General features: G+C 39.9%; 56 protein-coding genes, 1 rRNA gene and 3 riboswitches. Of the genes, 15 read left to right on the top strand and 42 right to left on the bottom strand.

Translation table 11 applies throughout. From position 1 onward, the window contains the following. Positions 1-152 (top strand): SDR family oxidoreductase (locus WBG45_RS05220; protein ID WP_424412728.1); only part of this gene is annotated, 152 nt, incomplete at its 5' end. A 211-nt stretch (positions 153-363) separates the two neighbouring features. On the opposite strand, the gene WBG45_RS05215 is transcribed toward WBG45_RS05220, so the two are convergent. The 6 genes from WBG45_RS05215 to WBG45_RS05190 form a co-directional block, all read right to left on the bottom strand. Then, a complete protein-coding gene (locus WBG45_RS05215; protein ID WP_424412727.1) occupies positions 364-651 on the bottom strand; it encodes a hypothetical protein in 288 nt (95 codons plus the stop codon). A gap of 63 nt (positions 652-714) precedes the next feature. Continuing rightward, positions 715-1,029, bottom strand: coding sequence for a DMT family transporter (locus WBG45_RS05210; RefSeq protein ID WP_424412726.1), 315 nt, complete (start codon positions 1,027-1,029; stop codon positions 715-717). Further along, a complete protein-coding gene (locus tag WBG45_RS05205; RefSeq protein WP_424412725.1) occupies positions 1,029-1,364 on the bottom strand; it encodes a DMT family transporter in 336 nt (111 codons plus the stop codon). The genes WBG45_RS05210 and WBG45_RS05205 overlap by 1 nt, the downstream gene beginning before the upstream one ends. Before the next feature lie 53 nt (positions 1,365-1,417). Continuing rightward, positions 1,418-1,521: riboswitch (guanidine-I (ykkC/yxkD leader) on the bottom strand. 85 nt (positions 1,522-1,606) lie between these two features. Then, entirely contained in the window at positions 1,607-2,032 is a 426-nt protein-coding gene (locus WBG45_RS05200) for an NUDIX hydrolase (protein WP_424412724.1), read from the bottom strand. A gap of 123 nt (positions 2,033-2,155) precedes the next feature. Next, complete coding sequence (locus WBG45_RS05195; protein ID WP_424412723.1) at positions 2,156-2,983, bottom strand: glycerophosphodiester phosphodiesterase; 828 nt, start codon at positions 2,981-2,983, stop codon at positions 2,156-2,158. A gap of 78 nt (positions 2,984-3,061) precedes the next feature. Continuing rightward, positions 3,062-3,196, bottom strand: coding sequence for a hypothetical protein (locus tag WBG45_RS05190; RefSeq protein WP_424412722.1), 135 nt, complete (start codon positions 3,194-3,196; stop codon positions 3,062-3,064). 218 nt (positions 3,197-3,414) lie between these two features. Between WBG45_RS05190 and corA the strand changes: the two genes are divergently transcribed. Continuing rightward, on the top strand, positions 3,415-4,377 hold the full coding sequence (corA, locus tag WBG45_RS05185; protein ID WP_424412721.1) for a magnesium/cobalt transporter CorA: 963 nt from the start codon (positions 3,415-3,417) through the stop codon (positions 4,375-4,377). Between the two features lie 132 nt (positions 4,378-4,509). On the opposite strand, the gene WBG45_RS05180 is transcribed toward corA, so the two are convergent. The 3 genes from WBG45_RS05180 to WBG45_RS05170 form a co-directional block, all read right to left on the bottom strand. Further along, the gene (locus tag WBG45_RS05180) at positions 4,510-5,391 is read right to left on the bottom strand and encodes an aminoglycoside phosphotransferase family protein (protein WP_424412720.1); all 882 of its coding nucleotides are present in this window, start codon (positions 5,389-5,391) and stop codon (positions 4,510-4,512) included. A 347-nt stretch (positions 5,392-5,738) separates the two neighbouring features. Next, on the bottom strand, positions 5,739-6,278 hold the full coding sequence (locus tag WBG45_RS05175) for a DUF1697 domain-containing protein (RefSeq protein WP_424412719.1): 540 nt from the start codon (positions 6,276-6,278) through the stop codon (positions 5,739-5,741). Between the two features lie 24 nt (positions 6,279-6,302). Next, positions 6,303-7,118, bottom strand: a complete 816-nt coding sequence (locus WBG45_RS05170; protein WP_424412718.1) for a VanW family protein — start codon at positions 7,116-7,118, stop codon at positions 6,303-6,305. Positions 7,119-7,261: 143 nt separating this feature from the next. Between WBG45_RS05170 and WBG45_RS05165 the strand changes: the two genes are divergently transcribed. Beyond that, complete coding sequence (locus tag WBG45_RS05165) at positions 7,262-8,020, top strand: hypothetical protein (RefSeq protein ID WP_424412717.1); 759 nt, start codon at positions 7,262-7,264, stop codon at positions 8,018-8,020. On the opposite strand, the gene WBG45_RS05160 is transcribed toward WBG45_RS05165, so the two are convergent. The 4 genes from WBG45_RS05160 to WBG45_RS05145 all read right to left on the bottom strand — a co-directional run bounded on the left by WBG45_RS05160 (position 7,999) and on the right by WBG45_RS05145 (position 10,512). Continuing rightward, the gene (locus WBG45_RS05160; protein ID WP_424412716.1) at positions 7,999-8,148 is read right to left on the bottom strand and encodes a hypothetical protein; all 150 of its coding nucleotides are present in this window, start codon (positions 8,146-8,148) and stop codon (positions 7,999-8,001) included. The two genes, WBG45_RS05165 and WBG45_RS05160, sit on opposite strands and share 22 nt — an antisense overlap. A gap of 90 nt (positions 8,149-8,238) precedes the next feature. Beyond that, positions 8,239-8,649: a pyridoxamine 5'-phosphate oxidase family protein gene (locus tag WBG45_RS05155; protein ID WP_424412715.1), complete on the bottom strand. Its 411-nt coding sequence runs from the start codon at positions 8,647-8,649 to the stop codon at positions 8,239-8,241. Positions 8,650-8,714: 65 nt separating this feature from the next. Continuing rightward, complete coding sequence (locus WBG45_RS05150) at positions 8,715-9,731, bottom strand: PQQ-dependent sugar dehydrogenase (protein ID WP_424412714.1); 1,017 nt, start codon at positions 9,729-9,731, stop codon at positions 8,715-8,717. Between the two features lie 49 nt (positions 9,732-9,780). Further along, positions 9,781-10,512 (bottom strand): sulfite exporter TauE/SafE family protein, encoded by a 732-nt coding sequence (locus WBG45_RS05145; protein ID WP_424412713.1) that lies wholly within the window; start codon positions 10,510-10,512, stop codon positions 9,781-9,783. Between the two features lie 86 nt (positions 10,513-10,598). On the opposite strand from WBG45_RS05145, the gene WBG45_RS05140 reads away from it, so the two are divergent. Beyond that, positions 10,599-10,790, top strand: coding sequence for a CsbD family protein (locus WBG45_RS05140; RefSeq protein WP_424412712.1), 192 nt, complete (start codon positions 10,599-10,601; stop codon positions 10,788-10,790). 39 nt (positions 10,791-10,829) lie between these two features. On the opposite strand, the gene WBG45_RS05135 is transcribed toward WBG45_RS05140, so the two are convergent. From WBG45_RS05135 to WBG45_RS05095, 9 genes are all read right to left on the bottom strand, one after another. Beyond that, entirely contained in the window at positions 10,830-11,570 is a 741-nt protein-coding gene (locus WBG45_RS05135; RefSeq protein WP_424412711.1) for an STAS domain-containing protein, read from the bottom strand. Then, positions 11,557-12,210, bottom strand: coding sequence for a cobalamin B12-binding domain-containing protein (locus WBG45_RS05130; RefSeq protein WP_424412710.1), 654 nt, complete (start codon positions 12,208-12,210; stop codon positions 11,557-11,559). Before WBG45_RS05130 ends, WBG45_RS05135 begins: the two co-directional genes overlap by 14 nt. A 28-nt stretch (positions 12,211-12,238) precedes the next feature. After that, positions 12,239-12,583, bottom strand: coding sequence for a hypothetical protein (locus WBG45_RS05125; RefSeq protein ID WP_424412709.1), 345 nt, complete (start codon positions 12,581-12,583; stop codon positions 12,239-12,241). After that, positions 12,580-12,885, bottom strand: a complete 306-nt coding sequence (locus WBG45_RS05120) for an antibiotic biosynthesis monooxygenase family protein (protein WP_424412708.1) — start codon at positions 12,883-12,885, stop codon at positions 12,580-12,582. Before WBG45_RS05120 ends, WBG45_RS05125 begins: the two co-directional genes overlap by 4 nt. A 152-nt stretch (positions 12,886-13,037) precedes the next feature. Continuing rightward, complete coding sequence (locus WBG45_RS05115) at positions 13,038-13,526, bottom strand: GNAT family N-acetyltransferase (protein WP_424412707.1); 489 nt, start codon at positions 13,524-13,526, stop codon at positions 13,038-13,040. 155 nt (positions 13,527-13,681) lie between these two features. Further along, a complete protein-coding gene (locus tag WBG45_RS05110) occupies positions 13,682-14,494 on the bottom strand; it encodes a metallophosphoesterase (protein WP_424412706.1) in 813 nt (270 codons plus the stop codon). Between the two features lie 12 nt (positions 14,495-14,506). Beyond that, a complete protein-coding gene (locus WBG45_RS05105) occupies positions 14,507-15,124 on the bottom strand; it encodes an NAD(P)-dependent oxidoreductase (RefSeq protein ID WP_424412705.1) in 618 nt (205 codons plus the stop codon). 38 nt (positions 15,125-15,162) lie between these two features. Next, entirely contained in the window at positions 15,163-15,609 is a 447-nt protein-coding gene (locus WBG45_RS05100; protein ID WP_424412704.1) for a DUF4385 domain-containing protein, read from the bottom strand. A gap of 30 nt (positions 15,610-15,639) precedes the next feature. After that, positions 15,640-16,026: a VOC family protein gene (locus WBG45_RS05095; RefSeq protein ID WP_424412703.1), complete on the bottom strand. Its 387-nt coding sequence runs from the start codon at positions 16,024-16,026 to the stop codon at positions 15,640-15,642. An 87-nt stretch (positions 16,027-16,113) separates the two neighbouring features. On the opposite strand from WBG45_RS05095, the gene WBG45_RS05090 reads away from it, so the two are divergent. Beyond that, positions 16,114-16,485, top strand: coding sequence for a VOC family protein (locus WBG45_RS05090; protein WP_424412702.1), 372 nt, complete (start codon positions 16,114-16,116; stop codon positions 16,483-16,485). Positions 16,486-17,097: 612 nt separating this feature from the next. On the opposite strand, the gene WBG45_RS05085 is transcribed toward WBG45_RS05090, so the two are convergent. Then, entirely contained in the window at positions 17,098-18,051 is a 954-nt protein-coding gene (locus tag WBG45_RS05085; RefSeq protein ID WP_424412701.1) for a nuclease-related domain-containing protein, read from the bottom strand. Positions 18,052-18,300: 249 nt separating this feature from the next. Continuing rightward, entirely contained in the window at positions 18,301-19,017 is a 717-nt protein-coding gene (locus WBG45_RS05080) for a CBS domain-containing protein (RefSeq protein ID WP_424412700.1), read from the bottom strand. Positions 19,018-19,106: 89 nt separating this feature from the next. On the opposite strand from WBG45_RS05080, the gene WBG45_RS05075 reads away from it, so the two are divergent. Next, the gene (locus WBG45_RS05075; protein WP_424412699.1) at positions 19,107-19,511 is read left to right on the top strand and encodes an HIT family protein; all 405 of its coding nucleotides are present in this window, start codon (positions 19,107-19,109) and stop codon (positions 19,509-19,511) included. Between the two features lie 227 nt (positions 19,512-19,738). Beyond that, positions 19,739-19,975 (top strand): hypothetical protein, encoded by a 237-nt coding sequence (locus WBG45_RS05070; protein ID WP_424412698.1) that lies wholly within the window; start codon positions 19,739-19,741, stop codon positions 19,973-19,975. Positions 19,976-20,028: 53 nt separating this feature from the next. Here WBG45_RS05070 and WBG45_RS05065 read toward each other — a convergent pair whose 3' ends face one another. From WBG45_RS05065 to WBG45_RS05045, 5 genes are read right to left on the bottom strand one after another with little or no spacing between them, the layout of a single operon-like run. Continuing rightward, the gene (locus WBG45_RS05065; RefSeq protein WP_424412697.1) at positions 20,029-20,811 is read right to left on the bottom strand and encodes an ABC transporter permease subunit; all 783 of its coding nucleotides are present in this window, start codon (positions 20,809-20,811) and stop codon (positions 20,029-20,031) included. After that, positions 20,808-21,710 (bottom strand): ATP-binding cassette domain-containing protein, encoded by a 903-nt coding sequence (locus WBG45_RS05060; RefSeq protein WP_424412696.1) that lies wholly within the window; start codon positions 21,708-21,710, stop codon positions 20,808-20,810. Before WBG45_RS05060 ends, WBG45_RS05065 begins: the two co-directional genes overlap by 4 nt. Continuing rightward, entirely contained in the window at positions 21,707-21,907 is a 201-nt protein-coding gene (locus tag WBG45_RS05055; RefSeq protein WP_424412695.1) for a PLD nuclease N-terminal domain-containing protein, read from the bottom strand. The genes WBG45_RS05060 and WBG45_RS05055 overlap by 4 nt, the downstream gene beginning before the upstream one ends. A 15-nt stretch (positions 21,908-21,922) precedes the next feature. Beyond that, entirely contained in the window at positions 21,923-23,029 is a 1,107-nt protein-coding gene (locus tag WBG45_RS05050; protein ID WP_424412694.1) for a DUF1648 domain-containing protein, read from the bottom strand. Further along, a complete protein-coding gene (locus tag WBG45_RS05045) occupies positions 23,029-23,415 on the bottom strand; it encodes a GntR family transcriptional regulator (RefSeq protein ID WP_424412693.1) in 387 nt (128 codons plus the stop codon). Before WBG45_RS05045 ends, WBG45_RS05050 begins: the two co-directional genes overlap by 1 nt. Before the next feature lie 266 nt (positions 23,416-23,681). On the opposite strand from WBG45_RS05045, the gene WBG45_RS05040 reads away from it, so the two are divergent. From WBG45_RS05040 to WBG45_RS05020, 5 genes are all read left to right on the top strand, one after another. Next, positions 23,682-24,095 (top strand): VOC family protein, encoded by a 414-nt coding sequence (locus WBG45_RS05040; RefSeq protein WP_424412692.1) that lies wholly within the window; start codon positions 23,682-23,684, stop codon positions 24,093-24,095. Between the two features lie 620 nt (positions 24,096-24,715). After that, a riboswitch (TPP riboswitch) is annotated at positions 24,716-24,822 on the top strand. 123 nt (positions 24,823-24,945) lie between these two features. Next, positions 24,946-25,551, top strand: a complete 606-nt coding sequence (locus tag WBG45_RS05035; RefSeq protein ID WP_424412691.1) for a YkoF family thiamine/hydroxymethylpyrimidine-binding protein — start codon at positions 24,946-24,948, stop codon at positions 25,549-25,551. Position 25,552: 1 nt separating this feature from the next. After that, on the top strand, positions 25,553-26,152 hold the full coding sequence (locus WBG45_RS05030) for an ECF transporter S component (protein ID WP_424412690.1): 600 nt from the start codon (positions 25,553-25,555) through the stop codon (positions 26,150-26,152). After that, the gene (locus WBG45_RS05025) at positions 26,145-27,608 is read left to right on the top strand and encodes an ABC transporter ATP-binding protein (RefSeq protein WP_424412689.1); all 1,464 of its coding nucleotides are present in this window, start codon (positions 26,145-26,147) and stop codon (positions 27,606-27,608) included. The genes WBG45_RS05030 and WBG45_RS05025 overlap by 8 nt, the downstream gene beginning before the upstream one ends. Further along, positions 27,601-28,362: an energy-coupling factor transporter transmembrane component T family protein gene (locus WBG45_RS05020; RefSeq protein ID WP_424412688.1), complete on the top strand. Its 762-nt coding sequence runs from the start codon at positions 27,601-27,603 to the stop codon at positions 28,360-28,362. The genes WBG45_RS05025 and WBG45_RS05020 overlap by 8 nt, the downstream gene beginning before the upstream one ends. Positions 28,363-28,686: 324 nt before the next feature. Here WBG45_RS05020 and WBG45_RS05015 read toward each other — a convergent pair whose 3' ends face one another. After that, entirely contained in the window at positions 28,687-29,628 is a 942-nt protein-coding gene (locus tag WBG45_RS05015; RefSeq protein WP_424412687.1) for a carbohydrate kinase family protein, read from the bottom strand. Positions 29,629-29,728: 100 nt separating this feature from the next. On the opposite strand from WBG45_RS05015, the gene WBG45_RS05010 reads away from it, so the two are divergent. Together WBG45_RS05010 and WBG45_RS05005 are read left to right on the top strand one after the other, a co-directional pair. Then, positions 29,729-30,292: a GNAT family N-acetyltransferase gene (locus WBG45_RS05010; protein WP_424412686.1), complete on the top strand. Its 564-nt coding sequence runs from the start codon at positions 29,729-29,731 to the stop codon at positions 30,290-30,292. 186 nt (positions 30,293-30,478) lie between these two features. Then, complete coding sequence (locus WBG45_RS05005) at positions 30,479-31,252, top strand: FixH family protein (RefSeq protein WP_424412685.1); 774 nt, start codon at positions 30,479-30,481, stop codon at positions 31,250-31,252. A gap of 394 nt (positions 31,253-31,646) precedes the next feature. Here the strand turns inward: WBG45_RS05005 and WBG45_RS05000 are convergent, their stop codons facing one another. The 11 genes from WBG45_RS05000 to WBG45_RS04950 all read right to left on the bottom strand — a co-directional run bounded on the left by WBG45_RS05000 (position 31,647) and on the right by WBG45_RS04950 (position 44,119). Next, positions 31,647-33,638 carry a catalase gene (locus WBG45_RS05000; protein WP_424412684.1) on the bottom strand — a complete coding sequence of 664 codons (1,992 nt, stop codon included), beginning with the start codon at positions 33,636-33,638 and terminating at the stop codon, positions 31,647-31,649. A gap of 105 nt (positions 33,639-33,743) precedes the next feature. Then, the gene (locus WBG45_RS04995; RefSeq protein WP_424412683.1) at positions 33,744-35,816 is read right to left on the bottom strand and encodes an MMPL family transporter; all 2,073 of its coding nucleotides are present in this window, start codon (positions 35,814-35,816) and stop codon (positions 33,744-33,746) included. After that, positions 35,816-36,226: a hypothetical protein gene (locus WBG45_RS04990; RefSeq protein ID WP_424412682.1), complete on the bottom strand. Its 411-nt coding sequence runs from the start codon at positions 36,224-36,226 to the stop codon at positions 35,816-35,818. The genes WBG45_RS04995 and WBG45_RS04990 overlap by 1 nt, the downstream gene beginning before the upstream one ends. A 73-nt stretch (positions 36,227-36,299) precedes the next feature. After that, the gene (locus WBG45_RS04985; protein WP_424412681.1) at positions 36,300-37,679 is read right to left on the bottom strand and encodes a sensor histidine kinase; all 1,380 of its coding nucleotides are present in this window, start codon (positions 37,677-37,679) and stop codon (positions 36,300-36,302) included. Continuing rightward, complete coding sequence (locus WBG45_RS04980) at positions 37,676-38,350, bottom strand: response regulator transcription factor (protein WP_424412680.1); 675 nt, start codon at positions 38,348-38,350, stop codon at positions 37,676-37,678. Before WBG45_RS04980 ends, WBG45_RS04985 begins: the two co-directional genes overlap by 4 nt. Positions 38,351-38,354: 4 nt before the next feature. After that, positions 38,355-39,182 (bottom strand): YihY/virulence factor BrkB family protein, encoded by an 828-nt coding sequence (locus WBG45_RS04975; RefSeq protein WP_424412679.1) that lies wholly within the window; start codon positions 39,180-39,182, stop codon positions 38,355-38,357. 228 nt (positions 39,183-39,410) lie between these two features. Continuing rightward, positions 39,411-40,496 carry an iron-containing alcohol dehydrogenase family protein gene (locus WBG45_RS04970; RefSeq protein WP_424412678.1) on the bottom strand — a complete coding sequence of 362 codons (1,086 nt, stop codon included), beginning with the start codon at positions 40,494-40,496 and terminating at the stop codon, positions 39,411-39,413. 15 nt (positions 40,497-40,511) lie between these two features. After that, positions 40,512-41,345, bottom strand: a complete 834-nt coding sequence (locus tag WBG45_RS04965) for a MetQ/NlpA family ABC transporter substrate-binding protein (protein WP_424412677.1) — start codon at positions 41,343-41,345, stop codon at positions 40,512-40,514. A 15-nt stretch (positions 41,346-41,360) separates the two neighbouring features. Beyond that, the gene (locus WBG45_RS04960; protein ID WP_424412676.1) at positions 41,361-42,032 is read right to left on the bottom strand and encodes a methionine ABC transporter permease; all 672 of its coding nucleotides are present in this window, start codon (positions 42,030-42,032) and stop codon (positions 41,361-41,363) included. Then, complete coding sequence (locus WBG45_RS04955; protein WP_424412675.1) at positions 42,022-43,035, bottom strand: methionine ABC transporter ATP-binding protein; 1,014 nt, start codon at positions 43,033-43,035, stop codon at positions 42,022-42,024. The genes WBG45_RS04960 and WBG45_RS04955 overlap by 11 nt, the downstream gene beginning before the upstream one ends. A 101-nt stretch (positions 43,036-43,136) precedes the next feature. Continuing rightward, a riboswitch (SAM riboswitch) is annotated at positions 43,137-43,245 on the bottom strand. Between the two features lie 79 nt (positions 43,246-43,324). Further along, a complete protein-coding gene (locus WBG45_RS04950) occupies positions 43,325-44,119 on the bottom strand; it encodes a carbon-nitrogen family hydrolase (protein ID WP_424412674.1) in 795 nt (264 codons plus the stop codon). 85 nt (positions 44,120-44,204) lie between these two features. Between WBG45_RS04950 and WBG45_RS04945 the strand changes: the two genes are divergently transcribed. Further along, positions 44,205-45,368, top strand: a complete 1,164-nt coding sequence (locus tag WBG45_RS04945; protein ID WP_424412673.1) for a pyridoxal phosphate-dependent aminotransferase — start codon at positions 44,205-44,207, stop codon at positions 45,366-45,368. Positions 45,369-45,676: 308 nt separating this feature from the next. Here the strand turns inward: WBG45_RS04945 and rrf are convergent. Beyond that, positions 45,677-45,785, bottom strand: a 5S ribosomal RNA gene (gene rrf, locus WBG45_RS04940); the annotation flags it as partial.

Genomic DNA, 45,785 nt, shown 5'->3' with positions numbered 1-45,785 from the left:
AGATGATGCAACACTTAGTATCACTGCATCCACTTGGACGTTTGGGTGAGTCCCATGAAGTGGCAAACGCCGTGGTTTTCCTTGCTTCAGATGAAGCAAGTTTCGTGACCGGCGCAAACTTATTGGTAGATGGCGGGTATACTGCTCAATAGAATGTTCATACCTTTATAACTAGAGACCGGCATCACTGAAAAAGCGAAACAGGTCTCTTTTTTTGAGCTTGAGAATTAGGAGGAAATTGGATAGTTGAGATAATAACGTGAAAAGTTACGACAATAATTCAAGAAGTTATGATAATAACGGTGAGAGTTACGACAATAACTAATAAAGTTGCGACAATAGAAGCAAATCTGATGTTACAGCTTAACTATAATGCCAGAATAAGAGGACAATCCCAATCATCATTAGTCCCATGAGAAATGCGACTATACGAAACGCTAAAATGTAATGAGTTTGAGAAAAAAGCTTTTTACGAAGCCATAAAACCAAGACAAAAAATATGGCTATAAATTCTAAAAACCCATAGTCGAAACCGAAATCTTCAATCTCTCCATCGTCATCCTCTTTGTATGTTTTAAATGCGGAGTAAAAACAAGAAATGCCAATAAGACCGAATATAATAGTTGCAATAATAGAGATCCACATCGACAAATAACTTCCTCCTATATTTACAACTTTAAGTGTTTTTGATATTCAAAATCCCACATCATACCATTACGAAATAAACTTCAATCCGACCGCTGCACTTAACACCATGACGATAAACAACATGCGCAACCACGTTCTCGGTTCTCCGTATAAAACCATGCCTAAAATCGCTCCACCAGATGCTCCTATTCCTGTCCATACCGCATAAGCCGTTCCCATCGGAAGACTTTCCATAGCGAACGCAAGGAACAAGAAACTAGCACCAAAACTGACGAACAATCCCGTGATTGATTTCCAATTGCGCTTTTTATGCACTTGGTTGATCATTACAACTCCTGTCATTTCAAATAAACCTGCAATGATTAAAAATAGCCAAGCCATTAGGATGCCACCTCTTCCTGTTCTTTCGTCACTAGCTTGAGTCCTACAACGCCTATTAACAGAAGCGCAATTAACCCAATTTTTGCGATGCTAAAGTCTTGTCCAAAAAGTAAAATATCGGATACTACTGTACCTGCTGTACCGAGTCCTACGAAAACCGCGTAAACGGTTCCCACCGGTAATGTTTTCCCTGCCATTATCATCAAATAAAAACTCACAGCAATCGCTATTGCGGTTCCAATCCATGTCCATACATCATCCGCATGTTTTAAGCCAATGACCCAAAACACTTCAAAAAATGCGGCAATGAATACTTTCATCCACTCTTTATTCATTCAGTTCATCTCCTCCATAAAAATAAGCCTGAGAAATTAACGTAAAATACGTTATCTCCCAGGCTTTTATCCTTCCGTGTATCTTTGCAAATAAGCAAAGCGTTTTCTCTCGGACCAGACCAAACCGGTTGTTTGCGGAACCCTAGAAAACTTAATCGCCACGTTACAAAATGACGCTTTATGAAATTTATCAGTGCATGGCTAGAATAAACCATTGGATGTTGCGAGTCAAATAAAGACTATTAGATGGTCACTAAAATTTCTCGAAACGCTGGGAGTAAGGAGTTATAGGAAGTGTCACTAAGTTCTTCTTTTGAAACCCACACATACTCTGAATGCTCGTCATTCATTTGGAAATTGGCGAGCTGTGCATCGGTAATTTCAGCTACATATGTATAAATTAATCGATAAATCGGCTCGCTTGCCGTATTTCCTTTGAACGTTCGAACGTGAATTTCTGTCAAATTTCCTAGATCTATATTCGTTTCTTCCTTCACTTCACGGAATGCAGCTTCTAGCGGTATTTCATGAAACTTCACTTTGCCTGCTGGCACATTCCAAACACCTGGTGCAACAATTGCTTCTTCCGAGCGTTTTGTGAGGAGAATTTTATTATTAATTTTCAAAATAATTTCTACTGATACACGATAATTGGGATGATGATTCATGGTTATATCTCCGATTCTATGAATTTAAAGATGCCGAGCTTCTTGAAAGCTTCGGCATCTTTAAGATTATTATTAAATTGTCATATTTTCAACTTCGGTTTTTTTCAAAAGCTAGTTAATTTATTATTTTCTTGGGTCAACATAGTCAGGGTAATCCGTTATAATACCGTCCACTTTCATCTCCAAAAGAAAGTCTGCAGATTCTTGGCTACGAACTGTCCATGATGATATTTTCATTCCTTGTGAATGCACTTGATTAACTAGATCTTCAGTTATTAAGCCGTAACTTGGATTGAAATAATCAGCGTAAGTACTAAACTCTTCTAGAGCTTGCGGTGTTGTATGTGCCTTTGACCCTGTCAACACACCAATTGGAACATTCGGCAGGAGGGTATTCATTTTTTTCATAGATTCAAAGTTAAACGATTGAATAATCATTTTTTCATTTTGTGGTTTATCAAGATTGCGTTCTTTTAACTCTTGGGCAATGCTTTCTTCAATGCCAGGATAGAGTTCTGGAGCCTTTAATTCAAGTAAAATACCAATCTTGCCATGATATTTATCGAGAATTTCGTCAAATGTAGGGATTTTTTCTCCAGCAAATTCCTCACCCTTCCAGCTTCCTGCATCTAGATCTCTCAGTTGCGTAGAAGTTAAATCTTTAATATACCCGGTGCCATCTGTTGTTCGGTCCACTGAAGTATCATGTATTATGACTAATTCACCATCTTTAGTTCTTTGAATATCCATCTCGATATAGTCTGCTTTCATTTCTATCGCTTTGTCAAAAGCAGCAATCGTATTTTCAGGTGCATAGCCTGTCGCACCACGATGCGCTATATTATCCACTTGCTTTATCTCTCCTGTTGTTTCTTCAGCAAAAGCCTGTGTAAACGGACTCAACAACAATATTAATGAAAATCCTGTACCCACTAACGCTTTTTTATTCAATTGATCATCTCCTACTCTATTATTTTTGTGTTGCTTCTCATGTTTATGTAACAATGCTTTTCGATCGAAAACCTACGCTTACCTTGCCTTTAAAGGAATTCCTTGCCGTTTCTGTAATGGGAAATTTGCAATGGTCCCAGCAATTCCACCGATTGCTAAAAATGAAAGGATAGCGATAGGAAAAGCTTTCTTTTTCAACTGTATTTGATCCATGTCATTCCTCCTCATAGTTGACTTGCTCTTTTAGTGTAGTGATTGAATATGAAGAGGGTATGAATCGTGTGTTAAGACATTATTTAGAATAATTACCCATCTTTACAATTCATATTTTGGTAGTGAGAAGTGGCTTGTTTTTCTGCTCAAACACGAGCTATACATAAATTTCGTGGTAAACTACTACTAGTATTTATTGCTTGAAACGAGGTTTTTATATGATTCGAACATTTGGAGTTACGGCTGATAGCCAATTAGAAATGGATTTCCCGTTAGAAGATCTTCATACAAAAACATTTGACTGGTATTGGGTTGATTTTGATAAGCCCACTCCTGATGAATGGAAATTGCTGGATTCATTCTTTCATTTCCACCCCCTATCGATTGAAGATTGTTTGCATCGTCTGCAAAGACCTAAAGTCGATTATTATGACGGCTACCAATTTTTTGTCGTGCATACGCTGAATGAAGAGACGCTTGAGGCAGAGGAATTAGATTTATTTATTGGGAAAAATTTTGTTGTGACCTTTCACCATACGACTGTTCATGAGTTGGATTTAGTTCGTGAAAAATTGCAACGTGATGCTTCATTTTGGGAGCGCGGAGCGATTTACGCAATGTATCAAATTCTCGATAAAGTAGTGGATTCTTATTTCCCGCTTGTTTACAAGATTGAAGACCATTTAAATGAAATCGAAGACCAGATGTCATTTGATATGAAACACTTTTCTATGGATACCGTTTTTGAAATGCGTAGTGATTTGTTGTGGTTACGTCGGACGATTTTACCGATGCGTGATTTAATGTATCGTGTGTTGAACTCCAGCCGTTTCGACCTACAAAAGCATGAGTATACCTACTTTGCCGATATTTCCGATCATCTTGTTAAATTAACGGAGATCGTGGAGTCAAACCGTGAGCTCACTGCGGATATTCGGGATAGCTATATGGCCATGAACTCGAATCGTATGAACCGCATCATGATGATTTTAACGATTGTCTCTTCAATCTTCATTCCTCTAACATTTATCGCTGGTGTCTACGGAATGAATTTTGAATACATGCCAGAACTCGAGATGAAAAATGGCTACTTCATTGCACTTGGCGCCATGATACTAATCGGATTATCTATGTTGGCTTGGTTCAAATACAAAGGCTGGATGAGTTTATTTAAACAATAGACTCTGTTTAAGCTATTTGTTGATTTTGTATAAATAAATGCGCTTGGAGATTTATCTCCAAGCGCATTTATTTGACTGTCTTATTTTACTAAAGAGTGTGTTAGTTCAATAAAAAATTCTATTTTAAAGCCCTTATCTATCAGTTTCATAATCATTAATGATTACTTTTATAATATTAAATTTTTCATCTGCGACTGCTTTGTTAGATTGTTTATTATAGTTGTAGGATATTAAAGTCTTCCATAAAGCCCAACCTCTTGCTCTGTTCCAAGTTTCTGCATCAAAATCTAATGCATTCTTGAATGTCTTTCTGCTACTATCATCAAAAAAAGTCCAAGCCATTGCAGCATCGCAAGAAGGGTCTCCTACTCCCAATATCCCAAAATCAATAACCGCACACAATTTACCATTTTTAATTAATATATTTCCTGGGGCTATGTCACCATGGATCCAAACTGGTTCACCAGACCACTTTGAAGTTAATGCCAATTCCCAAATTTCTTTCAATAGGTGTTTATTAAAAGTATTTACATTATTAATGGCATCTCTACACTCATCATCGTATACAGCAATATCTCCGCCTCTATAAAAATTATGTTCCCCAGCTAAGGGACCTCCACTGGCGTCAATAGATTGTAATTCAACTAAAAATTCCCCCAAATCATTGGCAAATTGATTTGAATTATCTATATTTTCAAATGTTAATGTCTCTCCATCCAACCATTTGTTGACTGACCAAGGATGTGGGTAATCCTCATTTGGTTCACCTTTAGCTAATGGTTCAGATATTGGTGTAGAAAGACGTTCGGCTAAAATGGGTAACCATTTTTGTTCTTTTTCCACTTGGGGCACATAGACTTCATCACTTGGTAACCTAACGCTCATACTGTTGCCTAAGTGAAAAGTTTTATTATCATTTCCACCTTTTTTAACAGGTTTAATTTCCAAATTAGACCACTTTGGAAATTGACTATTTATTAACTTCGAAACTAAATCTACGTCTATTTTTATCATTTTATTTCTCCCTATAATTTTATTTATTCATCACCCAAAACCCAGCTACAGTCACAAATTCATTTGATAAACGCATCCTTATCAACCCCTTTAATTTAATTATATTTAATGTACCATATGCGTACTATTATAAGGACTTCTTAGTACACTATCCTGCCTCGTTAGTTTAAGCGGAAATCTTCACAATTTCACATTAAATTTAACCTAAATATCTATTATTGTTATTCATATGAGGAGATCCGTCCTACATATTCTTTAATAATTTATCAACCTTTTCCGTTAACATTGCCAAACATTAAAAAAGACCACTTTCTGCATTGGCAGATGGTGGTCTTTCGCTTTATATTTCACTCCATTGCTTTTGCCATGGTTGCAAGTTTCATGGTGGTTTTCCAGTTGCGAATCGTTGCGGAAACGCCTAACTTTTGAAGTTGCACTGGCAGCTTGGAATCTCGGAAGTTTTGACGCAAAAATAAATAAATCACTTTATCTTGGATAGTGTATTGATCTATGCCGCTTTGGAAGTTCTGTAGTTTGGCAAGAGCTTCTTGGGAAGGAGTTTCTGACAATAAAGTTAGATGGACACTTTCTCCATCCGCTAGTGTTTCTATTGGGTAAGGACAATTGTCGATCATTTGCTGCCATTCCGTAGACGTTCTCAAGATAACAGGGACTGAACAACCGAATGTGTCTTTAATTTGCTGCTCGATTCGTTGGCTAAGTTCGTCTGATTGTGCCTCTGATTCAAATACAATATTGCCACTTTGAATATACGTTTGTACGTTAGTTAAATCCATAGTTCCGAGCAACTGTTTCAAGTCTGCCATTTTGATTATATTGTGGCCACCTACGTTAATTCCTCTTAGCAACGCAATATAGATTGTCATATGTGCACCTCATCATTTCTTCTTTCACTTGTCACCATCGGTCAGGAAAGGCGGATACATCGTAATAGCATGGTTTTCAGTAATAAACTGATCATCGATGCACTCACTACTTCGATTATAGACTTCTCTATGAATGGTATTGTGCCGGACATACCCTCCCCATTGCTCAAGGGTAAACTGATGTTCTTTCTCGTACACTTTGTATGTGTTAGTCGGTAAATTCACTGATCTCCATTCGCCTACTAAGGATAAGTCTGTTACATAAATAATGAGTTGATACGGTTCTGTCGTTTCATTTTTTATTTGAAGGTCTAAATAATTATAGGCACATGTTGCTCCGCTGCCGAAAGGTTGACTTCGTTTGGAATCTGGAAAGACATCGTAACTATGACGGTATCTTTCCGTAACCGTAAGTGGTGTATGTAAGGTCATCCAGTAAATTAAATTTGATAATTGGCATAGCCCTCCACCAACTCCCGTTCGGACTTTTCCATAATGCAAAATCATTCCATCTACATAGCCTTTTCTTTTAGTCGTTGCACCAATGGTCTTCCAATATGAAAAGGTTTCACCAGGTTGAATAACGATTCGATTAATCTTTTTCGCAGCAATTTTTAAATTCGTTACTTTATTGTATTGCATCTGCATGTCGACATCTTTTAATTGACGCAGTAAAGGTGTTTTATGCTTAAAGATGACATGTTCTAACTTTTCTTCGCCTTTATTTTTCGCATATTTTTTCTCATCGAATACCCACTCAGTATAACGTTTCAGTCGATACGCTTTCTTTCCTAAAAAGATTCGAAAACTACTTCTCTTAATTGGTTTTAATGAATTCATATGAATACTCCTTTGACGATTTTGTATATCCCTAAATATGGTATTCGATAGACTCTTCAATTTACCTCCTATATATTTCAATAAATCATTAGATAGGTTATTGGTATAATATTCCTAACGAATATTTAGAGAGGATGTTTTCTATGCACGCACCCAAAGAGATACTTGATGTATGGCAGATGTTTGATGATAAGCCGATGGATACGTTGGTGAAGTTATGGTGGTCTAAACAAAGTGATGGCGGATCTCAACGCCCGGTTTCCTTAATAAAGGAACATTTCTTACAATATGGAGTAGCAGGGAATTGTGTGGATTTATCGCTTTGGCTGATTGAAGAGTTTCGTGCTGCAGGAATCGAAGCTTATGGAATTATTGATGATGTCTGTGCCGAGCGAGCGCATATCGCAGTAATTGCTGTAGATTGTAAGGGGCTCCGTTACTTATGCGACCTTGGTGATCAGTGGATTCAACCGATTTCCATTGATGGGGATGTTATGAATGAGCACGGCTTCACTGATGGATTTTTCCCGGCTGCAAAAGTAAAAGTTTTGACCGAAGGATATAGAACCACGATTTCTTATCAACGTCCCAATGGAAAAGTATCGCAGGCTACTTACCATACAACACCACTGGACGACAGGTTATTGTGGACGATTTCTGAGCGTGTTCAACGCGTTTTCCGTAAGACTCCATTGATCGAAATTCGCCTTCCAATTGAAGATGAAATTGCCCATTGGGAGTTTGATAACTGGACAAGTTTTTTGAGTACTTCACAGAAATTGCACGTAGAAGAATCCAACTTAAATTTAGAACAGTGGGTTGAACGCATAAATTTGAGAACTGGTATGAAGAAAGAATTTTTACAAGAAGCATTAAAATATTATGAAAATATTGATGTGTAAACATTTTCTGTCCATTCATTTGATGTTTCTGTCCAGTCATTGAATGTTATCGTCCATTCGTTCTGAGTTGTTGTCCATTCGTTCTGAGTTGTTGTCCATTCATTCAGTGTTGTCGTCCATTCAATCAATGTTGTCGTCCATTCGCCCTGAGACGGACACTTCGTCCTCTCCATAAACACAAAAAGCTCACTCTCAACAGAGAGCGAGCTTTTCTTACACTAAAATTCAATTGTTTCAGGTGGTTGACCAGTTTTATTCATTAGTCGTACAGATGAAGGTTTGACTACTAGAATTACTAAGTTCGGATCTTCTGGTCCTTCAAACCAATTTTTCATATGGTCGTTCCAAATTTTTTCTTTTAAGCTTTCGTCTGTGCTTTCAGTGACTTGGCCTTCAATCTCTAAGAATGCATCGCCAAATCCTTCACCTTCATAGCCAATTAAAATATGGGTGTATGGATTTGCTTCAATGTCTTCCACTTTGTGTGTGTTTTTGTTTGTAGGCGTATATAGAGTGAAATCTTCGTTGTAGAAAGTCATATACCTTGAATGGGGTTTATTACTTTTCACGGTTGCCATTGTGCCGATGCGACTTTCGTTTAATATGTTCAATGCTTGTTCTTTACTCATTCGAAATCAGCTCCTTTGTGAAAGTATTCCTTTCACTTCCTTCACTTAAACATGCGAATGTGCTGTTATTTCTCTTCAAGTTGGTAAAGTTTATCATCGTCTGCTGCTGGAGTTCCTCGGCCATCTCGATTATTTGTGACGAAGAATAGTTCTTCCCCATTTGAAAATACATCCCGAATTCGTCCGAAACCGGTAATTTTATCTTCTAATTCGCCAGTGTCGATATTAACGACTAATATGCCTTCGCCACGAAGTGCGGCAACATATAACTTTCCTTTATGAAACGTCATACCAGAAGGTGCCCATGTATCGTTCGCTCCAGAATGAAGCAACGGTGTTACAAGTCCTTCCCGTTCCTCGTCTCCTTCAATTAATGGCCAACCATAATTTTGGCCTTCTTCGATTTTGTTGATTTCATCGTGTGCGGATTGCCCATGTTCTGAAGCAAATAATTCTCCGTCTTCGGTCCATGCGAGTCCTTGTGGATTGCGATGACCTAGACTGACTGTTTCCCATTGATTATCGGCAGTTAAGCGAATAATTTTACCGTTTTTAGATTGTGGATCTTGCGCTAAATCCGGATTCGCTGCATCGCCAATCGTTGCATATAACAATCCATCCGGACCTATTTCGAGGCGTCCACCATGATGGACATTCCCAGTTGAAATGCCATCTAAATGGATGTCGGTTTCTTTCCAGACGTTACCTTCTAACTTCAATGTTACGATACGATTGAAGGGACCTTCCCCGTCGTCATAATTATAGTAAGCAAAGGCAGTTTTCGTTTCCTCGAATGTCGGTGTTAAGACAAAGCCTAGTAAACCCGCTTCTGCAACCTTTGCTAAAGGAGATGAAAACTCCACTTTCTGATGTTCAACTTTGCCGTCTGCTTTTACGTAAGCAATGGTGCCGACACGTTCTGATATGTAAAATTCATTACCCACTTGATTAATAGACCATGGAATTTGCAGGTTTGTAGCCACTTCTTTTAAAGATTCTGGTTCAGCGGTTGCCTCTTGTTCCTGGAGTCCACACCCACTGACTAGGAGAAAACAAAATGCGAGAACAAAGAATTTTTTCAAGACGGTCACCTCCTGCTTTTTCTTTCTATTATACAGAAAATTTCAATTATTATAAATTAGTAACGACAATTTGAATGAGTAATGCGATAGTGACCATTCTCAGTAAAGGCTTTACATATTCTTTTTTGATTTTGCGGGCAAGATGAACACCGATTTGCGCACCACTAACGGATCCGAGTAATAACGCAATAGTCACGGCCCACATGATCTTACCTGTAGCAATATAGGTAATGGAGGCTCCGAAACAACTTGAAAAAATGGCGATGCGGGCAAGCCCAACAGCACGAATATAGGATACGCCGATATGTGATAAGACATACATCATTAACGTTCCTGAGCCTGGACCGAATACCCCGTCATAAAAGCCGATGCCAAAAAGACTGAAGCCACTTTTTTTATTAACTACTAATGGACGGTTACCGTTAAAATCACTTGATCCTAAAAACGAACTGAGTAAGGCAAAGCTAAGCAATACCACAGCGATGATAATCATTGTACGTTCTGTTAAAAGAGAGGCGATTAAGCCACCTGAAATTCCGCCACCAAGACATAGAGGCATTACGATTAAAGCTTCTTTAACGGTGATTTCTTTATATTTATATATGACAATAAAACTAGATAGAGAGCTTACTGTATTTGAGACTTTATTGGCTCCAATCGCGGAGTGTACCGGAATTCCCATTAGCAACATGGCAGGTAAGCTGATTAAGCCTCCACCACCTGCAAGTGTGCCAAGTACATTGGCAATTAAACCGATGATAAATAACCAAATGAATTCCATGAGCAACCTCTTTTGCAAAATAGTGTGTTTATAACTGAATGAGTCGGGTACTTACTTAATAACTAACATTATTAGGAGGAATTCACATGACTAACGATAATGGATTTTCGGACAAATTAAAAGCTGGCGTAAATAAAGCCAAAGGTGAAGTTAAAGATCAAGTTGGAAATGCAACAGATGATAAGTCCCTTCAAGCTGAAGGTAAGTTCGATAAAGCTAAAGGTGCCGTCCAAGAAAAGATTGGCGAAACAAAAGATCGTCACACTGATCATAGATAATAACAAAACAGTTGCTCTCTTTTCCTGAGGGCAACTGTTTTATGTTAATAAAGATATCGCTTCTTGTAAGGTCGTTAAATACGTAGTAATTCCGCGCTCAGAATATTTTAGTAAGCTTGTGTGTTTTGGTTTAATCCCTACAACATACGGTTGTATCCCCATAATTTGAAATGTCTCAATTAACTCTTGAAATTGATTAATACCAAAATCCGTAATGACTTCAATACCATTAAAATCAAATATGACAATGGTGAAATTCCGCTCATATAACTCAGAAGATAGGCGTTCTTGTGTACTCGAAATTAAATCTTGATCAAGATGACCAAAAAGCGGAACTAGAGCTACATGTTTCGAAAGAGGGATGATGGGTGCTGACAGTTTTTTAATTTCTACAAGCTGTTTTTCTGCCACTTCTTTTTGTGATAATAACTCAAAATCAACATGGGCCAATCGGTTTTGATGTTCTTGAACGACTGTCATGATTTTTTCGATTTTATTTCCTAATCCATAACATTGAATGATTCCTTCTTCGCCACTCCATGTAACGGATACAGCAAACAATTCTTGTTCATCTTTACTTGTTTTTAAATTCATTTCAATTGGTTCTTTAAGTGTTTCATCAAGTAAGCGTTGATGTTTTACCACACTGCCAGCGTCTAAAACGTCTGAGAATTGCTTTACATTCCCAAATAAACGCAGCGCCGATTCAGACATTCCCTTTATGTGTAGCATACGATCAACGATTAACGTTGGAAAAGGCAACGAACTAATGGGTAACATGCGGCACCACCTCGTTGTATTCCTTCATCCACTCGTCTAACACTTCAAAATTACGAATCATGCGTGTAGATGGTGATGCATATTCCGACAACTCATAAGAGGAAATCAAACGACTACCGACAAGAAGCTGAGGTCTACTTTGAATGCTTTCCAATTGCTCAACGTATGCCTTTAATTGTTCCAAATGATGAATAATTGTTAGTGAAATACCAATCACATCTGGTTTAAATCGTTCTGCAGCATCGACAGCATAAGTTAATGGTAAATTTGTCCCCATGAATCGGACATCCCAACCTGCTTGTTCAAATAAATGGGCTGCCATTTTCATTCCTAAAGAGTGCTGTTCTTTCTCCACACTGAAAAACATCGCTTTTTTCGACGTTTCTGTAATCGGCGCTTTTTTCACCATACTGTGAAATTTAGCTAATACAAAATCACATGTAGACGTAGCTAAATGTTCATCCGCTACGGAAATTTCATCTTTTTCCCACATCTCACCGATTAGTTGCATCGCTTCTGTTACATAGTTTTGATAGATGGAAGCAATCGAAGTTCCTCCCCTATAGAGTGTTTCTATTTGCACAAATGCTTCATCTGATTTCCCTTCAATCAAAGCATTTACTAAATTCTTCGGGGTCATTCTCTTCACCTCAATCTATCTATTATCTTCATTGTATTGCTTTAATTCCTTGTTTCAATAGCTGTTGAAACGCCTTTGCGTCTGAATCATTGGTCGTTTCTAACACATCATGAATTCGCTGAAAATTATCGATGACATGATTTTTGTTCATTCCACGGGCGGTTAATAAGTTCGTTAACCATATCGCGTAGTCCGTGAAAACTTCGGATTGTCCCAGTGATGCCGCCGTTTGTAAATGATCGAAGTGATGATGATTATCTTCATAACAACGAGCTTTACCCGCTTCCCCGAAACGTTCAAGAATTTCAGGATAAGCTTCGTAAATTTCTACCACAACCTGGTCAATCGCTGTTTCTCTCGCTTGTTTATTCATGTAGCCACCACTTGATACTTTGAAACTTTTGGTACGATAGCCGCAAGTTCTTGATCTGGATAATTTTTTTCTAAGTCATGCACATGCTTGAACGCATCACTCGTTACCCATTTCATATAAGCCGCTTTATCGACCCATTGCATATGAACAGTTAGTTCTTCTGGTCGTTTATCATTTTGTAATAAATGAAAGGCTTCAAATCCTTCGAATGTATCCACAAGGCGAGACCGATTTTGATAAATCGCGATGACTTCATCTGCCTTTCCTTTTGGAACATGAACCATAGAATGGACAATATACACGGAATTCGTACCCCTTTCATTTTCGATGTTTCATAAATTCAGTTTTTTCAGCTTACCATATCTTCTTTCGGAAATCTAAATATACGACTATTTATAGGTTTTAAAACCTACTAAAATTCCTTTTTTTTCAAACTGTATATCAGGTGTGACTGCTAGTTATCCTCTTTTGGCACATATAAATGAAGAGCATATTGCTGACCTTTAGGACCCATATATCGTCTTCCTTCATCTGTAAAACCAGCTTTTAAATAAACGTGTAAAGCTGTTTCATTTAACTCGTTTACACCTAGAACTACTTCATCAAATTGAGGGAACTGTTGGTGAATGAAAGAAGGAAGTTCACGGATTGCGTCTTCCGCAACACCTTGACCTTGAAAATCCGGATGAATGGAAAAGCCACTCATTAGAACTGAGTTTGGATTTTCAGTATACGAATAACGCTCATCACTGACGTCTAGCACAAAAAATCCAGCGATTTGATTGCGAGATAAAATTGTAACTGGCGTTCTCGAATGGCCATCATGTTTCAGCAAATCTAATGGATGTTCCGTGTATTCTAGTTGTTCGGGTGTTAATGGATAAAATTGCAATGCTTGCTGGTGATCAGGCTGATAAGGACTTAATGTTATTGAGTTTGACAATGGAAATCTCTCCTTTGAGTTGTTGAATATGTGTTAGTTCATCAGTAGTTCTGTCATGTTTTGAGACTCTTGAATTTGGTTCTATAGTAGTTATTCGTTCCTTTGAACTATATTTCTGTCCGTAGGTTAGGGATTTCTAATAGTGGCAGCCGCGTTCAACTTGATTTTAAGGTAACCACAACAATTTCTGGCAAGTTAAATAAACGCATTGGAATGATACTGTTTCCAAGGCCACGACTAACCACAAGTTTAGATTCTCCTTGTTCATGAATGCCAGCTGTATATTTAGGGAAATACCCTTGGCCAGGTGCAACAAGTCCACCCATTCCAGGGATACGAAACTGTCCTCCATGAGCATGGCCTGATAACGTCACATCTATCCCCGCATCAACATAAGCTTGAAAGTCTTCTGGTCGATGGGCAAGTAGAACCGTGAATGCATCACTTGGCATACGTGAATCTGAGATCATCTTAGAAGCAACCTCTCCCATTAATGGATCTTCGATACCTGTTAAAGAAATAACTTCTCCGCCACGCTCAAGATTTAATGTTTCATTTGCTAGAACCCGAACACCACGTGTGGTTAGTTGTTCTTTAATTCGATCCACATCATTGGTCGCTACTTCATGATTCCCTGTTACGTAATAAACATCAGCGATTTCCACAATTTGATCAATGAGATCTAAACTATTTTGCAAGTTGTACCGATTGCTATCAATGATATCTCCTGTAATTACAATCATATCTGGCTTAGCTTGTTGAATTTTATTCGCTAAACGTTGTTGATTTTCACCAAACGTAGCATCATGCAAATCTGACACTTGTACAATCCGGTATCCATCAAAAGACGTTGGAATCTCAGATGATTGAATGGTGTAGTTAGACACAGTTAGCCAGTTATTATTGACGTAAAAGAAGCCAACCAAAAAAGCGATAATTAATAAGATTTTCACTAATTTCTTAATCATATGAGACTCCTTTTAATATGCAATACCAACTCGTGACGCAACAAATTGCGGGTCTAGCAATTCGTTGTAAGCAAAAAATGCTGTGTCACCTACTGATATTTCAACGCCATCTTGAGGTAAAAAGTTGCGCTCAGTCCGCCATTCCCCCGTTGCTTCACCATCGGGTAAATAGGTTGGACACACAATCGTCCACTCTAAATTCGTCGCTGCAAGCTGTTCATAAACCTTGGCATGTTCTTCAGCAGCAAACGTTAAGCGACGTTTCGACTCTGTTGATTGGAAACGATATAGCTCCGAATTAGTTCGGCTTTGCAAAATTCCTGCCGTACCAATTGTAACGATTCGCTTAACGTCTCCCTTATTCATAGCTTCTATAATTAACGGAATTGCATCTGTTAATGTCGTTGTTTTATCAGTACCGATTGCACTAAATACAGCATCCGCACCCTCAATTGCTTTATTTAAGAGTGAAAAGTCGCGAATATCACCTTCTAAAATCGTTAAGTTTTCATGTGGTGTTAATTTTGATGGCGTACGCACAAGTGCAGTCACATGTAGTCCATCTTGAAGCCCTCGTCTCAATACTTCATTTCCTACTCGCCCAGTTGCACCGAAAATTGTAATATTCATGAAGATTCCTCCGAATCTAGTTTTCTAACTAAGTATGATTAGCCAAATTCTTTTTGATGTTTCTTTTTTCGTTTTAGATAGTCTTTATCCTGGCGAATTTGGTCCCATTTCTTTTTGAAAATAGCGGCCGACTTCGCTTTCACATGATCTATGTCGCGTTCCTTAGTTGATCCGTCCTCATTGTATTTCCGACCACCCTTATAATTGGTGTATCTGCGTGCACGTGTATAGCCCATTTGGATAAATTTACGCGCCATATCCATTCCTACAAAATCGTCTCTTTTCCGATATTCCTCGAACAACTCCATTATTTTTTCAGAAGATTCCTTTGCAATATCCGGTGTTTTAAACCGCCAATGGGGGAGGATTTCACCTTTATAAGGCTCTACCAACAAAACACCTTGTTCTCCGCGACCTACTCGGTACAATTCCGGCTGTTTTCGAAAGTCCAAGTTGTCAAAATCCAAATCATAATCAAATGGCATGTCTTTCACCCCTTTTACTACTCATACCCTTTATTCAGGTGCTACAATCTCCAATTTAAATCGATCTGGATCTTCAAAAAACACTGCATAATACTGACTTCCTCCAGCATAAGGATGACGATCTTTATATAATATCGTGATTCCTCGATTGATTAGTTGTTTCGTTAAATCGTCTACTTGTTTACGTGACTCTCCATGAAACGCTAAGTGATTTAATCCTGTACGACCTCGGTGGTACGCAGTTTCTGCATGCTTTTCTTCCGTTTGAACAAACACAAGATAAGTGTCGTCGTACTTATAACTAAAACCTTTCTCCCACTCTTGATAAAGTGTATAGCCCAATTTCGGCAATAAGAAATCATAAAAGTTGCGTGATTCCTTTAAATTCGAAACGTTCATTTCCACGTGGTGTAACATACGTATCCCCCTTTTTTATAGGATACCATAGCAGGAGTTTCCTTCTTTTCGTCGAAAGAATAATAGTGAGAAATTGGAGGTTATTAGATGAAGAATTTGGGGATTGAGTCAATCGGGCAAATTGCTGTAAATGTTAAAGATGTGACTCGCGCGGTGAATTTTTATAAAGATGTTATCGGTTTGCCGTTATTGTTTGAATCAAATGGATTAGCCTTTTTTCAATGCGGTGAAACACGATTACTTTTGAGTCTGCCAGAAAAAGCAGAATTTGATCATCCAAGTTCAGTCTTATATTTCAAAACAGACAAACTTTCTTCTACTGTCATGTCCATGCAGGAAGCAGGAGCAGAATTTATTGATGAACCACATATGGTTGGCAAAATGGGCGACATCGAAATTTGGATGGCCTTTTTCAAAGATGGCGAAGGCAACACTCATGCAGTTATGAGTGAAGTATAAGACATATGAAAAACCTTCTGACGAAAAGGAAGGTTTTTTTCTTTTAACGAGAAGGCGCTGTCCTTCTCCAAATTAGGATTTTAGGAAGATTTAGTGGGTTGTCCGTTCATTATGGTTTGTTGTCCACTCATTGCGCGTGGTTGTCCACTCGTTGGGCGTGGTCGTCCATTCAATAGCCATTTCCGTCCACTCATTGTTACTAGTTGTCCATTCAGCTAATTTTCACTCTCGAAAACCCATTTTATATGCTCAGCCTTATTCCAAATTAGGTTTCTTCCTCTCATTGTGGTTTGTTGTCCACTCATTGCGCGTGGTTGTCCACTCGTTATGGTTCGTTGTCCACTCGTTACGCGTGGTTGTCCATTCAATAGCAATTTCCGTCCACTCATTGTTACTAGTTGTCCATTCAGCTAGTTTTCACTCTCGAAAACCCATTTTATATGCTCAGCCTTATTCCAAATTAGGTTTCTTCCACTCATTGTGGGTTGTTGTCCACTCATTATGGGTTGTTGTCCACTCAACTTTGATTTCTGTCCACTCGTTGCGCGTGGTTGTCCATTCAATAGCAATTTCCGTCCACTCATTGTTACTAGTTGTCCATTCAGCTAATTTTCACTCTCGAAAACCCATTTTATATGTTGTACGATTCCCTTTACCTTCTATTATGAGATTCATTTCTTTTAAAAGTCTAGAAACCAACTGATGACTCTGAACCCCTAAGAATTCTCGACATTTCTTATTCGTAATTTCTCCACCGATCAACATAAACCATTCCTTTATAGCCTGAATATGAGCATACGGGTCTCTATGAAAGCACGCCTCACAAATCCATGTACGAAAACTCCGCTTCATCATTCCTTCACAACATTTCGTACAAAATACACCCTTTTTCAAACATGCAGTATCTACATGCCATCTATCACAAATAGGAAAGGGATTGAAGGGTTGATGTGCCTCGACTAACATTTCTGCAATAATTTTTGCTTGATTCGGCTCAATCGTGTTTTGATTTTTAATTTGTCGTTTAATAAATGAAGGTATTTCTCCAAGGAATAGCACTGGATGCTGATTTGGCTGCACGTTCACTTTTTGTGTTGAATTGGACAATACGACAGCTCCCAAAATAGGCATATGTATGTCCTTTAAACGAAACCAATCAAAGAGCAAGTCACTATTTCGATCAATTTGAACCATTGGACTCTCAAAATGGTCTATTTGTCCATTTTCTAAAACCCTTGATATTTGGCCCGTTCCGACTAAGAAAGACATATCGCCTGCTATGTTTTTCACCTCTAAAATCAGGGCGAAATTCGGCGTGATTACGAGGCAATCAATTTGCGCCCGTCCTGTTGAGTAAAAGGAAACATCATGTAGAATGTAAATCTCATCTAAGAACGTGTAATTTTCAAATACCTTTACCAAATTTAATTCTCCACGAATGCCAGCGGTCTTCATCCTTATCTTTTTATCTATCGTCTCTCTTTGCGGGTGACTCTCTGGTAATCGTTTGGATAGTGCTTGTAATCCTTCTAAATGGAGGTCTATTCCCCGTATTTTCATAATCATCTCATCACCTCATTTGCATGTTAACACAAGAAAATTCAGGCTTTTTTACTTATAGTTTATTTGAACTATAATAACAGCCGAAAATGAAATTATCAGGGGCACATAAGTGACCAAAATAAAATTTTGAGCTAGTTTCATTTTTCTTACCAATTTTAAGTAAAGTTAGCATCTCCTTAGGTTAAATAGAAAAAAGGTGACATCTCAATTTGAGACATCACCTATAAAATCGACTATATCGATTCGAACTTTTCATGCTTCTATTTCAATCAAATCCAGTGGCGTAACAATGCCCACTAAGCCTTTATCATCAGTAATCAGCAAGGCTTCTAAGCGTCTACCTTTTGCAATTGCATCTTTAAACAATTCTTCTGCTTCATAAATAGACATATCCCGTGGTACGAAAAGATGATTTTCTTTCTTCTTTTCATGTTGTAGCGTTGATTCGACAGTTATTTCCCAGGAAATATCTTCTTTTTCGACATGATTTGCTAGCCAAAACATGATGCCTACCGCTGTTAGAAGACCTACAAACACATTGCCATCATACACAGGAATTTGAGTGAATTGTTTCTCCCGAATTAGCCTTAATGCATCCCTTAACGTGTCCTTTGCTTGAAGAATGCTAACATTCCGCTCAAACATTTGACCAACAGTAATAGGTTTAGCTAAGGCTTCATCAATTGTTTCTAACGCTAAGACAATTTCATCATGCGGTTCTGCAATTGCATATTCTGTAGACGTTTTATGATGCACAATGGCATTTCGTAAAGTTGTATATTCGCGCAAATCTTCTTCATACTTCCGAATGATCGCATTTTTACGTTTCGATAACTCCACTAGTTTAAAAAAAGATAAATGATCATTTGTACCAATAATGTCTTTCATTGATTGTTCAATACGGTGAAAAGCCGTTAGAAAGCGTTCAGAGTTTCGCACCGCTTGCTGAGCTTGTTGCTGTTTTTCCATTTTGCATTCCTCCCGTTTATCACTCATTCTACATGGTTTGCTTCATACCCTTCCAATTGTATACAATTAAAAGAAAAAGAGGTGATACTGTGGAAAAAGTTATAACATGTCCTTTTTGCGAACCACAACTAGATTCTGAACAACGTATCGTCTTCGAAAATGAGTATTGCCGGTATTTACAACATCCGAGTCATCAAACCATTTTAGAAGGCAGTGGACTCATTGTACCAAAAATTCATCGCCAAACCGTGTTTGATTTAACAGCTGAAGAATGGGCAGCTACATACGAATTAATGCAACAAGTGAAAGCATACGCCGATGAACATTATGAACCTGACGGCTACACGCTTGGTTGGAATGTTGGAGAAGCCTCGAATCAATCTATCCAACATGCGCATTTTCACATCCTCCTTCGTTTTGCAGACGAACCTTATGCAGGAAAAGGGATTCGTGCCTGGTTCAAATCAGAAGAAAACCGTAGACCAGGCAGATAAAACCTTGTTGAATGGTCGAAAACTCCACTTTTGTGATCGCAAATGAACTTTAGTTGGTCGGAAACAACTCAAAGTTGGGCGGAAATGCTATTCAATTGGTCGCAAAACTCCATCTGACAAAGAAAAGAAAATTTTTCAACCTCACACCACATATAAATACATATTTCACTCCTGCATGTGCAACCTAAGCGTGAAAACAAATTTGGTTATTACAGGAGGTAATTTTTTTGACTATAAGTAAATCTTTATTATTCGTCATTTTGACTATATTTATGCTCGCAGGTTGTGGAACGAATAATAATGGCGAATCCGTTGGAACTCAAGAGGAACCAAGTGATCAAACCCAAGAATACATGCCAGAAGGCGTTGATGATGCAGTTCCGTCGGACGGAAATGGTTCAGAGATGGGAAATGATAAACCGACGACAAATGGTCCAGACACTGAGAATAAAGATTCCCAATGATTGCAAAAGAAAATCCCCCTCCATTTTGTTTCTGGAGAGGGATTTACTTCTTTTTACACTTTCGTTTTTGAAGCATTGCGTTTTGACATCCACACACCAAATATCATTAGTGCCACGATGGCAATTAACGTAACCGCTATACTCCACCAAAAATCCGATGCATCTGGAGAGCCAGTTAACCACTCAGTTGCATATATGGTTACCTTCCAAGGTGAAATTGTCCAATATGCACCTAGCAACGAGTCCACAATTTGTAAGACCAAGACGAATAACAGCGATACTGCAGCTGCTCCTCCCGTTGGCAACCAAGCGCTCATAGCCACTACGATGGTTACGACGAATAAAATCCACACACTGTAGGTGCCAGCAAATGCGAAGAAATCTGCAGCAGCCACGTTTCCAAATAATAGCTCGGTGTAATACCAAGTCGTTAATAATCCTAACCATACGCTAACTAACGCAATGATGCCGATGACTTTCCACTTGCTTAAAAAGTAGCTGAAATAGGAAATTGGGCGAACGTAAATGAGTGTCCCTGTGCCATTTTTCCGTTCACGAGAAATGGTGCCTGCAAATCCTAATACTAGAACTAACATCCCAATAAATTGATATTGTCCCATCGTGGCCATGATTACTTGGGCGGGTGTAAAATCTGGAAATGGAAATACAGCGCCTTCTGGAAGATTCCCTACGGCTTCTAAAATTTGAGGTAAATAATAACTAGTAAGTGGCTCAGACAATCCGAAGAATATAAAAACAAGTGGGATCCACAGAATTTTAAAGTTACGTGTATTTTCTCGCCACTCTTTTTGGAATAATACGACTAAATCCCTCATTCTTGTCCCGCCACCTTCATAAAGATTTCTTCTAAACTTGCGGTTTGACGCTCTACTTTTCGAATGCTGAGACCACTATTAGCTAAGTATCCTAACACTGCGTTCATTTCTGGCAACTCATTGTTTAAATCAATAAAAGCGAATGCTCCTTCATAGCGTACTTTCCATGGAGCCCTCGCAGCAAAAGTGAGCGCATCTTGTGCACTAGAAAACTCCACACGATAACGAGGAGAATCATATTTTGACTTCACATCACCTAGTGACCCCTGTTCGACCAAATGCCCATTTCGTAAAAATAACAATTGATCCGTCATTTCTTCAGCATCATTTAGGATATGAGTAGAGTATAAAATCGTCATTTCTTGTTGCAAACTTTTCAACAAATTCATGATTTCCCGTCGTCCGACTGGATCAAGCGCGGATACTGGTTCATCTAACAAAAGAAGCTTTGGTTTGTGAACAATAGCCTGCGCTAAACCAAGTCGCTGCTTCATGCCTCCAGAAAAAGTACCCGTCTTTTTGCGTAGAGCTTCTCCAAGTCCAACAAACTCAAGTGTTTTTTGAGCTTCTATCTTTGCGTTGCGATTATCCATTCCACTTAATCGTGCAGCCATTTCGGTAAACTCCAACGCAGTTAGCCAAGAGAAAAACTGAGGATATTGTGGTAGAAATCCAATATGCTTTCTTACATCCGCATGTTTTTCACCATTAAATGAAATCATGCCCTCTGTCGGCTGCAGTAATCCTGCTAACATAGATAAAGTAGTTGTTTTCCCTGAACCATTTGGACCGATTAAAGCAGTAGATGTTCCTTCAATAAGTGAGAAACTCACTTCATTTACAGCCCGTTCTGATGCGTATATTTTCGTTAAATTAACCGCCTCTAAAATCGCCGTCATCCTTGTTTTCTCCCAAAGATGAAGTATACGATAGGTCCAAAAATATTAATAAAAATAATGACTAATACCCACACCCACTTAGGTCCGTTAGTCTGAGATATTTTTGATAAATCAATAAGTGCGATAACTAATAATATCAGTTGAATAATAAAAATCGGTGCGATAACTCCCCATGAAATCCCCTCTAGAAAATCCATTTCCATCTCTCCTTTTTAAAGTAATGTTGCTATCAAAAATATACTTCCAACTAACAAAACTAGGAAAATCCAATTACCTTTATGTCCCATATTCACGGTCCAACCAATACCAAATCGCTTTTCGACGAGAATGCTCGGATCGTTTTTATTTACGTAAAATAGACCGAACTTCCAGTATTGATCATCGTCTATATCAATGACATCTTCAGGACTCACGTCTTGCTCTGCAACCGGTATTCTTGAACCGCTTTGCCCTACTTTTACAGTGTAGTAAAGAACCGCTCCAAGAATGACAAATAAAAAGCCTAGTGTAAATCCTAACGTCACACTTGCAGACATGGTTTCAGGATAGATGATTGTCAGTTGTAAATACCCCATCAGTAACGTTACAGTAATGGTCACGACAAATAATAACCAACTCGAATATTTTCGAAAAGCAAGTTGTTGTTCACGCGAGCGTTTCTTGTTTCGAACTTGAATCTTCGCTCCAGATTGTTTCATTGCTCCATTGAAAAACAGCATCATCCCTTGCAGAACGAGTGTCATGATAGGTAAAGCGCTTACCGAACCCCAACTTTTTTCTGCAAATGCATCTGCTTTCCCACTTGGTCCCCAATGCGTTGGAATCTGGTTGGGTAACGTATCGTATTGGCTTAAGCCCAAAATCCCTAAACCAAGAGTGATAAGCATAGGAATTATAAAGTAAATACTCGGTAACAATTTAAGTTGTTCACGAAATTGCAAGTCGACTACTTTTCGTTCACTTTGCCCCTCTGTCCACTTTTCAGTTTTCTTCCAATTAGCTAAAGTGATATGGTTTTTCGCATATAATCCCATTGAAAAAATGAGTGCCCCAATTTGAGCGACCATCCCAGCAAAGACAATTGGCTCTTCAGCAGGACGTAATAGCCATAGCCATCCGATAAAAATTGCGAGTATCATAATCCCACTCGTTAACACGAGTTGGGTATAACGATTTTTCATGTGTACTAATCGCTTGTCTTTGATATGTGTATCTGGGATGTAGATTCCAAATGCTTCACTTTCTTTTAAGAACTTTGGCAAGAATGCTTGAATGGCAATAATGAAAATTAACATGACAATAAAAATAATTGCAGCCATCACTTTTCCTCCTTCAAGTCTAAACTTATTTCTTGTATTAATAACTCAATTTCTGCTTGGGACAATTGTAGACAAAGTGCTTCTGCAATTATTGGACGTAATTCTTTTTTCAACCGGAGGCGATCTAGTTCAGATGCTTTCCGAACTCCATTTTCGTGAATGAATACTCCTTTTTTCTGTACGATTTGGATGAATTCCTTCTCTTCTAAATAGTGATACGCTTTATTCACGGTATGCATGTTCATGCCAAGGTCTGCAGCAAATGCACGAACTGATGGTAAAGAATCGCCAGGTTTCAGGTTACCTTTCGCAACACCTTCAATAATTTGCTGGGCCAATTGCAAATAAATCGGAACGGCCGAATTTGCTTCAATCTCAATAAACATATGCCACCACCTTGTGTTCTATTAACAATAGAACAGACTTGTTATATATAATATAGAACAGATTTCGAAATGTGACAAGTTTTGTTTTTTCTTAGGCCTGTTAAATGAAAAGGTTGATTTGTCGTTAAATAATATGGATTATGAGTTTCTCTAATTAATATTTAATTGGATATTTATGTTAAAATAAACATATGATTGTGAAGGTTTTTCTTAAACTAACGCTTTAGGATAATTGATCTTCTTAAACAGCAAAAGGAGGAACTAAATTGGACTATGTTTTAGATCACGTTGGAATTGCTGTTAGAAGTATTGATGACGCTCTTCCCTTTTATATTGATGTATTAAATGGAATATTAGAGGACCGTTATACAAGTGATACACCTGGTGTTGAAGTACATGTGGCTGTTGTCAGAACTAATGATAAAGTAATTGAATTACTTGCACCAACTAACAAGAACTCTCCAATGGCTAGGTTTATAAAGCAACGAGGAAAAGGGGTTCATCATATTGCCTATCGAGTTGACGATTTGGACAAAGCAATGCTCGAGGCAAGGAAAAATGGCGTTCGTTTTCTAGAGGACACACTGCGGACGAACACACGTGGAAGAAGGCTCATATATATTAATCCCGCTTCAACTGATGGAACGTTAATTGAACTATGTAGCTATTCAACTAATTAACGTGGACTTCAAACAAACTATACCGTTCAATTAACGGCTGTTTTAATAAAAGGCTCAGTTAAAAGATATTGTTGATTTCGTTCCATCGCACTTTCATGTTTTGAAGCTAGCAAAGCGATGCAGCAACAGAAACAGAAACAGGCGGACGTTTTCCGCGGGCGGTCCACTAGCTTCCTCGGGCTAACAGGATGTGGATGTTGGTCACGAAGGCGTCGCCACACGAAGTGACGTTCTTTGCCTTCGTTCCTTTTATTTGCTCACTGCGGGGATAGTTTGGACACGCTTATCTCGCGGAGTCGCCGTCTTCTACTACAATCATTCTAGTGAACAGGTATTTGAGAAAGTTTCTATTTAGTGATATGGAGCAAAACAGTGAAGACTCCAGCGGGAACAGCGAAGTGCAGAAATCCACTCGGACGTTAAGTCCGAGTTAGTTCGGCGCAAGCCCGCGGAAAGCGTAACTGTTTTGCGGAATATCAAAAGCAACATTTAACATAACCTAATAAAAAGACAGTCCAAAATTACCCCTCCCCATAACATCTTCTATTATTTTTGTTTACAACACATTTTTCGTGCGTTACAATGAAGCCGTTCTTTAACATTTAAACAACTACATACGATTACTGCACTAGGGGTGCTATATTTTGGCTGAGATGAGAGCATTAGCTCCGATCCCTTAACACTCGATCCAGATAATACTGGCGTGAGGAAGTGCGGCGACTTTTGCCCAACTTTTATATTGAGCAAAACAGCTGCATTCCACGTCGAATGTGGCTATTTTTATGTTCAAAAACAGTGATTTAGGGATAACTTCTTCTCTAGTCACACCAATTTAAAGGAGGAGATGGGAATGGAACAAGGGTTTAGTTGTGGAACAAGTCCAATAGTGGGGTTGCGATTTTCGCTTCATCCAATGGCAGATAATTTTATTGAGATTATTAAAGGGGCTCTACGCGAAGCGGATACATCGAATGTGTGGATGCACACAGATGACGTCAGTACGGTCATGCGAGGTAAACAAATTCACGTCTTTGATACCGTGAGGGCTATTGTTTTATACGCTGCAAAAACAGGTGCACATGTGGCTTTTAACGGGACATTTTCAATTGGCTGCCCTGGGGATTCTGCGGGAGATGTGTTTTTGGAAAAAGACGACGTGTTGTTAAATCAACCTCAGATTCGGGAGGTTAAACAATATGTATCGTCTCAGTTTGCGCTCTACCCAATGAATAACCCTGACTATATGTCAGTCATTTATAAAGAAGTCGCACGTGCAAAAGAATATGGTGTGTTTAATGAGTCGATGCATTATGCAAGTGGACTCCATGGCGATATCCACGAAGTATTTACGTTCCTAGAAGAAGCTTTCACTCATGCTCGTTCAGAACAACACAAACATTTAGTGATGACTGTGAACATGAGCATCAACAGTCCTTCTCATAAAGGAGATCTGTAATATGTTGAAGTCTTGGAAGCTGAAAGAAGTCGTCTTAATGTCCGTATTTGCCGTTGTATTTGCGGTCGTGTATTTACTATTCGTTCAAGTCGGAAACATTTGGGCGGGAGTGATTGGTCCAATTGCGTATGAATGGATGTTTGGCATTTGGTTTATTGTTTCGATTATCAGCGCATACATCATTCGTAAGCCTGGTGCTGCTTTATTGTCGGAAACGATGGCTGCGATGATTGAAGTGATGATTGGGAATGCCGTTGGACCTCGATTGATTTTATCGGGACTAGTTCAAGGACTAGGAGCAGAAGCGGCATTTGCTGCGACTGGCTATAAGCGTTATAACTGGTGGGTGCTTTGTTTAGCAGGTGTCGGTTCCGCAGTCTTTAGTTTTGCTTATGGCTTCTTGGTGTCTGGTTACGCGGCGCTCGATCCATCTTTATTAGTGTTAATGTTTACGCTTCGTGTCATCAGTGGAGCTGTTATTGCTGGCTTAGGTGGTAAGTATTTATCGGATGGTTTACTCGCTACTGGTGCCCTTCGTGGTTATACCATTTCTCGTGATACAGGTAAAAATCACAAGATAAAAGGTGAGGTTATTGGTTAATTCCTTTCTCACAAAAACAATTGTTGCAACTCAAGCTACGCCGGTAATCATTGATTTTGAAGACGTCACTTTTCAGTTTCCAGACGATGACTTGCCTATGTTCAGGAATATTTCATTTTCTATTCAAGCTGGCGAACGTGTCGCTTTATATGGTCCGAGTGGATGTGGGAAAAGCACATTGTTGTATTTAATGAATCGGCTCTACCCTGACAATTGCGATGGTGACCTCGCAGGTTCCATAACACTCTGGCAACGTGATGCAGCCAGTTTTGCTCCTGGTGAAATCAACCACCGTATTGCCACTGTGTTTCAAGATCCGGATACACAATTCTGTATGCCAACAGTTGAACAGGAAATGGCTTTTACGCTAGAAAACCTGCATGTCACTCGACCTGAAATGGAGCGACGCATCACGGAGACTCTTGACATGACTGGTCTTACTCCATTCAGAAAAACGACCATTCAAACCCTTTCAGGGGGCATGAAACAACGTGTGGCAACAGCGTGTGCCATTCTCATGCAACCTGAAGTGTTGTTACTCGATGAACCTCTTGCCCATCTAGACCCACTAACTGCACAACAATATGTGGAGTGGCTCAATGATTTGCAGTGGTCTCAACCTTTAACAATTGTCGCGGTCGAGCACCAGCTTGATTTATGGGGAACTTTTTTTGATCGGGCACTTCACGTTACATCTGCTGGAATGTTGCCTGCAGAAATAAACCCAACAAGATCAAGCATTAGCTTTCCGAAACGCAGTTCGGCGATTCAACCCGAAGTGGTTTTTGATGCAAGAAATGTACATGTGCAGGTCAAAGGGAAAAAGTTACTCGAGGATGTTTCATTCCAGTTACAGCGGGGAGAAATCGCCGTACTTGCAGGTCCAAATGGCAGTGGCAAGTCTACTCTCTTAAAAACCATATGTGGCATTTTAAAAAAATCCGAAGGCACTTTAGAAAGTGGAAATACATTGCCGGGTTACGTGCCACAATCTCCTGAACAGTTATTTGTTACGCAACGTGTAAAAGACGAAATCCGATTTTCAAATAACACAAAAGAAGATGAAATTACTGATATTATGATTCGTTTACGATTGAATGAAATTGAACAAGCTCACCCTTTCTCAGTCAGTCATGGGCAAAAACGTCGCATTGCGATTGGGGCGATGCTTGCGGATAAAAGACCGGTTCTTTTGCTAGATGAACCTACATCAGGACAAGATGAATCGGCTCTTCAAGAATTATTTCATTTAATCGATGCCCGCGCGAAAGAAGGATTTGCTATCTTAATCGTGACACATGATATGACGTTTGCAGCAGCCGTTGCGGATACCATTTTCTTAATGAACCATGGGCAATTGACGGGGCGTTTTAACAATGATGTGGTGTGGCAGCAATCACAATTATTAGAGCAACATCAACTGGTGGCACCGATTGGAGCGTGTTTACATGTCTAATCGCTCTTGGTTACACGATATGAATCCAAGTCTAAAATTTATAATCGTTCTAGTTTCTATGTTAACTCTTGCCTGGTTTTTCAACCCCTGGACCCCTTTGTTATTTTTCTTAGGGATTATCCTGCTTCAACTGTTATTTAGTCGAGTGAATTGGAAAGTCTGGTTTTTGTTTATGGTTCCGATTGTCTTCACCGCCATCGGTTATCTATGGACTACGTTGCTTTTTGCGGCTGATACAAGTGGCACTGTCATCTGGACTTGGGGAAGCTTTGAAGTGACTGATACTCAGTGGAATACGGCGCTATCATTAGCGTTTCGTGTCTTCGCTTTCTCATCGATGTCTTTGTTGTTTGCGTTAACCACAGACCCAGTCAAATTTGTCATGAGTCTTATGCAACAGTTGCGCCTTTCTCCAAAACTTGCGTATGGGGTGATGGTTGGCTATCAATTTTTACCTGTTGTGAGGGATGAGTTCATTCACATTCGACATGCTCACCGCTTGCGGGGAATTGGGGAAGAGAGACACGTCTGGCAACGATTATTGGGGATGCGAAGAATGTTAATTCCGTTACTTGCCGAAGCTGTTCGCCGTGCGGAACGATCTGCATTTGCTATGGAAGCACGAGGCTTTACCGGTGAGAGACGTTCAACTTATTACGAATCCATTTCCATAAACGGTCGTGATTGGTTCCTCGCAGCAATCATGATTGTGTTGTTAATAGGAAGTAGCGTAGCGGGATATTTGATGCGTTAACATAAAAAAATGAGGCTTTCTAATAATCCCTACTATAAAAATAAGTGGAGAAAATGAGTCTTTTATCTGCACCTACATTCGAACATTGTAAACAGTTATAATTGTCTGTTTGGCAAATGATGAACTTATGGTTGATTGGAGTGGAAGACGGCGACTCCAGCGGGAATAGCATGAGCTGAAGACCCCACAGGCGAGCTTGCTCGTCGAGGAGGCTGAAGCCATGCCCGCGGAAAGCGTCCGTCTGAAGTGTAAATCAACCTCTACTAAATATAAAAAAGGAACTGCCCTTAGTCATATTTTATGACTTTTAGGACAGTTCCTTTTTTAAGTTATCTTCAATTCACTCAGTCTTGGTAAAGCCGTTAATGCTCCTGCTTTTGTAGCGGCAAGTGCTCCTAAATGATTCGCAAATGAAGTACAACGAACTAATGAATCCATAGTTGTCGGCAAACCATTTAAATGCACATAACGTAAAATGCCTGCCATAAAAGCATCGCCCGCTCCTGTCGTATCTACAGCAACGACTGGTTCTACTGGAACATGTTGTACTTGTTTATTTAACACGACATAAGTACCTTCTTCTCCAGCTGTAATTAAAATAACAGGAACATCCAAATGTGCAATCTTTGCGAGTCCTTCTTCAACTGACGTCGTTTCAGTTAAAAACGTCAGCTCATCTTCTGTGAACTTCAACAAATCGGCATCTTTGAAAAACGAAGAAATGGTTTCACGACACTCTGCTTCACTATTCCATCGCAATGGACGAATATTGGTATCGAAGGAAAACAACACATCATGTTTCTTCGCATACGCTACTGCTTTTCGAGATGTTTCCAGCGCTATCGGCTGAAACATCGTTCCAGAACACAAATTCAGAATGGAAGCATGTTGGAATGCTTCTTCTTTCAAGTCATCCGGAGCTACTTGGATATGTGGTGCCTCATCAATATACCGATGAAAAATGCGATCATGATCTTCTGTTAAATGAACATATACACCACTCACCCGTTTTTCAGGCTCGAGTTTTGAATAATCCATAATGACGTCTTCCGCTTCTAGTTCACCTCGTACAAATTCAGAAGTCGCGTCGTCACCTGTAATCGTAATAAAGGCTGAAGGCACACCTAATCTAGCCACACCAACCGCTACATTAACCGTTGCCCCACCTAAAAACATAGAAAATGATGAATTACTTGTATTGTCTGCAATGTAGTCGACAAATGCATCCCCGTAAGTGAGGACGTGGGTTTTATTTGAATGAACCATAACCATCCTCCTCTATTGTAATAGTTCTAGATTACCATGAACCACGCGATAGATGGAACTTCAAGTTTTTTGGTATAGTGGCTACAAGGAGTTGATCGACATGAATATACTTATACGAAAAGCAAGACCTGCAGATGCAGAAAGTGCTGTCCCACTCATTATCGAAGCAATCGGTAGTATTGCTGAACAAATGACTGGTGAAACTGACGCTACTGCCGTACAGCAAGAACTCATTCATTTATTCAAGTGTGAAGACAATCGACATTCTTATCTCAAGACGGTTATCGCTGAACGTGACGATGCCATCATGGGCGTGATGGTTCTCTATTCTGGATTTGAAGCTATTCAGTTAGACGCTAATTTAGTTAATTGGTTACGTAAGAAAACCGGCGATAACATCGTCATTCCACCTGAAGCACGTTCAGACGAATACTATATCGATACCGTATGCGTTAACCCTACCTACCGAGGACTCGGCATCGGGAGTTTATTACTAGCAAAAGCTGAAGAAATTGCTCATGATGCTGGGTTTTCTAAAGTCGCACTCAACGTAGAACTTGAAAAGGAAGCGGCCATTCGCCTATATGAGCGTGTTGGCTATCACGAAGCAGAACCTTGGGAAATCTATGGAGGGTCCTTTCATCACATGGTGAAAGGTTTATAGTATTTGTCAGCCATTTTTTAGGGTTGAAGATGAATTCATGTTTTCAACAAGAATTATACCCCTATGCGTTTCATGTCAATTTAATGAAATACTCTTCCATGGCAATACACGTTACGCGTTCTGTCACAGTTGTTTTTATGATAATTTGTTACAATAGCATCAAACAACGAATTGAGGAGCATGACAATGAAACGATTTTTAGCGATAGGATCTATTCTTACCGTTCTTATGCTTAGTGCATGCGGAACAAAAGAAGAACATGTAAATCATGGAGCGACTTCGTCAGATGAAGTTCCTGAAATGTTGGAAGTAGATTTGACGGTCCCTGAAACAGCGGCAGCTGGAGAAGCAGTTACCTTTACTGCAGCCGTTACACAAGGTGAAGAAATCGTTGAAGATGCGGATGAAGTGAAGTTTGAAGTGTTGAACTTAAGTTCTGGTGAAAAAGAGATGATTGATGGTTCATTAAACGAAGATAAGCTATATTCCATCGACTATACATTTAAAACGAATGGTACTTATGATATCACGTCACATGTAACAGCTCGTTCAATGCATACCATGCCAACGAAACAAATTTCTATTACAGGTGGCGAAGAAGAAGCTGCAAGTGAACCAGATAGCGAGCCAACTGTAAAACATGAGAAACATGGTAAGGATCATCACGGGACCGGAGCAACCATTGTCTTTAATGAAGGCACAACTACCGTAGGTGAAGCGGTCAATTTAGTAACCAAAGTGTCCTTATCGGACGAACCACTTGAAGGTGCACGCGTGCAGTACGATATTGTTCGAATCGACGCAGAACACCACACATGGTTGGATGTTCCAGAAGAAAAAGCTGGTGTCTATCAAAAAGAATTCACCTTCACGGAAGCAGGCACTTACGCAATTGAAGTACATGTGACAAAAGGTGACGACTTGCATGACCACGTGAAAAAGACATATACAGTGAAGTAAATATAAAAAGGGTTATCCCGTAGTGCTTGTCACTCCCGGATAACCCTTTTTTGATGTTCAAAAACTGGAGCTATCTAATATGTTCCTAATATAAAATAAGTGGAGAAAAATGAGTCTGCACCTAAATTCGAACATAATAAACAATTATAATTGTCTGATTTGCACATGATCTTATGGTTGATTGGAGTGGAAGACGGCGACTCCAGCGGGAATAGCATGAGCTGAAGACCCCGCAGGCGAGCTTGCTCGGCGAGGAGGCTGAGGCCATGCCCGCGGAAAGCGTCCGTTTGTAACGTAAATAAATTCTTCAAAATATAAAAAGGGTTATCCCGTAGTGCTTGTCACTATGTTCAAAAAATAAGGAGCTCTGATGTGAGCCCCCCATTTAAACTACTTATACTTCACGATTCCAATGTCGATGTGCTGTAACTGCATCAACAAAGGCTGTGCCTTCTCCACTATTTACTACACCAGGACTACCTTCTTTTCCTGCAAGGATAGATACTGCGCTTGAATCAGCACCAACTGCTTTAAAGTGATTAAACGCTTCTGTAACGTAACGATCACTTTCCTTTTTAAACTTCTTATCTTCGCTCATACTTGCTACATAAATCGCGTCAAATAATACAGGATCCCCCGTTAAGAATGTATGGTCAATTGGTAAATCGCCAATATTCCCAAGCTTATCGCTCACAACTTCCACGTTTAACCCAGCATCCTTAAATGTTTGAACGATTACTTGAAGACCATTGCCATCACCTTCTCGATTGGAAATTACCCCCACTTTACGTGTATTAGGTTTCTTCACCATATTTTCTTGACTGAGCGCTGGTGATGCTTTGGTCACTGCAGAACCGTTTCCTGTAGGTGGGTTAGCACCGACTGTATCTGCAATCACTTTTGCTAATTCTAAGTTAACGTTTGCGAACATATCAACCACTTGTTGTTGCACCGATTTATTTTTCACTTTCCCGATTTCGAAACAAAAAGCATCCGTAATATGTTCTTTTTCAGGATTGCTCATACTGTTCCAGAACATCGTCGCTTGGGAGAAGTGGTCTCTAAAACTATCACTTCGGTTGCGGACTTTACGCCCTTCCATCTTCTCTTGGTAATGCTCATATCCACCTTCTTCAGGACTTGACGTGGCAGGTGTGTTATTCGCAAGGGAGTTGTTATGATAGCTCACTGGCCCTTTGTTAATTGTCATTCGGCCATATCCATCGCGTTGGTTATTATGGAAAGGACAGACCGGTCGATTGATCGGCAGTTCATGGAAGTTCGGTCCGCCTAATCGAATCAACTGCGTATCGGTATAGGAGAACAAACGACCTTGCAACAGTGGATCATTTGTAAAATCAATTCCCGGAACAACATGTCCAGGATGGAAAGCTACTTGCTCCGTTTCAGCAAAGACATTGTCCACATTGCGATTCAACGTCATTTTCCCAATAAGTTTAACTGGCACATCTTCTTCTGGCCACAATTTCGTCGGGTCAAGCACGTCGAAATCGAACTTGAACTCGTCTTCTTCCGATAATAGCTGAACGCCTAATTCATATTCAGGGAAATCGCCATTTTCAATCGAATCATATAAATCACGACGATGGAAATCGGGATCTTTGCCGTTAATTTTTTGAGCTTCATCCCACACTAAAGAATGCGCGCCTAGTACTGGCTTCCAGTGAAATTTCACGAAGTGAGCAACACCTTCTGCATTTACAAAGCGGAACGTATGTACACCAAAGCCTTCCATCATACGGAAACTCCGTGGAATGGCACGGTCAGACATCGCCCACATTACCATATGTGCAGATTCTTGATTGTTCGCTACAAAATCCCAAAACGTATCATGTGCACTGGCTGCTTGTGGCATTTCATTATGCGGCTCTGGTTTTAAGGCATGCACTAAATCAGGAAACTTCATGGCATCTTGAATGAAAAATACCGGAATGTTATTCCCAACTAAATCGTAATTTCCTTCTTGCGTATAAAATTTCGTTGAAAAACCACGTGCATCTCGCACAGCTTCAGCAGATCCTTTAGAGCCAGCCACTGTTGAAAAACGCACGAATACAGGTGTTTTCGTAGAAGTATCGTTTAAAAATCCTGCTCTTGTATATTGTTCCATTGATTCATACAATTCAAATTCACCATGTGCTGCGTATCCGCGTGCATGAACAATGCGCTCCGGGATTCGCTCATGATCAAAATGCGTCATTTTTTCACGGAATTGAAAGTCTTCTAACAACGTCGGACCACGAACGCCCGCTTTTAAAGAAAACTCATCTTCCGAAACCTTTAATCCTTGGTTAGTTGTCATCTTTTGGTCACGGTCATCTACGCGAAACTGCTCTAGTTGTTCATCTTTGCTATTTTTCCCCATTCCGATGCCTCCTCTAGGTAATTAACAGAATTATCTCTTCCCTTATTCTTTACCACTAAAGGATGGTGAGAAACATCATTTCAAAAAATGTACGAAAATGAACGGTCATCTTTTTTGAATAGTCAATAATGCCGGCAACAACATTGGACGTACGATAAACGTATCGATTAACACACCAAATGCCACTGTAAAACCAAACAATTGTAACTCAAGGACAGGTTGGGTAATTAACACAGCAAATGTTGCAGCTAACAATAATCCTGCAGATGAAATGACACCACCCGTTGCGATCAAGCCGGTTTTAATAGCTTCAACCGGTTCCAAAGTTTTTACTTCCTGCCGAATTCGCGACATCAACATGATGGAATAATCTACACCGAGGGCCACTAAAAAGACAAACGTATACAAGGGAATTCGGTAACTCACTGCATCTACATGGAACATCACTTCGAATAACCATACGGAAAACCCTAGCGAAGCACCGTATGACAGTAATATGGTACCAATCATTAGCAGGCCCGTTACCCAAGATTTCGTTTGCCACCACAACATCATAAAGATGGCACTAGCGATTAATAACATGACACGCACTGTATCGCTTGTATTCACCTCTTGAATATTTGCATGTTTAGCAGTCTCTCCAGAAAGTTGGATCGAGCCTTCTTCAATACCCGCTTGTTGAAGCAACTCTTTTTCTTCTTGTTCCAGGTTTTTTAGCGCATTAAACGTCGTTGTATCATAGGGATTACTATTCCAAATTAGTGTCACTTTTGCTTGCGTTAGTGAACCGTCTGCAAAAGGACTGCCTTCTACCCTTACTTCCTTTACCTCACGCTGTTTTTTAAGTATTTTCACGAACTCAGTAAATTGAGATTCAGTGATGTTTTTTTCGCTTTCAAGTAGTAACGTCGTTGGTGCTAACTCGCCTTCTGAAAACGCTTGTGCAAGCTGCTCGTATCCTTTTTTTGAAGACAAGTTATCCGGAAATGATTCGAGCAAGTTGAAAGATAAATTAGCTGTAAATGCTTGAACAATGCCAATTCCCAAAACGGCTGTGATTGTAAAAATATAGCGCCATGGCTTAGACGTTACACTTGTAGCAACTTTAGACCACCAATTTGTCCGAGTAGGTTGATTAATTGCTAGTGGCCAGAATGCTTTTTTGCCGACTAACCCAAATAAGGCAGGTAGTAACGTTAATCCTGCAATGAGTAAAACGACCATCGCAACAGCGAAGACAGGAGCAAAGTTTCGGTATGGTTCATAAACGGCTGTAAACAATAGCAACACAGCAACCAAAACTGTCCCTCCGCTAAACAGTATGGGTTCTCGAACATGTACAACACTTAACTTCATGGCATGTTCAATCGTCAATCCGTTTCGCAACTCTTCCCGATATCTGCTGAAAATTAGCAATGCGTAATCCGTTATGACTGCGAATAACAAGATCGTCATGATTGATAATGCTTGATTTTCAATCGTCACCCATTCTGATAAACCAAGTAATCCTAATAGTCGATCGACAATGCCATACACAATTCCCGCTCCGATTAAAGGAAGCACTGCAAATACCGGTGACTTATAAATTAGTAGTAACAATACAAACACGATGCCAATCGTGGCAAGGAGCAACACTACATCTGCTTGAGAAAATAAAGTCATCGTATCGGAGACAATTCCTGCGGGTCCCGTCCATTCAACAGATACTTCCTTATCGACGTACTTCTCCACGCTACCCTTCATCGTCACGACTTCTTTATGAATTTCATTCGATTCTAATGATTCATTGAATAAAATGGGCATAAAAAAAGTCGACCCATCATCTGATACAAATGACTGCCTTGCTTGTGGCGGCATTTGCGATAGAGGAATCGACGTTGCTAGTTGTTCTTTTGCTTGTTTTTCCACCACAGCTGCTAAATGATTTATGTCATCAGCTGAAAATGGGTTATCTTGCTTGAAAACAACGAATAACGGGATGCCTTTTTGAGATGGAAAGGCATCTTCCAGTGCCTTTTTCGCTACGACTGAGCTCTCCGTTGCAGGAAGACCTCCATTTTCTGAAGGAGAGGTTACTTCTTTAGCAGATGGAGCCACTATCGTTAACACAGTCAAAATGATGAGCCAAACCCCAAGGACAATAGCAGCTGATTTTTTCTCTTTCCAGATGGTTTTCATCAGCTGTTCTCTACAACTTTCTTCGCTGGTTGTATGGAGAAAGTAACCGCTACAAACAAAGCAAAGCTAATAAGTAATGTGGTTCCACCTACAATATAAAAAACCAGTGAAAATGCTTCAGGTAGTCCAAGTGGTTGCATCGTTTGGAGCCACATTCCTCCCGTTAACCCAATAGCTCCTAAAATCGCAGACCATCCATGAACATGGACTAACTTCGGATATTTCACTTCAAACAATTTGTAGAATACACCCCAACTAAAAACGGATAACCAACCTACTACTAAAATATGTGCATGGATCGGCCTGAACGCGTAAGATCCTGTCCCGGCCATATGCGAACCTAAATAAGCACCAATCAAACCGAAAACCGCGGCAATTCGAATTAGACGAATACTCCATTTTTCTTGCATGTGTATGTCACCTTTCCTTCTTCAAGATGGCTTCATCTTACCGCGCGAAGATGAACCCAATATGAACAAGGTATTACAGTTTCGGGAGCTTGATATGAATGAGCGTTCCTACACCAAGCTCACTTTCAATTTCCACAAAACCATAGTGACGCTTCACAATTTCACTGACAATCGCTAGTCCAAGTCCCGTCCCTTCTTTTTCTCGAGTACGTGACAGATCAGCTCGGTAAAAACGGTCAAATGCTTTTTCAGATTGCTCGACTGTCATCCCGATTCCAGAATCTTTTATGGTTACATGCAGTTCATTATCCAGTTCATAACCAGTGATTTGAATAAATCCTCTTGGTTGATTATATTTCACCGCATTCGTTATGAGGTTCTCCCATACTTGCATCAACATATCTGGATTACCTTGAGTTATAAGATTAGGCATGTCCATTCGAACATCGAGTTGAAGATCTTCAAACCGCCATTCATTCTGTCGCATCGTACGTTCAATCTGCTCTTTAATTGAGACACTTTCAACTGTTGGTTGATACGACTCGTTATCTAGTGACGTTAAATACAGCAGTTGCTTCGTTAAAGCAGACAATCTTTTACTCTCCAGCTCCACAATCTCGGCATAGTGCACTCGATTAGTTTGAGTGAGTGACTCATCAGCTAGTAGTTGCGCATAGCCTTGGATGTTCTGTAAAGGTGACTGGAAATCATGCGATACATGACTCATAAAGTCTTTTCTGACTTGATCATTCTGTTTTAAGCGATCTGCCATGAGTTGAAAACTTGTTGCGAGTTGTCCAATTTCATCTTTACTCGAAATCGTGATGGATCCATCAAAACGTTCGTTTGCCATCTTTCTTGTTGCTTCCGTTAATACGGTAATCGGTTGAATCATCTTTCTTGCGACGATTAACATAGCCAGCAAACTAAAAATAATCATAGCTGCTGCCAAACCGCCTAATAATACATGCACTTCTGTAAATAACATCTTAATGTTTGGACGAATAAATAAAGCGTAACTTTCATCATTGTACGTAACAGGGACGCCCACAGTATTCTTCAATTCATTAGAGAAAAAGCCGGTCACGAATGTTTTTTTTGGATAATCTCTCATGCCGTGATAGATATCTCCATCAAGCACTTGTTTTTTTATGCTGATTGGTAATGAAGATTCTCGAAACGGACCTCCATAAAAATTGCTATCACCTTTACCATTGGTCAAAAACAATTGATATCCTGAACTGCCAAATACCTCGAGTGATTCGGCCAAAGGAACGTTTGGGTTTTTCTCTATGAAAGCAACCATTTCTTGAGCAATTCCTACATTTTTAAAGTCATTTTGTTCCTTTAATTGTTGGTGATAATATGTATTAACTAGTAAAAATCCGAGAGTAGCACTACCTACCATAATAGCTAGCGTCACAACGACAAACTTACTGTACAAAGACTTCATGACTGAGCCTCCAGCTTATAGCCTACTCCCCGAATCGTAATAATTTGCACGTCTGAAACAAATCCTTCTAAGCGTTCTCGTAAGCGTTTAATATGAACACTCAATGTTTGTTCATCACCCTCATAGTCGTAGCCCCACACTTGTTCCATCAATGTACTACGTTGAAATACAGTACCCGGACTTGAGGCAAGTAGAGCGAGCAATTCAAATTCTTTTAACGGTAACCACTTAGTTTCGGCTCCATTTGAAATATCGAACTTCTTCCGGTTAATCACGAGTGAGCCCACTTGTTTACGCATTTCATTTGGGTGTGCACTTCTTCTGAGCACAGCGCCAATTCGAAATAGCAGTTCCTGCGGCTCAAAAGGCTTCACAACGTAGTCATCAGAACCTGCAAGAAAGCCTTTTTCTTTATCTTCCAACTGACTTTTAGCCGTGACCATAATTACGGGTAAGTCAAAGTCGTCTCGAATCTTTTTTGTCAAAGAGAAACCGTCCATGCCTGGCATCATCACGTCTACTACGACAACATGCGGCCATACACAAGGAATCATTTTAAGCGCACTTTCTGCATCTAGTGCTTTTTCCACACGGTAACCCGCTTTGGTCAAATGAATACTCATAAGTGTTAATATATTCGGATCATCGTCTACTAGTAAAATTGTGCGCATGTATTCAGCCCCTTTTTTTAGCTCTTGGCATTCGAACGTTTCGCACTTCTGCAATGAGTAATCCAGACAATAAAATAACCACGGCTGTTAAGTAGAACCATAAAACAAGTACGATAATTCCGGCGAGTTGACCATACAGTCTCGTGTAATTTACATTCGATACGTAGTCAGCAAATAGTAACGACACGACTTGCCAACCTATGGCTGAAAACAGTGCACCAGACCATACTTCTCGGAAAGTGAGTCTTTCATTTGGTACGATTTTATAGAAGAGCAGGAAAAATGAGAACAAAAATACGGAACCTAATCCCCATTTCACAGTTGGCCAAATATAGATCCATCCTTGCCAGTCATCAACCGTACCTGCACGGGATACCACCCAGTGTAATCCACTTTCAATGAATGGCAAAAATAGCGATAGCGGTACAAGTGTCATAAATAATAATGTTACACCAAGATCTCGAAGTAGCCCTTTCCAATAAGGAAGCTTGCTTTTTATGCCATTTGCTTCATTTAAGGCGCGTGCAAGTGCCTGTACGGCCATGGATGAAATCCAAAAAGCCGCAATTAAACTGAGCGACAAGACACGCCCTTTATCCGCAGCTAATATATTCGTTACATTATCTTCAATGAGTGCAAAAGAATCTCCTGGAGCAAACGGTCTTAAGAAATCTAAGATTTGTTGTGCATCTACTGGAAAGAAACTAATAAGTGACAGGATAAATAGCAGGAATGGAAATACCGATAAAAGAAGATAATAAGCTGTTTGTGCGGCTTCATCAAAAAACCGCTCAGCGAAAAACCTCACGAAAACACGTTTTGCGATCTTCATTTACTGTTCCTCCAAGCTTGTTCTTACAGTCATTGTGACGGAAACATATACCATTGAGCAAGAAAAAACCCCATACTAAGTGTACGGGAGTGTCAAATGTGTATTTTAAACTTTCTTCGCCCATAAAATTATATGTCGACTCCATAAGCTTTATTACAATTTACACCAATTAAAAAAGATGAACTAATAAGAAAACCCCTACAAGTTGTAAGGGGTTTTCAAACATAATCAGGGTTTCACAAGTAGTCTTGACTCTAAATCACGCATGACTTGTGCTACTTCAGAAGCTGTAATCTTTTCATTCCGCATATTATGTATCGACTCTTCTTCACGTGTGGATTGCACAGCAATTTCGTCGATCCATGTTTCAGGAATATTTAAATCTCTCAGTGAAGTGGGTAATCCCAGTTTATGATAGAACGGAATCAATCGCTCCACTTCGCTTTCTCTTTGTTCGAGAAGCAGTTGAACCAGAATTCCGTACGCTACTTTATTTCCATGTAGTGCTTCGTGTGACTCAGGTGCAATGGTCATGCCATTATGAATGGAGTGGGCACCTGCAATTCGACCAAACTTGTCTCCAAATCCACCCACCATGCCGCCCAGCATAATGATGGACTCCACTACTTTTTTAAATGCCTCTGACACTCTTGCTTCTTTCGCATCATTGATGGCTTCTTCTGCATACACAAACATTTCTTCAGCACACAGCCGAGCAGTATGATGAGCGACTTTCAGCGCAACCGGGGGATTGGTTAATCGCCTAATTTGTACATCTGCCTCATACCACTTGGCTAGCGTGTCGCCAATGCCTGCGATTAAAAGTGGAGCGGGGGCTTCCACTAAAATGCGCGGCTCGACGAGAAGAATGTCAACACTCATGGGGTACACATCGTAATGTGTCATGACCCCTTCATCCGAATAAATAACACTTAGTGGTGTCCACGGTGCGCAGTTTGAAGCGAGTGTTGGAATCAACACCGTCTTCGTTTTACTTGCGCTAGCAGCCGCTTTCACCACGTCCAGTACTTTACCACCGCCTACTCCGACAATGGCATCCACACCATATGCGTGTGCCAAAGTAGACACTCTGTCAATCTCAGTGAGTGAACACTCGCCTTTATAGAAGGCATGTGTTACATGGATACTTTTTAAATTTGGAAAATAATAGCGTGCCGCATACCACGATTTCACACCCGAAACAATGAGCACACGTTTGATATTTCTAGACGTTAACTTGTCTTCAAGTTCGTCTAGCACTCCACTTTTACAAACATATTCAGCTGGTGCCCCTCGAATAATGATGTCTTCCATCAGACCCCTTCTCTCTTAACGGTTTGCCATCCACTCTGGTTTACCAAAGCCTTCAAATTCCGCATCGATAATTTCTTCAAATTCTGGTGCTTCTACGATATCTACTAAGTCTTTCGCTAGTTGTGAGTCTTTGTTAGCAGTTGTCACAGCAACGAGGTTACGGTAACGGTCTGGCATGTTTTCTAAAATTAACGCATCCAGTAAATTCATGTCTGCTGCTAAAGCGAAGTTTCCTGGGACAGCTGCCAAGTCAGCACTATCTACTGAACGAGGAAGTTGACCTGCTTCAATCGGTTGGAACACTAAATTTTTCGCATTTGTTTTAATATCTTTCTCTGACACGGTTAACGGCTCTGCATTTGGATCTAATTCAATCAAGCCTTGGTCTTGTAAAATTAAGAAAGTACGTGCTGCGTTTACTGGATCATTTGGAATCGTTATGGTTGCTCCATCTTTAACATCTTCTATGGATTTATATTTATTAGAGTAAATTCCCATTGGCGCTGTAGGTACTGTGATGAGACCAGATAATTCCATATCATTTTCTTTCGAGAAGTTTTCAATGTAAATCGAGTGCTGGAAAAGGTTTGCATCGATTGATCCATCATTTAATGCTACGTTTGGTTGAATGTAATCGCTGAATTCCACGATTTCTACTTTGTAGCCTTTTTCTTCAAGAGCTGGTTGAATGGCCGTTTTTAACATATCGCTATAAGGACCTGCTGTTCCACCTAATTTTACTGATTTGTCGTTATCTGCATTGCCTTTTGATTCACCGTCACTTCCTCCGCATGCAGCAAGTGTCGCTACTAATACAAATAACATCATCGTAAATATAACTTTTTTCATCTCTGTCTCTCCCCTTTATCGTTTATCTATTGCTTTAGACGTCCAATCACCCAATTGTTGAATGATTTGAACGAGAACAATTAAAATCACAACCGTGACAACCATAATCGTATTGTCATAACGGTAGTATCCGAAGCGTATTGCCAAGTCCCCAATTCCGCCACCACCAACTACACCGGCCATAGCTGAGTAAGCAACGAGGCTAATGATGGTCATCGTCACACCTTGTACAATGCTCGACTTCGCTTCTGGTAATAACACATCTTTGATAATCATCCAAGGGGTTGCCCCTACTGCAACTGCAGCTTCTATGACGCCCTTATCAATTTCACGCAGTGATGTTTCAACAATTCGAGCGAAAAATGGAATGGCCGCAACCGATAAAGAAACACTAGCTGCTGCTGGACCAATCGTTGAATCAACAAGGAATTTGGTTAATGGAATAAGTGCAACTAACAAAATAATAAACGGAATGGAACGGACCATATTTACGATAAAACCGAGTGTGCCTTTTACAAATCGATTTTCTAAGAATAAGCCCCGATCGGTAATGAAGAGAACAATACCAAGTGGTAACCCAATGACAATCGCAACCGTCAGTGAAATCCCAATCATATACATCGTTTGCCCAAATGCTTTGAGAATGTCTGGCCATAATTCAATCACATGCTGGATATCAATGCCCATGTTGTATCACCTCCACTTGTGCTCCGCGACCTTCCATATAGGTAATTGCCCTTTTTATATTGTCTGGATGACCTTGAATTTCCATTAAAAACAAACCGAGCGGCACTTCTTGTATGTATTCAATCGAGCCATGTAAGAAATTTCCACGTACATCAAAATGCTGCACCATATCTGAAATAATACCTTCTCCAGCTACATCCCCTTTAAACAGTACTTTTACAATACTCCCAGTAACTTTATCCAAAATAGCTTGTGGCACTTCAAATGACAGGACGCTACCTATAAATTCTTTTGTCAGCTCAGCTTTGGGATTTGAGAAAATCTCGTATACTGATCCCTCCTCCACTACTCGCCCATCTTGCATAACTGCCATACGGTCGCAAATTTCTTTTACAACATTCATTTCATGAGTAATTAATACAATCGTGATGTTTAATTCGCGATTTATCTTTTTTAGCAAACGAAGAATGGATAACGTTGTATTTGGATCTAGCGCGGAGGTTGCTTCGTCACACAATAACAAGGAAGGGTTATTGGCAAGTGCACGAGCAATTCCAACACGTTGTTTTTGACCACCACTTAGTTGTGCTGGAAACACATCTTTCTTGTCTGTTAGCCCCACCATCTCAAGTAGTTCGTTTACTCGTGTCTTCATTTTTTCTATTGGTGTGTTTGCTGCCATTAATGCGAACGTAATATTTTCAGCTACTGTCTTTTGACTAATCAAGTGAAAATGTTGAAATATCATGCCGATTTTCAAGCGTGCTTTCCGTAATTCTTCTCTCCTAAGTTTAGTTAAATCAAGCCCATTCACTTCTACCTGACCGCTGGTTGGCCTTTCGAGTAAGTTGATGCAACGTAGTAGAGAACTCTTGCCAGCTCCCGAATACCCTACTATGCCGAACACTTCTCCGTCAGGAATAGTGAGATTAACTCGATCAACACCCATTACCTGACCTTTTTTCGTTTTGTACTCTTTAGACAAATCAATAATTCGTATCATAACAAGCCCCTTTTCACCTTCTAGAAAAACACAATCGCAGAAATTTCAACAAAATAAAAATGCCCCTTTCATAATGAAAGAGGCACCGAAAAATGGATTTTGGGTTATCTTTCAGAATGAAATCATTCTGTAGGAATTGGCACCTTCCCAGCTAATGCTGGGGGTTGCCGGACGTCATAGGGCCTATCCCTCGGTCTCTCTTGATAAGTTGTTTCCATATGTAGTTGTATAGTAATTGTTGCTCGGACTAAATCTTACGACGTTTCTTCACGAGTGTCAAACACTTTTTTCACTTTTCGAACAATGATTGGTAAAGTGACGGTCTACGATCCTCATATACTGGAATACGTGTGCGTACTTCTTCAACTTCTGAAAAATCAACGTCAATTATCGCGTACTCTTCATGTTCAGTACCGGTCCACAACACTTTTCCCCACGGGGCAATTATCATGGATTGGCCATTAAATTGATTGTTTGGATCCGTTCCAATTCGATTCACCGCAATGACGAAACATTGATTTTCAATTGCACGCGCTTGAAGTAAGATTTTCCAATGATCAATACGAGTAGAAGGCCACTGAGCTGGAACGAATAACACCTTTGCTCCTGCTAATGCGTGCGCCCGCAACCATTCTGGAAACCTTAAGTCATAACATATGACCCCACTTGCTTGAATAGAACCTAGAGAAAAGACATTTTCTTTATTTCCTGCTTGTAAGTATAGATGTTCATCCATCAAACGGAACAAATGTGCTTTATCGTATTCACCTACAAGCTCTCCCACGTTCGAATACACATACATCGTATTGTAGAAGTTGGCTCCTTTTTTTGTTGACACCGATCCCCCTACGATATGAATGTGATATGTTTGTGCCAAATTGGAAAGAAACTTTTTCGTACGCTTTCCTTCGATGTCGGCGAGTTTTTCTAACTCAGTTAAAGCATAAGCAGTATTCCACATTTCAGGTAAAACAACGAGCTCTGCCCCTTCACTGACCACCTTTTCAATTAACGTTTGAACGTTGTGAAAATTTTTTTCAGGGTCTGCAAACGCTACGTCGAGCTGAATGCATGCTATTTTCATGGATACACCACCTATAGACAAGATACTCAAAAGGTTATAAGATTTGGCTGATGATTGCAACTATTTTAGAAAATGAGGAAATGCCATGGAACTCTCAAAAAAACTACAACAATTGCCTCCACAATTTTTTGCTTCTCTTGTACAAAAAGTAGGAGCGGCAGTGGCACAAGGACGCGATGTAATTAATTTAGGTCAAGGTAATCCTGACCAACCAACCCCACCACACATCGTACAAGCATTACAACAAGCTGTTGAAAATCCGGTTACCCATAAATATTCACCATTCCGTGGAATCAGTGAATTGAAAGAGGCGGCAGCAGACTTTTACAAACGTGAATACAATGTCGATATTGATCCATCGACGGAAGTCGCTGTATTATTCGGAACAAAGATAGGGCTTGTTGAATTGCCAATGGCCGTATTAAATCCCGGTGATTGGATGCTACTACCAGACCCTGGATACCCAGACTATTTGTCAGGGGTAGTAATGGCCGACGTACACTATGAAACGCTTCCACTTATAGCAGAAAATAATTTCTTACCTGATTACACGTCGCTCTCTGCAGAAAGTAAAAAACGCGCGAAACTTATGTATCTTAACTATCCAAATAACCCAACAGGAGCTACGGCAGACCTCGAATTCTTCAATGAAACTGTAGCATTTGCTAAAGAAAACGGGATTGCCGTATCTCATGATTTTGCCTACGGTGCCATTGGATTTGAAGGAATAAAACCAGTCAGTTTCTTACAAGCAGACGGAGCAAAAGACATCGGCATTGAAATGTACACTTTATCTAAAACATACAATATGGCAGGATGGCGTGTCGGCTTTGCTGTAGGAAATGCACAAATAATTGAAGCCTTGAATCTGATACAAGACCACATGTTTGTAAGCCTCTTCCCAGCGATTCAACATGCAGCCGTCGCTGCTTTGAATGATAGTCAAACTTGTGTGCACGAATTAATTGATCGCTACGAAAAACGTCGCAACGTCTTTATAAATGCATGTAACCGTATTGGATGGCAAGTAGATGCCCCAAAAGGCTCTTTCTTTGCTTGGCTACCCATCCCTAAAGGCTATACGAGCCAGAACTTCGCCGATAAACTGTTAAATGAAGCAGACGTAGCTGTAGCCCCAGGAAATGGCTTTGGTGAATTTGGTGAAGGCTATATTCGTGTTGGGTTATTAGTGGATGAAGACCGTTTAGAAGAAGCTGTTCAACGTATTGGCAAACTAGGGATTTTCTAATGAAGTTGAGGTTTTATTCCGCTTTCGCGATGTTTTATTCGGCTTCAGCCTTGATTTATTCCGATTCACCTATATTTTCCCATAGAAAACCTCCTCGAATCTATTCGAGGAGGGCCATTTGGGTTGGGGTTGGTTTTGTTTTCGCTACGCTACTGGTTAGTGATGAAGTCCTCTTGCTATCATGATTTCTTAGACAAGACGATAATTTAATCAAATCTACTTTCATATAGAGTCAAATCGACTTCACTACTAAATAAAATTAAACACAAAAAAACCGATACCATTTAACAGGTACCGGTTTTCTAATTGCCTAGCGACGTCCTACTCTTGCAGGGGGAGACCCCCAACTACCATCGGCGCTAAAGAGCTTAACTTCCGTGTTCGGTATGGGAACGGGTGTGACCTCTTTGCCATTAT

Origin of the sequence: Paenisporosarcina sp., assembly GCF_049671445.1 — a bacterium.
In the GTDB taxonomy this organism is placed as follows: Bacteria; Bacillota; Bacilli; order Bacillales_A; family Planococcaceae; genus Paenisporosarcina.
Note: the sequence above shows the minus strand (reverse complement) of the source record. Positions and strands in the feature narration are given on the sequence as shown.

Bases quoted from the DNA above. Each gene is read 5' to 3' on its own strand.
- WBG45_RS05015 (WP_424412687.1), bottom strand. From the start codon at position 29,628: ATGGTTCATTCAAATAAAACCCACGTCCTCACTTACGGGGATGCATTT.
- WBG45_RS05140 (WP_424412712.1), top strand. From the start codon at position 10,599: ATGACTAACGATAATGGATTTTCGGACAAATTAAAAGCTGGCGTAAAT.
- WBG45_RS05005 (WP_424412685.1), top strand. From the start codon at position 30,479: ATGAAACGATTTTTAGCGATAGGATCTATTCTTACCGTTCTTATGCTT.
- WBG45_RS04955 (WP_424412675.1), bottom strand. From the start codon at position 43,035: ATGATACGAATTATTGATTTGTCTAAAGAGTACAAAACGAAAAAAGGT.
- WBG45_RS05100 (WP_424412704.1), bottom strand. From the start codon at position 15,609: ATGCCATTTGATTATGATTTGGATTTTGACAACTTGGACTTTCGAAAA.
- WBG45_RS04995 (WP_424412683.1), bottom strand. From the start codon at position 35,816: ATGAAAACCATCTGGAAAGAGAAAAAATCAGCTGCTATTGTCCTTGGG.
- WBG45_RS05210 (WP_424412726.1), bottom strand. From the start codon at position 1,029: ATGGCTTGGCTATTTTTAATCATTGCAGGTTTATTTGAAATGACAGGA.
- WBG45_RS05190 (WP_424412722.1), bottom strand. From the start codon at position 3,196: ATGGATCAAATACAGTTGAAAAAGAAAGCTTTTCCTATCGCTATCCTT.
- WBG45_RS05055 (WP_424412695.1), bottom strand. From the start codon at position 21,907: ATGGATTTTCTAGAGGGGATTTCATGGGGAGTTATCGCACCGATTTTT.
- WBG45_RS05110 (WP_424412706.1), bottom strand. From the start codon at position 14,494: ATGATTAAGAAATTAGTGAAAATCTTATTAATTATCGCTTTTTTGGTT.
- WBG45_RS05065 (WP_424412697.1), bottom strand. From the start codon at position 20,811: ATGAGGGATTTAGTCGTATTATTCCAAAAAGAGTGGCGAGAAAATACA.
- WBG45_RS05045 (WP_424412693.1), bottom strand. From the start codon at position 23,415: ATGTTTATTGAGATTGAAGCAAATTCGGCCGTTCCGATTTATTTGCAA.
- WBG45_RS05090 (WP_424412702.1), top strand. From the start codon at position 16,114: ATGAAGAATTTGGGGATTGAGTCAATCGGGCAAATTGCTGTAAATGTT.
- WBG45_RS04970 (WP_424412678.1), bottom strand. From the start codon at position 40,496: ATGGAAGACATCATTATTCGAGGGGCACCAGCTGAATATGTTTGTAAA.
- WBG45_RS05020 (WP_424412688.1), top strand. From the start codon at position 27,601: ATGTCTAATCGCTCTTGGTTACACGATATGAATCCAAGTCTAAAATTT.
- WBG45_RS05170 (WP_424412718.1), bottom strand. From the start codon at position 7,118: ATGAATTCATTAAAACCAATTAAGAGAAGTAGTTTTCGAATCTTTTTA.
- WBG45_RS05010 (WP_424412686.1), top strand. From the start codon at position 29,729: ATGAATATACTTATACGAAAAGCAAGACCTGCAGATGCAGAAAGTGCT.
- WBG45_RS05180 (WP_424412720.1), bottom strand. From the start codon at position 5,391: ATGATAAAAATAGACGTAGATTTAGTTTCGAAGTTAATAAATAGTCAA.
- WBG45_RS04945 (WP_424412673.1), top strand. From the start codon at position 44,205: ATGGAACTCTCAAAAAAACTACAACAATTGCCTCCACAATTTTTTGCT.
- WBG45_RS04990 (WP_424412682.1), bottom strand. From the start codon at position 36,226: ATGCAAGAAAAATGGAGTATTCGTCTAATTCGAATTGCCGCGGTTTTC.
- WBG45_RS04980 (WP_424412680.1), bottom strand. From the start codon at position 38,350: ATGCGCACAATTTTACTAGTAGACGATGATCCGAATATATTAACACTT.
- WBG45_RS05105 (WP_424412705.1), bottom strand. From the start codon at position 15,124: ATGAATATTACAATTTTCGGTGCAACTGGGCGAGTAGGAAATGAAGTA.
- WBG45_RS04950 (WP_424412674.1), bottom strand. From the start codon at position 44,119: ATGAAAATAGCATGCATTCAGCTCGACGTAGCGTTTGCAGACCCTGAA.
- WBG45_RS05030 (WP_424412690.1), top strand. From the start codon at position 25,553: ATGTTGAAGTCTTGGAAGCTGAAAGAAGTCGTCTTAATGTCCGTATTT.
- WBG45_RS04965 (WP_424412677.1), bottom strand. From the start codon at position 41,345: ATGAAAAAAGTTATATTTACGATGATGTTATTTGTATTAGTAGCGACA.
- corA (WP_424412721.1), top strand. From the start codon at position 3,415: ATGATTCGAACATTTGGAGTTACGGCTGATAGCCAATTAGAAATGGAT.
- WBG45_RS05085 (WP_424412701.1), bottom strand. From the start codon at position 18,051: ATGATTATGAAAATACGGGGAATAGACCTCCATTTAGAAGGATTACAA.
- WBG45_RS05035 (WP_424412691.1), top strand. From the start codon at position 24,946: ATGGAACAAGGGTTTAGTTGTGGAACAAGTCCAATAGTGGGGTTGCGA.
- WBG45_RS05175 (WP_424412719.1), bottom strand. From the start codon at position 6,278: ATGACAATCTATATTGCGTTGCTAAGAGGAATTAACGTAGGTGGCCAC.
- WBG45_RS05060 (WP_424412696.1), bottom strand. From the start codon at position 21,710: ATGACGGCGATTTTAGAGGCGGTTAATTTAACGAAAATATACGCATCA.
- WBG45_RS05155 (WP_424412715.1), bottom strand. From the start codon at position 8,649: ATGAGTAAAGAACAAGCATTGAACATATTAAACGAAAGTCGCATCGGC.
- WBG45_RS04985 (WP_424412681.1), bottom strand. From the start codon at position 37,679: ATGAAGTCTTTGTACAGTAAGTTTGTCGTTGTGACGCTAGCTATTATG.
- WBG45_RS05080 (WP_424412700.1), bottom strand. From the start codon at position 19,017: ATGGAAAAACAGCAACAAGCTCAGCAAGCGGTGCGAAACTCTGAACGC.
- WBG45_RS04960 (WP_424412676.1), bottom strand. From the start codon at position 42,032: ATGGGCATTGATATCCAGCATGTGATTGAATTATGGCCAGACATTCTC.
- WBG45_RS04975 (WP_424412679.1), bottom strand. From the start codon at position 39,182: ATGAAGATCGCAAAACGTGTTTTCGTGAGGTTTTTCGCTGAGCGGTTT.
- WBG45_RS05205 (WP_424412725.1), bottom strand. From the start codon at position 1,364: ATGAATAAAGAGTGGATGAAAGTATTCATTGCCGCATTTTTTGAAGTG.
- WBG45_RS05135 (WP_424412711.1), bottom strand. From the start codon at position 11,570: ATGTTACCCATTAGTTCGTTGCCTTTTCCAACGTTAATCGTTGATCGT.
- WBG45_RS05000 (WP_424412684.1), bottom strand. From the start codon at position 33,638: ATGGGGAAAAATAGCAAAGATGAACAACTAGAGCAGTTTCGCGTAGAT.
- WBG45_RS05165 (WP_424412717.1), top strand. From the start codon at position 7,262: ATGCACGCACCCAAAGAGATACTTGATGTATGGCAGATGTTTGATGAT.
- WBG45_RS05095 (WP_424412703.1), bottom strand. From the start codon at position 16,026: ATGTTACACCACGTGGAAATGAACGTTTCGAATTTAAAGGAATCACGC.
- WBG45_RS05125 (WP_424412709.1), bottom strand. From the start codon at position 12,583: ATGAATAAACAAGCGAGAGAAACAGCGATTGACCAGGTTGTGGTAGAA.
- WBG45_RS05130 (WP_424412710.1), bottom strand. From the start codon at position 12,210: ATGACCCCGAAGAATTTAGTAAATGCTTTGATTGAAGGGAAATCAGAT.
- WBG45_RS05145 (WP_424412713.1), bottom strand. From the start codon at position 10,512: ATGGAATTCATTTGGTTATTTATCATCGGTTTAATTGCCAATGTACTT.
- WBG45_RS05050 (WP_424412694.1), bottom strand. From the start codon at position 23,029: ATGGCTGCAATTATTTTTATTGTCATGTTAATTTTCATTATTGCCATT.
- WBG45_RS05200 (WP_424412724.1), bottom strand. From the start codon at position 2,032: ATGAATCATCATCCCAATTATCGTGTATCAGTAGAAATTATTTTGAAA.